Raw genomic sequence first — 57,671 nt, forward strand, 5'->3', positions numbered from 1 at the left:
TACTCAACCCCGGCGGCGTACGCATTGGCACCGCGGAAATCTACCGCCAGGTGGAGAAACTCGAAGCCGTGGTGGAAAGCCTGGCCATCGGCCAGCAATGGGACAGCGATGTGCGGGTGGTGCTGTTCGTGCGCCTGCGCGATGGCCTGCCGCTGGACGACGCCCTGCAAGAGCAGATCCGCCAGGTGATCCGCGCCAACACCACGCCGCGCCATGTGCCGGCGAAGATCCTCGCGGTCAGCGACATCCCGCGGACCATCAGCGGCAAGATCGTCGAACTGGCGGTGCGCAACGTGGTACACGGCCTGCCGGTGAAAAACACCGACGCCCTGGCCAACCCCGAGGCGCTGGAGCAGTTTCGCGATCGGCCGGAATTGCGCAGCTAGCCTGGAAAGCCTTATCGCGGGCAAGCCTCGCTCCTACACAAGAGCGCGTTCTTCTGTAGGAGCGAGGCTTGCCCGCGAGAGGCCGGACCTGCCCACCGCCCATCTCACCTGCCCCCCCAAACTGGCCATCCGCGACAAAAGCGGGTGAAATACCCGTCACACCCACGCGCAGACAGATGACACCCCGATATGAACGCTCCCTCCTCCGCCAGCGAAGCCGAAACCCTGATTGCCCGGCTGGACTGGGCCGCCACGCCCCTGGGCGCGGTCGACCGCTGGCCGCAGAGCTTGCGCACCGCGGTAGACATCGTGGTCCACGCGCCGATGCCGATGCTGCTGTTGTGGGGCGCGCAGCTGACGCAGATCTACAACGACGGTTTCGCCCTGCTGGCCGGCAACAAGCACCCCGGCGGCTTCGGCCAGCCGACGCACCTGACCTGGCCGGAGTTCGAGGACTTCACCGCGCCGATCTACAGCGCCGTGCTGCAAGGCCAGGTGCGCAGCTTCAGCGAAAAACCCTTCACCCTGCAGCGCCATGGCCGCGCGACGGAGGTGTGGCTGGACCTGACCTACAGCCCGATCCGCGACGAAAGCGGCGCGGTGGCCGGGATCCTGGTCACCAGCATCGAGACCAACGAGCGCCGCCGCGTTGCCCTGGAACTGGAACAACGCTCCGCCGCCAGCCTCAAGGCCCAGCACGAAACCGAAGAGCGCCTGCAACTGGCGCTGGCGGCGACCGACGCGGTCGGCACCTGGGATTGGGACATCGGCGAGGACCGCTTTATCGCCGACGCCCACTTCGCCCAGTTGCACAGCGTCGACCCGGCCCTGGCCGGGCAACTGCCCATCAGCGAATACCTCAAGGGCGTGCACCCGGAAGATCGCGGCATGGTGGCGCGCAGCATCAAGCACTGCATCACCCACGGCACCGAATACGCCGAGGAATACCGCCTGCAACAGGCCAACGGCGAGATCCGTTGGGTGTTCGCCCGCGGGCGCTGCTACAAGGACCACCACGGGCGACCGGTGCGCTTCCTCGGTGCGGCCCTGGACCTGACCGACCGCAAACAGATGGAACAGGCGCTGCGCCAGGGCCAGACCGAGTTGCAGCTGATCATCAACGCCATGCCGGTGCTGATCGGCTACGTCGACCGCGAAGAGCGCTTTCGCCTGAACAACAGCGCCTACCTCGACTGGTACGGCCTGACCCCGCAGGAGCTGTACGGCCGGACGATTCGCGAGGTGGTGGGCGACGAGATCTACGCCACCCGCGCCGACAAGATCGCCGCCGCCCTGGCCGGCAAGCCCTGCAGCTTCGAAGCCAATTCGCCGCACCGCGACGGCCGCGCGCGGCATGCCCTGATGAAGTACCTGCCGCGCTACGGCGGCGACGGCGCGATCAACGGTTTCTACATTTTCGTGATCGACGAAACCGAGCGCCGGCAAACCGAGGAAGCCTTGCGCAACCTCAACGAAACCCTGGAAGAACGGGTCAACCAGCGCACCGAGGCGCTGGCCACCGCCAACCAGCGCCTGCAAAACGAAATGTTCGAGCGCGAGCGCGCCGAGGACGCCCTGCGCCACGCGCAGAAAATGGAAGCCGTGGGCCAGCTCACCGGCGGCATCGCCCACGACTTCAACAATATGCTCACCGGCATCATCGGCAGCCTGGAACTGATGCAGCGCTACATCGACAACGACCGCAGCGCCGAGATCGGCCGCTTCACCGACGCCGCGATGTCCTCGGCCAAGCGCGCGGCCGCCCTCACCCACCGGCTGCTGGCGTTCTCGCGGCGGCAATCGCTGGACCGCCGGCCGTTGGAGCCGAACCAGCTGGTGCGCTCGCTGCACGATCTGTTCAGCCACACCAAGGGCGAACACATCGAGTTGCAGATGAACCTGGGCGCCAACGTCTGGACGATCAACAGCGACGCCAGCCAACTGGAAAACGCCCTGCTCAACCTGGTGATCAACGCCCGCGACGCCATGCCCGACGGCGGCGTGCTGACCATCGAGACCGCCAACAGCTACCTCAACGGCAGCGACCTCAATACCCTGGAACCGGTCAAGGCCGGCGACTACGTGATGCTCGGCGTCAGCGACAACGGCGCCGGCATGAGCCCGCGGGTGCTGGCCAAGGCCTTCGACCCGTTCTTCACCACCAAGCCCATCGGCCAGGGCACGGGCCTGGGGCTGTCGATGATCTACGGCTTCGCCCAACAGTCGGGCGGGCACCTGACCATCACCAGCCAGCCGGGCCAGGGCACCTGCGTGCGCCTGTACCTGCCGCGCCTGCACAGCGCCGCCCCGGCCGACCACGCGGCACCGGCCAGCAGCGCCGCGCCTTACGCGGTGGCCGGCGAATCGGTGGTGCTGGTGGAAGACGACCCGGCGGTACGCATGCTGGTGGTCAACGTGCTGAACGAGTTGGGCTACACCGCCTTCGAGGCCGAAGACGCCAAGAGCGCGCTGCCGTTGCTGGAGTCCGACTTGCGCATCGACCTGCTGGTGACCGACGTTGGCCTGCCGGGCATGAACGGCCGCCAGCTAGCGGAAATCGCCCGCCAACAGCGTCCGGAACTCAAAGTGCTGTTCATGACCGGCTACGCGGAAAAAGCCGCCGAGCGCCAGGGTTTTCTCGACGCGGGCATGGACCTGATGGCCAAGCCGTTTTCCATCGAGGCGCTGGCGCAGAAGATCCGCGACATGATCGGCCAGCATGGCTGATTTCAGGCATAATCCGCCCCCGCCGTCCGCACCGTTGCAAGGTCATTGCCCATGAAAGCCCAAGCCCGCCACATCCTGGTGAAAACCGCCGAAGAAGCCGAACAGCTCAAGCAGCGCATCGCCAAGGGCGAAGCCTTCGACGTGCTGGCGAAGAAATACTCCACCTGCCCCTCCGGCAAACGCGGCGGCGACCTGGGCGAAGTGCGCCCCGGGCAGATGGTCGGGGCTATCGACCAGGTGATCTTCAAAAAGCCCCTGCGCACCGTACACGGGCCGATCAAGAGCAAGTTCGGTTATCACCTGGTGCAAGTCTTTTTCCGCGATTGACACCGGCCGACCGCCCCCCCCTGTAGCCGCTGCCGAGCCTGCGAGGCTGCGATCGACGGCGCAGCCGGCGCAAAGGCAGTATCCCCGATCGTTCAGGCAGACCGCGTCGCCAGGTTTTGCGGCCCCTGCGGTGCCGGACGCAGCCTCGCCGTAGCTCGGCAGCGGCTACAGGCCGGCTCAGGCTCTTGGGATCAACGCCCCCGGCACCTGGATCACCCGGCTCGCCAGGCGATGCCCGGCCTCTGCCGCGCGCTCCGGGCTACCGCCGTTCAAACGACATGCCAGATACGCCGCGCTGAACGAATCCCCCGCCGCCGTGGTGTCCACCACTTTCTCGACCCGCTGCGCCGGCACGGAGAACGACTCGCCGCCGCGGCGGATCAGGCAAGGCTCCGCGCCGCGCTTGAGCACCACCTCGGCAATCCGCGGGTAAGCGGCGAACACCGCCGCGCTGTCGTTGAAACCGAACAACGCCTGCTCGTCGTCTTCGGTCAGCAACGCCAGGTCCACCTGCTCCAGCACCTGGCGATACGCCGCCTGCGCCTGCTCCACCGAGGCCCACAGCCGTGGCCGATAGTTGTTGTCGAAGACCACCTGCGCGCCGCGCTGACGCGCTTCGATCAAGGTCTCGAGCAACCTCTGGCGCCCCCGCTCACCGAGCACCGCCAGGGTAATGCCGCTGAAATACAGCACGTCATACGCCGGCAGCGCCGCCAGGATCGGCTCGGCCGCCGGCGTGGTGAAACAGTCGCGCACCGCCGCCTCGTTGCGCCAGTAGAGAAAACGCCGCTCACCCTGGGCGTCGGTCTGGATGCAGTACAAACCGGGCAAACGCCCCGGCAAGCGCTGGACCATACCCAGGCCGATGCCTTCCTCGGCCCAGCTGCGGCACATCGCGTCGCTGAAACTGTCATCGCCCAGGGCCGTGACGTAATCCACCGTGGCGCCTGCGCCCAGCTCGCGGGCCAGGTACACGGCAGTGTTCAAGGTGTCGCCGCCGAAGCTCTGTTGCAGGCTGCCATCGGCGCGGTGTTGCAGTTCGATCATGCATTCGCCGATCAGGGCGATGCGCTTATGGGAGGTCATCGGTTTGCCTCTGGAAATGGGGTGTTTGGACCGGCCCTATCGCGAGCAAGCTCGCTCCTACAGATACAGACTGTCCCCTGTAGGAGCGAGCTTGCTCGCGATCAGCCGCAACGCGGCGCTGGCCGCCTTAGAAACAGGTCTCCAGGCTCTCCACCACCTGCAACCCCTCATCCACCAGCAACCCGGTACGCCACTTGTCGAAGGTCAAGCACGGGTGCGAAGTCCCAAACGAAATGATATCGCCGACCCGCAACTCCACCCCCGGCGCCACCGTCATGAACGCATGCTGGTCCATCACCGCCGTCACCTTGCAGGCACTCACATCGTCGCCGATGCCCGACGCCACGCCCGCCTTGTAACGCAGCAACGGCACTGGCAGCCCGGCGTCGTAAGCCACGTCGCGCTTGCCCAGGGCGATCACCGCGAACCCCGGCTCCGGCAAGGACTGCACATGGGCCCAGACCTCCAGCGCCGGGCGCAAACCTTCGTGCAGGTCGCTGCGGCGGTCGAGCACGCAGCACTGCGCTTCCTTATAGATGCCATGGTCGTGGGCCACGTAACTGCCCGGGCGCAACACACTGAGGAAACGTCCCTGGGCGTTCTGCGCCTCGAAGGACTCGGCGATCAGGTCGTACCAGGCCGAGCCGGACGCGGTGATGATCGGCTTGGCGATGGCGAACAAACCCTCGTCCTGCAGTTGCACCGCCAGGCGCACCAGGGACCCGGCGAACGCACGAATGCCGCTCACGGCATGCTCGCCGTGAATCACCCCTTCGTAACCCTCCATGCCGCACAGGGCCAAGGCCGGCTGCGCCTTGATCGCCCGCGCCAGCTCCAGCACTTGCTGCTCGCTGCGGCAACCGCAACGGCCGCCGACCACGCCGTACTCGATCATCACGTTCAGGCGCACGCCCCGGGAGGCGAAGAACGCCCCCAGGTCGGCGACGTTGTCCGGGTGATCGACCATGCAATAGAAGTCGAACGCCGGGTCGGCCAGCAAGTCGGCGATCAGCGCCATGTTCGGCGTGCCCACCAGCTGGTTGGCCATCAACACCCGGCGCACGCCGTGGGCGTAGGCCGCACGAGTCTGCACCGCGGTGGCCAGGGTAATGCCCCAGGCGCCCGCCTCCAGCTGCCGGCGAAACAGCGCCGGAGTCATGCTGGTCTTGCCGTGGGGCGCCAGCTCGGCGCCGCTGTCGCTGACGAACGTCTGCATCCAGCGAATGTTGTGTTCCAGGGCCTCGCGGTGCAGCACCAGGGCCGGCAGGCTGACATCGCGCAACAGATGGGCGCCGGGCTGGGCAGCGCCCTTTTCCACGGCAGCGTTGATCAAGGCAGAAGACATGTTCGAACTCCTTACAGTAGGGCCGCAGAGGGCTGGCGCTAGTCGTTGATGCGCCGGGCCAGGTTGTTCGCGCTGTCGATCAGCACCCGGCGGTAGTCGGCGTAATTGTTCTGGGCATCGGCCCGCGGCGCGACGATGCACAGGGTGCAGACGCACACCCCGTTTTCGTCCCGCACCGGGGCGGCGAAGCAATGGGTAAAGGTGTCGGCCACGCTGTCGAAGGAGAAGAAACCCTCCGCGGTGGCCTGGCGGATTTCCTTCAAGAAAGTCGCCAGCGGCAGACGCTCGCCGTCGGGCAGAACGAAGTCGCGCTCGTCGATCATCTCGACGATCTGCTCATCGCTCAAATGCCCCAGCAGCAGACGCCCGGAGGCAGTCCAGGGGATGGGCGCGTGCTCGCCGATATTCGAGGAAATGCGAAAATGCCGCTCGCCCTCCTTCATCAGCGCCACCGTGTACTTGCGCCCGTTGAGCAGGCACATCTGTGCGGTCTCGCGGGTCTGGCGGACAATCTCCTGCAAGGCCGCATCGGCCTCCCGCGTCAGGTCGAAATGGCGCAAATGCGCCTGGCCGAGAAAGTACAACTGCCGGCCCAGGTACACATGCCCGTCCTTGCCCACCGGCTCGAGAATCCGCCGCTCCAGCAAAGACGCCACCAACTCGTACACCGTCGACTTGGGGCTGCCGACGCCCTTGGCAATATCGTTGGGCCGCAACGGCTGGCCGATCTCCTTGAGGAAATCGAGAATATCGAACGCCCGGTCCAAGCCCTTGGCCCGGCGCTTGATGGTGTCTTCGGTCATGTCAAAACAATCCCCTTCAAATGGTGCACTGCCGCGCCCCTGTAGCCGCTGCCGCAGGCTGCGATCGACCGCAACGCGGGCGCAGGATCTTCAAATCGCCGCGCCCCCTCCGGGGTCGTTCGCAGCCTCGCCAAGGCTCGGCAGCGGCTACAGGGCTACAGGTTTGCGATCCGCGTCAGGCCTTCTTCTTGTACGCCACGCAATCGATCTCAACCTTGCAATCCACCATCATGTTGGCCTGCACACAAGCCCGCGCCGGCGCATGCTCCGGCTTGAAATACTCGCCGAACACCTTGTTGAAACTCCAGAAATCCCGCGGGTCCTCCAACCACACCCCGACCCGCACCACATCCTCCAGGCCATAGCCGGCCTCCTCCAGAATCGCCACCACATTGCGCATCGTCTGATGCGTCTGCTCAACGATCCCGCCCGTAATGATTTCGCCGTCCAGGGCCGGCACCTGACCGGATACATACAACCAACCATCGGCCTCAACAGCGCGAGCGAAAGGACGGGGCTGGCCACCGCCGGCGGTGCTGCCGGTGCCGTAGCGAGTGATGCTCATGGGAAGTTCTCCTAGTGAAGGGAAGATTGACCAAAACAAGCGGCCCCCAAAAGCGTTTCGCGCAATTTCAGGAGGCACTAATTCCGCTATAACAGAACAAAATATACAACAACGGAAAATCAGCGAAGAGTGTGCCATGGGAAAGAGAGGGATGACAGAGGGACAGGCAACACTTCTAGCACCGAGAAGATAGAGAGCCGACCTGAAATGAATGCGGCTACGTCCATTTATTCAGTCGCTAATGACGTATGGATCACTGGCTCGTGTAAGGCGTTTCTATATCGGATGTAATCATGCTCTCCAAGCTTGTTACCCCGTCATACACCTCCTATATTCCGTTTCGTCGCCCCCAACTCTGCGACCGGATTTGGCCGTCCGAATCTCCATGAGCACACCCTAAAATTCCTTCATGGAGCGTCATCGTCATGGATTTCCAACCCCTCACCTCCTCCAACACCACCGACCACCCCGTCGCCTTTATCAACCCGCAAGCCCCCTTGCTTGACCTGCTGACCTACGCCGGCCTGCGCATTCGCGCTGCCCGGGACATGCTGGACAGCGTGTCCGGCATGACCAGCCGCAACGCCGATGATCTCGACCTGATGCGCTTCTCCAGCGTGGCAACCTTGTTGTTGCAGGATGGATGCGACGTGTTGCACCTGGCTGAACAACGGGCAATGGAACTCCCAGAACCCTAAACCCAACCGCCCTAGCCTTTGCTCTTGCTCAGCTTTGGCTTTGGCTTTTGATCTAGCTCTTGATCCACCCGCCCCTTCGGCAGGCTGAGTGGAGGTGTTCATCAGGGGGTTGGCGCGCAGCGCCCCTCGACGCAGTCGAGGACATCGCCGGCGGCGATGCCCCCTGAGGGACGCCGGAACGAGGGAACCCGAGCGCAGCGAGGGCCGTACGCGGGGGCAAGCGTTTTTGCTTACTTTTTTGGCGTTTGAAAAAAGTGAGTCGCCGTAAGGGCGAAACCATAAGCCGCCGTGACCGCAGCAACGGATATGTACACCGTCCAAAAAATGCAGCGCCAAAGCGGACGCCATCGCGAGCAAGCTCGCTCCTACAAGTCGGCGTCACACCTCGCTACGGCAGCCCCCCATATAGGCCAGCCCCCTATTCCACTGCCCAAATCGCGAATTCAGGTTTGGCGGGCGCAAGCGCCCGATCGCAGCCTGCGGCAGCGGCTACAGAGTTCGCGGTGTTCCCCATGTGCTTGAACAAATCTGTTACCCATGTGGCTGAACCCGTCCTCAGCAAAGGACCGTTAGCGCAGGAATGGATAGGTACACCGTCCAAAAGATGCAGCGCCAGGACGGACGCCATCGCGAGCAATCGAGCGTCGACCGGCTGCTCCTACAGGGGAAGCGTGAGCCCTGCCGGATGGCGAATCGCGAGCATTGTTGCAATCTCGGCATTAGCTTATTTCAAAAGATAGCTAGCTAACTATCTAGGGTTCTTATTACCCTCCGGTCTCCAGCCAAACGCTGCCCGGGGGCTCTAGCCTGCCCCTGAGGACAGCATCGCTTACTGATGAGGTCGCCCATGGAACCAGGCAGTTATCAATTGAGCATGAGCGTGCTCATGACGCCCGACAAAGCCAACTTTTCCGGCAACGTGCACGGCGGCGCCCTGCTCAAGCTGCTCGACGAAGTGGCCTTCGCCTGCGCCAAACGCTATGCCGGGCGCTATGTGGTCACCCTGTCGGTGGACCAGGTGATCTTCAAGGAGCCGATCCACGTCGGCGAACTGGTGACCTTCCTCGCCTCGGTCAACTACACCGGGCACACCTCGATGGAGGTCGGGGTCAAGGTGATGACCGAAAACATCCACGAACGCACAGTGCGCCACACCAACAGTTGCTACTTCACCATGGTCGCCGTCGACCCCGACGGGCGCCCGCACCCGGTGCGCGCCTTCGTGCCGGAAACGCCCACCGAACAACGCCGCTACGCCCAGGGCCTGCTGCGCAAGCAGCAGCGCCAGGAACTGCAGGAACGCTACCGGCAAATCCGTAACTCGGACTGAGCCGGCCCCGCCCTTCCCGCTGCACGCCTGAACCGCTACCTCGCGATCCGCCCAAGGAAACCCCATGAAAATATCGCTGCTCAGTCGCTACGCGACCTTGATCGTCTGCCTTGCCATTACCTTGTCCGGCCTGGCGTACTGGCCCGCCAACCCCTGGGCCGAAGGGCTGGTCGTGCTCGCCGGAGTGCTCAGCCTGATCGGCCTCAACGACCTGTTGCAGCGCCATCACGCGGTGCGCCGCAACTACCCGATCATCGGCAATATCCGTTACCTGATCGAATCGATCCGCCCGGAAATCCGCCAGTACCTGCTCGAAGGCGACGACGAGCAACTGCCCTTTTCCCGCTCGCAGCGCTCCATGGTCTACGCCCGCGCCAAGAACCAGCCGGCGGAAAAGGCCTTTGGCACCCTGGCCGACGTCTACCAGCCCGGGTTCGAGTTCATCAGCCATTCGATGGTGCCCAGCGATGCCTGCGACCCCAGCCAGTTCCGCGTGGTGGTCGGCGGGCCGGATTGCTTGCAGCCCTACAGCGCGTCGGTGTTCAACATCTCGGCCATGAGCTTCGGCGCCCTCAGCGCCAACGCCATCCGCGCCCTGAACAAAGGCGCCCGCCTCGGCGGTTTCGCCCACGACACCGGCGAAGGCAGCATCAGCCCCTATCATCAGGAATTCGCCGGCGACCTGATCTGGGAAATCGGCAGCGGCTACTTCGGTTGCCGCACCCTGGACGGTCATTTCGATGCCCAGCGTTTCTCCGAACAGGCCAGCCACCCGCAGGTGAAAATGATCGAGATCAAGCTCAGCCAGGGCGCCAAGCCGGGGCACGGCGGGATCCTGCCCAAGCACAAGGTCACCGCCGAGATCGCCCAGACCCGCGGGGTGCAGATGGGCCACGACTGCGTATCGCCGGCCCGGCACTCGGCGTTCGGCACGCCCCTGCAACTGCTGGAATTCATCGTCAAGCTGCGCAACCTGTCCGGCGGCAAACCGGTGGGGTTCAAGTTCTGCGTGGGCCATCCCTGGGAGTTCATGGCCATCGTCAAGGCCATGCTCGAGACTGGCATCCAACCGGACTTTATCGTGGTCGACGGCAAGGAAGGCGGCACTGGCGCAGCGCCCCGGGAGTTCACCGACAATATCGGCATGCCCATGCGCGAGGGCCTGTTGTTCGTGCATAACACCCTGGTCGGCGCCGGCCTGCGCTCACAGATCAAGCTCGGCGCCAGCGGCAAGGTCATCAGCGCCTTCGACATCGCCAGCGTGCTGACCATCGGCGCCGACTGGGTCAACGCCGCGCGCGGCTTCATGTTCGCCATCGGCTGCATCCAGTCGCAAAGCTGCCACACCAACAAATGCCCGACCGGCGTCGCCACCCAGGACCCGCTGCGCCAGCAGGCGTTGCAGGTCACCGACAAGGCCGAACGGGTACACAACTTCCATCGCAACACCCTGGTTGCCCTCGGCGAAATGCTCAGCGCCGCCGGCCTCGAGCACCCCGCGCAGTTGCAGGCCAAGCACCTGGTGCGACGCCTGACCACCACCGAGGTCAGGCTGTTTTCGCAGATCCACGTGTTCCTCGAACCCGGCGAGTTGCTGCAACGGCCGATCAGTTCGGAGTTCTATGCGCGCATGTGGAACATGGCCCAGTCCCATAGTTTCGCGCCGCTGGCGGTGGCCGCGCCGGCCAGGGCCGAGCGGTTGACGCTGGCCTAAGGCGACGAGAGCGCCGAGTGAAGTTGCGGCCATCAACGCTATCGCGAGCAATCGAGCGTCGACCGACTGCTCCTACAAGGGATCGGGTACAACGCCGCCGTCGCGAGCGCCGCCAAACCTGTAGGAGCCAGCTTGCTGGCGATGCGGGCGCCGCGGTCGGTCAGGGATGACGTCATCGCGAGCAAGCTCGCTCCTACAAGGGATCGGGTACAACGCCACCGTCGCGGCCACCGCCAAACCTGTAGGAGCCAGCTTGCTGGCGATGCAGGCGCCGCGGTGAGTCAGGGACGGCGTCATCGCGAGCAAGCTCGCTCCTACAGTTACTGACGGAAGAATTCGCCGGGCGTGGCCTCGAACTGCTGGCGAAACGCGGCGATAAAGGCCGAGGTCGAGTCGTAGCCGCAGGCCAGCGCCACGTCCGTGACCCGCTCGCCCTGCTCCAGCGGGGTCAGGGCGCCCAGCAGGCGCAGGCGTTGGCGCCAGGCGCGGAAGGTCAAGCCGGTGTCCTGCAAGAACAGCCGGCTCAGGGTCTTCTCCGACACCGCGAGTTTCTCGCTCCACTGCCCCAGGGTGGTTGGCTGGTCCGGATGGGCTTGCAGGCTGCGGTAGATCTGCCGCAGGCGCGGGTCCTGGGGCAGCGGCAGCATCAGGTCCAACTGCGGCGCGGCGGCCAGCTGGTCCAGCAGGACCTGGGCCAGGCGGCCGTCGGCACCGTCTTCGGCGTATTCCACCGGCAGCTCGCTGAAGGCGCGGATCAATTCGCGCAGCAGGCTGCTGACCGCCAGCACCTGGCAGGTCTCGCCGGCCCAGGCGGTGACCCGGCAATCCAGGTAGAGACTGCGCATTTCGGTGCGCGGCGAACTGGACACCTTGTGCGGCATGCCGGCGGGAATCCACACCGCGCGCTGCGGCGGGGCGATGAAACGCCCGGCGCTGGTCTGCACTTCGAGCACGCCCTGGATGGCGTAGGACAACTGCACCCAAGGGTGGCTGTGGCGTCGGGTCAGGGCGCGGTTGGGCAGGGATTCGGTGCGCCCGTACACCGGTCGCGGCAGGCTCGGCAGACCGGGAATACTGCGGCGGACGATCTTTTCATGTCCTTTAGGCGGCATTTGCTGGCTCATTGGCGTTAGTCGGCAGGCCCGCATCACGTTAGAGTCGCCCGACCGCCCTGGCAACCCCTGGATGATTCCGCTATGAGCCGTTCACGCCTTCTGCCCGACAATTTCACCCTGACCCTGATCAGCGTGGTGCTGCTGGCCAGCTTCCTGCCCGCCAGCGGCCAGGTGGCCGTGGGTTTCGGCTGGCTGACCAACGCCGCCATCGCCCTGCTGTTTTTCCTCCACGGCGCCAAGCTGTCGCGCGAGGCGATCATCGCCGGCGCCGGCCACTGGCGCCTGCACCTGTTGGTGTTCAGCCTGACCTTCGTGCTGTTCCCGATCCTCGGGCTGGCGCTCAAGCCGCTGCTGTCGCCGCTGATCGGCAACGAGCTGTACCTGGGCATGCTCTACCTCTGCGCCCTGCCCGCCACGGTGCAGTCGGCGATTGCCTTTACCTCCCTGGCGCGGGGCAACGTACCGGCGGCGATCTGCAGCGCGGCGGCCTCCAGCCTGTTCGGGATTTTCCTCACCCCGCTGCTGGTGACCCTGCTGCTGAACGTGCACGGCGACGCCGGCTCGACGGTGGATGCCATCCTCAAGATCAGCGTGCAATTGCTGCTGCCGTTCATTGCCGGGCAGATCGCCCGCCGCTGGATCGGCGCCTGGGTGGGCCGTAACAAGAACTGGCTGAAGTTCGTCGACCAGGGTTCGATCCTGCTGGTGGTCTACGGCGCGTTCAGCGAGGCGGTGAACGAGGGCATCTGGCACCAGATCCCATTGTGGGAGCTGGGCGGGCTGGTGGTGGCCTGCTGCGTGTTGCTGGCCCTGGCGCTGCTGGCTTCCAGCCTGCTGAGCCGGCTCTTCGGCTTCAATCAGGAAGACCGCATCACCATTCTGTTCTGCGGCTCGAAAAAGAGCCTGGCCACGGGCGTGCCCATGGCCCAGGTGCTGTTCGCCGGCAGCACCATGGGCGTGCTGATCCTGCCGCTGATGCTGTTCCACCAGATCCAGCTGATGGTCTGCGCGATGCTGGCCCAGCGCTACGCGAAACGCCCGGAATCGATCCCGGAACTGATGGCCCAGGTCGATCCCTGAACGCATCGATATATACCCTGTAGGAGCCGCCGGTCGACGCTCGATGGCTCGCGATCAGCGCAGCGGAGGTAGCCAGGTACTCCGCGTCTTCGTTAGCGATTTATCGCGAGCAAGCTTCGCTCCTACAGGGAAAGGCCGCAGTCAACGGTGCTGCGAGCCGCCTTTCCAGGGTGCGTATTCGACCATCACGCTGCCATGCGCCAGGCCGGTTTCGTCGAGCGCGAAGCCGGGCATCTGCCGCAGGTTGATCTGTTTGCACTGCGCGGTCAGGCGCGCTTGCAGGGCGCTGTCCGGCTTGAACGCGCTCCAGCGTTCCTCAACCGGGTTGAGGTTCACCAGGCACTCCTGCACCTGCCCCTGGGCATCGGCGACAAACCGTAGGTGCGCCCTGCCAATGCTGTCGAAGCGCTCTTTGCCCAGGCCCTGGGCCCAGAAGAAGCGGCTTCGTTCATAGGCTTCGACCGCCCGCGCCCGCGACTGGCGCTCAGACTCGTCGAGGGCCGGAAACACCAGCGGCGCCACGATCACCTGCACCTTCTCGGGCCCGTACATCTCCGCCGGCACCTCGGGAAACACGCTGTCCCAGCACACTTGCCGGGCCAGGCTCTCCAGGGCGGGAGCCGCGGACGCCTGGGCATTGGGTCGGATCTCGCAAGCGACCAAGCGGTTCTGGCGATCGATCTTCGCCACCAGGTCCACCGTACCCTCCAGCGCCTGGCTGTTGGCGGCCACGGCATTACGCACCAGCACCGCGCTGAATTGCCGGCCGAATGCCTGGGCTCTCTGCTGTGTCGAGGTTTCCTCGGCCTTGGGCGCGGGGGCCGGCGCGACACTTTTGGGCGTCTGGCAGCCGGCCAGGGACAACAGGCTGGCCAGGATCAACGGCAGCGCTGGCCAGGCTGCGATAAGGCGCGATGGACTGGACGACAGGCTCAATTCCATTTGTTCGAAACTCTCAGGTGAAAGGACAAGTAGCGTTGGCGCGCGGGATTCAGCGCGGTATTTCAGTAACGATCGAGGCACCGGCTATTTTTAGTACCCGCCTCGCAAAGCGCGGATTTGTGCTTTTGTTGGCAGCGGCAAGCCGATAGCATTACGCCACTTTTTTTGCCGACTGGCGATTCTACACGGAAGTTTTCATGCCTCTGCTGCTCATGTTTTACGCGTCGTCCCTTCCTGCTGGTCATAGCGTCACACAACAAATTACCTCCGCTGAATTCACCCCGGCCCAATGTTTGCTGACTGCCGCCCTCAGCCTTGTCCAGGAATAAAACCATGGCGGTTACCGCAGATCGGCTACTCCAGCATTACAAACCCTTGAACAAGACTGAACAAAAACTGCTGGCCTACGCCACGACAGGAGCCAGGTTCAGCATTGCCAAGACAAGACCGACGGCAGCCACGGCCGAAAACACCGTTCGTGCCAGTTTTCTGAGATTCCTGATCCTTGGCGGGGATAACGAGAACCCCATAAACCTGAATGGCATTCACCTCGAAGGGGCATTCATTCAAGGCATCCTACGCCTCAGTTCGGCCGCAATCGCCACCAATGTCAGTTTGACCCATTGCTTGTGCAAGGAGGGCATACGGCTCGAAAACACCGTGATCGACGGCTGGCTAGACTTGAGCGGCAGCCAGTTTTCCGGCGTCGCGGCTCAATACCTCTGCGTGCGATCGTCACTCGAGATGAGAGCCTTTCATTCCCAAGGCACCATTTGCCTGATTGGCGCAAAAATCGCGGGGTCGTTGATATTCAGTGGCGCCCAACTCGATGGCAAAGGACACAATGCCCTAGAAGCTGACCGCTGTGTGGTCGACGCAAATATCGTCTTTGAAGACGAGTTCAGTTCTCTGGGCGAAGTACGCTTGAACAGCGCGACAATGAAAGGCTTGAAGTGCTCGAACTGTACCTTTACCGCCACCGGTGGCATTGCCTTGAACGCGGACAAGGCTCGTGTGAGTGGCAGCGTATTTCTTTCAGCTGGTTTCCACTCCATAGGTACGGTTCGTTTTACCGCTGCGCGGATCGACGGACAATTGAGCTTGAAGGGTTCGCATCATCTGGACGGCAACGGCAGCTTTTCCTTGATGGCGCAAAACATGATCATCGGTAGGACACTGATGCTCACGCAACTTGAACATCCGTTACAGAATGTGGCTTTCAGCGGCTCTCATGTCCGAACCCTGAACGATGACTCGAAGACCTGGGGTAACGAGCTGGGCCTTAACGGCTTTACCTACGACTTCCTGACCACCGACTCCCCCTTGAGGGCGAAGGACCGTATCGCCTGGCTTGATTCGCAAACGCCGTCCAGCGCAGGCAAAGACGGCCTCAAAGGCTCGCAGAGCGGGTTCCTGCCACAACCCTGGCTCCAACTGAAACACGTCTTTGAAAAGATGGGGCACTTCGAAGAGGCCCGGGAAGTTGGCATCGCTTTCGAGCAGCGTCTGCGCAAGGCCGGATTGGTCGGTCACAGAACCGCCCACTGGCCATGGGGAACCCGCTGGCTGGGCCTGATCCCCCACGTTCTATATGGCGCCCTGACCGGCTTCGGTTATCGCCCCATGCGCCTGCTGGCCTGGATCCTGGGTATCTGGCTGCTTTTCACCAGCCTCTACTGGTACGCCGCTGTCGAACACAACGTGTTCGCCCCCAGCAACCCACTGGTGTTCCAGAACAGCGCCTATGCCAGCTGTCGAAAGGAATATGGCGAAGGCTGGATCAAGCGCTCGCCCGATACGCCACTGCCATCAGGCATCGGCAACTGGTACACCTGCAACGCCCTGCGCGGTGAATACACCGGTTTCAGCCCGGGTGCCTATTCGCTGGACATCCTGTTGTCATTGGTCGATTTGCAACAGGAGAAGGACTGGGGACCGATCACGGCTACCCCTTCCCCCAACGCTTGGGTGGAGTTCTGGAACTGGGACTGGGGGCATAGCATCCGCTTTCTGGTGTGGCTCGAAACCCTGATCGGCTGGGGCATCAGCCTGTTGCTGGTGGCGATCGTCTCCGGGTTGACCCGGCGCAAGGAATAACCCGCTTCAGCACAGCCCCGAATGCCACGTCCTCGCCACATTCAGGGCGGCCCGCGCCATCGTTGGACAAGTGCCGGGCGCCCTGCTTTCATTCAGCAGCAGGGCCCTGCGCGGCCCGCGCTCGCCAGGCGGCCAACCGCTCCCGCCCACTCGCTCATGCCAAGGCCCGCCATGCTCAAGACCCTTGAAGCGCAACTGTTGAAACAGGCCACGCCGCCCGCCCTCAAGGATGAGTTCGCGCAGTACGACTTCGAGCGCATGCGCGGTTTCTGCCTGCTGATCTACATCGCCAGCATCAGCGTCTGGCTGCTGTTCAACCTGATCGTCAGCTTCCTCGGCAAGCAGGGTTTCACCCTGTATTCGATGGCGTTTCTCAGTGTCCTGGCGATCCACGCCATCCTGCTGGCCTTCATCAAGCAGGCCCGGCACTTCCAATGGTTGAACCTGCTCTTCGTGCTGATCATCGGCGCCGGCATCCGCCTGGTGATCGAAGGCCTGCCGATGGACCTGCGCCCCGGCTGGCTGGTGCTCGGCGCCTCGAGCATGCTCTACGGCGCCTCGGTGCTGCCGCTGCGCCGCTGGTCGTTCTTCGCCACCGTCGTGCTGACCTGGGCGGTGCTCGACCCGTTCATCATGACCCAGACCTCGGTGCTGGAGCTCAAGGGCGTCATGCTCCTGCTCTATGCGCTGTTCCTCACCGCGCTGACCCTCTACAGCTTCATCAAGCTGCGCCAGGCCAAGCTGCACACCTACATCATGTCCAAGCGCCTGCTCGACCAGGCTTACCTCGACACCCTGACCGAGATCCCCAACCGCCGCTCGTTCATGACCCGCGCCGGCGAACGCCTGGCCGTGCAGCCGCGCGAACGCGACCACTACCTGGCGATGATCGATATCGACAACTTCAAGAAGGTCAACGACCAGTACGGCCACGACATCGGCGACGAGGTGCTCAAGCGGGTGGCCGTCGATATCCGCACGGTCATGGCCGACTACGATTACGCCCGCCTGGGCGGCGAGGAGTTCGCCATCTACCTGTACGGCGTGCGCCGCGACGATGTCGCGCAACTCGCCGCCCGCCTGTGCCACACCGTGCGCGAAGCCGTGACCCGCTACCCGGTGACCATCAGCATCGGCCTGAGCCGGGTCGAGGACGGCGACAGCCTGAACCAGGCGCTGGCCAAGGCTGACCGGGCGCTGTACCAGTCCAAGCATACGGGCAAGGATCGCGTCACCTTTCACCCCTGACGCCGCCGCGGCCTGCGGCAATCCACCAGCGCGACCGCCCGGTCAAATAAGATAGACTGCCGCCCTATCTTGTCCAGGCACCCCCGCCATGCCCGCAGAGCACGTCCCCAAGCCGTACACCCTCCTGGCGATCGACGACGATCCGCAGTCGTTGATCGTGCTCTCGAAAACCCTGACGACCGAATACGAAGTGCTGCTGGCGAAGAACAGCGAGCGCGGCCTGGCCCTGGCCCGCAGCGCCAGCCCGGACCTGATCATCCTCGACATCCTGATGCCGGAGATGGACGGCTTCCAGGTCCTCAGCGAACTCAAGAGCCAGCCGGCGACCGCGGCCATCCCGGTGATCTTCCTGACCTCGCGCAGCAGCGTCGAAGACGAGCGCCTGGGCCTCTTGCTCGGCGCCGCCGACTACATCGCCAAGCCGATTTCGCCACCCGTGGTGCTGGCCCGGGTGGCGGCGCAACTGGGTTACCGCGACAAACCCCTGCACCGCCCGCAACCGGCCGCCGAACCCTCGGCGGGCAGCGACATGCGCGACGGCTTCGTCAGCGCCCTGGCCCTGCAGCTGGCCGGCCACCCGCTGATCCGCCTCGAGGCGCTGCTCGACACCCTGGCCATCCTGCTCGACAGCGGCGTGGCCCAGAGCGACCCCGCGGCCTTGCGCGGCGCCGCCTGCCTGGCGCTGATGGGCCTCAACCCGCCCGGCGGCGGCCTCGGCGAGGCCCTGCCGCGCAGCCGGATGCTGATCGAGGAAATTCTCGGCCACGCCGACCCGGAAGACCCGCTCCTCAACCTCGCCTGGAAACTCACCCATGCCGATGCGCTGCTCAAGGGCGACAGCGACCCGGCGACCCTCGACCGGCTGCCGGTGTCGGCGCACCTGTTCGCCCTGGCGCTGAATTACCACCTGTCCCTGTTGCAACCCGGCGGCGCCCTTGAACAGCGCCATGCCCAGGCCATGGGGCAGATGCAGCGCCAGCCCGGCTTCGCGCACTGCGCCAGCCCCGAGGCGCTTTCGGCGGCCTTGCTGAATTCGTCGCAGACCTTTCTCGGCCGTTGAACGAACAGTGAGCCTCGCCAATGCCTAACCTTGCCGACCTCGAGCTGTTCGTGCTGATTGCCGAGTTGCAGGGCCTGTCGCCCGCCGCCCGCATCATGTCGATCACCCCGGCGGCCGCCAGCCTGGCGCTCAAGCGCCTGGAAAACCGCCTCGGCGTGCGCCTGTTCACCCGCTCCACGCGCACCATGAAGCTCACCCCGGAGGGCATGCGCTACCTGGAAAGCGCCCAGCACGCCTTGAAGATTCTCGCCAACGGCAAGCGCTCGCTGACCCACGACGACGGCATGCTGGAACTCACGGTGTCGTCGGACCTGGGCCGCAACCTGCTGCTCGACCTGCTCGCCCGGCTCAAGCAGGAACGGCCGCGCCTGCACATCAAGCTGGCGTTGAGCGACCGCGAAGAGGACCTGCTCAAGGGCCGCTTCGACGCGGCGCTGCGCTTTGGCAAAAGCCTGGCGCTGGACCTGGTCGAGCTGCCGGTGCTCAAGCAACACCGCTTCATCGCCTGCGCCGCGCCCGGCTACCTGGCGCAACACGGCACGCCCAGCGCGCCGCAACAGTTGGCCGAGCACGAGTGCATCATCAGCCACAGCATCGGCCGGCCGGAAAGCCGCTGGCGCTTCCACGCGCCCGGGCAGGTCGAGGACGTCCGGGTGCAGGGGCACTTCTGCTGCGACGACGGCGATGCCGCGCGGCGCTGGGCGGTGGCCGGCCAGGGCGTGGTCTATCTGCCGCTGCTGAATGTCGCCGAAGACCTGTTCGCCGGGCGCCTGCAACCGTTGCTACCCGGCTGGCAGGGCGACGCCGCGCCGCTGAGCCTGGTGGTCTCGCACCGCTCGCAAATCACCGAAGCGCTGCGGGCCCTGCATCGCTGCCTGGTCGAGCATTGCGAGGCGCGCATGGCGCGCTACCTCGAACTGACCCGGCCCGCCCCTAGCCGCGCCACGCCATGAGCAAGTCATGGGCCTGCTGGAACTCCAGCCGGTAGATCCGCTCGCGAATCCCTTGCAGCTCGCTGCCCGGGGCCTGCCGGCACAGCTCGTCGATCAGCGTCAGCGCCTGCGCATTCTGCTCATGCAGCAGCACCGCCAGGCGCTCCAGCTGCGGCCCTAGCTCGGCGTCCGACAGCGGGTGCTCACCCGCCGGCAACTCGACCTGCGCCGCGGGCAGCGCCTTGAGGCCAGCCAGCAGCGGTTGCAGGCAGCGCTCCAGCTGGCGGATCGCGGGCCCAAGGTCGGCCTGCCCGCCGCACTGCTGCTCCAGGTGCCGGGCGGCCTGCCTGAGCGCCGTGGCGCCGATGTGCCCGGCGGTGCCCTGCAGGCTGTGGGCGAGAAAGCCGATGGTGTGCAGGTCGCCGGCCCCATGGGCGAGCCACAGGCGCTCGGTGAGTCGTTGCTGGTCGTCGCGAAAGTCCGCCAGCAGCTTCTGGTACAGGCCCTGGTCCTGATTGACCATCGCCAACCCGAGCGCCGCGTCGATCCCCGGGTAGGCCGGCATCGAGGGGCTGGCGGCGCTGCAGGGGCGGATATCGTCCGGCGCCACGGCCAGCGGTTTGATCCAGCGCACCAGGGTCCGATAGAACGCCGAGACGTCCAGCGGCTTGCTGACCAGGTCGCTCATGCCGGCCGCCAGCGCCCGGCCCTGGACCTCATCCTCGCTGCTGGCGGTCACCGCGATAATCGGCAGCGCCTGCAAGTGCGGGTGCCGGCGAATCTGCCGCGTGGTGCCGTAGCCGTCCAGCACCGGCATCTGGCAATCCATCAGCACCCCGTCGAAGCGGCCGTCTTCGAGCAACCGCCGCAAAGCCTCGGCGCCGTTGGCGGCCAGCGCCACCCGTACCCCGGCGCGCAGCAGCAGGCCCTGCAACACGTCCTGGTTCAGCCGGTTGTCCTCGACCACCAGCACCCGCGTGCCCGCCAGCAACCGGGCGTAGTCGTTGACCGTGCACAAGCCCGCCGCCCCGCCGCTCGAACCGGCGAACACCGCCGTCGCCGGTGCGTCGCCCTCCAGCACGGCCGCCGCCAGTTGCGGCTGCGGCAGGCTCAACTGCACGGTGAACTTGAACATCGCGCCCTGCCCCGGGCGGCTTTGCACCCAGATGTCGCCCTGCATCATCTGCACGATCTTTTTCGCGATGGTCAGCCCCAGGCCGCTGCCGCCGTAACGCCGGCTGATCGACAGGTCGGCCTGGACAAAGGCGTTGAACAGCCGCGCCTGCTGCTCGGCGCTGATGCCGACCCCGGTGTCGGTGACGCTGAAGCACAGCAGGACCTTGTCGTTCCACTGGCGCACCAGGCACACGCCGATGCAGACATGGCCGGCCTCGGTGAACTTGATCGAGTTGTCCACCAGGTTGGTCAGCACCTGGGCCAGGCGCAGCGGATCGCCGACATAACGCCGCGGCAGCAGCGCCGGAATGTCCAGGCGCAGCTGCAAGCCCTTTTCTTCCGCGCGCTGGCGCACCAACAGCAACACGTCGTCCACCAGTTCCCGCAGGTTGAAACACACCTGTTCCATGCTCAGCTTGCCGGCCTCGATCTTCGACAGGTCGAGCACGCCGTTGATCGTGCCCACCAGGTTCTTCGCCGCCCGGTCGATCTTCTCGATGCTGTCGCGCTGCGCCTGCGCCATGGGCATGTCCAGCACCAGATGGGCCATGCCGATGATCGCGTTCAGCGGCGTGCGGATCTCATGGGACATGCTGTCGAGAAACTCCGACTTGGCCTGGGTCGCCAACTCCGCGTCACGTCGCGATTGCTGGACCTGAGCCTCGACCGCCTTGCGCTCGCTGATGTCGAAAATCACCCCGTCCAGGTACTGCGGCACACCGTCCACGACGATCGTCTGGCCCTTGTCGTAGACCCAGCGCACCTCCTGGCTGGCGGTGACGATCCGGTATTCGAGCATGTAGCTGGCGCAGCCCAGGCCGCGCTCGAAAATCTCCAGGTCGTCGGGGTGCACCAGCTCTCGGTAACTGTGCCCGGAAAGAAAATGCGCCGCGCTAAAGCCGCTCAGACCGTCGATGGCGTCGCTGACGAACACCATGGTCCGCGCGGCGTCCGGCAGGCTGCGGAACACCACCCCCGGAATGTTGGCGATCATCGATTGCAGCTTGGTCTGGCTGTCGACGATGGCGCGCTGCACTTCCACCGCGTGGGTGATGTCTTGCAGCACCCCGGTGACCCGCGCCGGCGCGCCGGCGGCATCGCGCTGCATGACCTTGCCGATGTCCAGCACCCACAGCCAGCGCCCGCTTTTGCTGCGCATGCGGTACTCGGCGCGGTACTCGTCGGTCTGGTTGTCCAGGTGCGCCTTGAGCCGGGCCAGGACCGGCTCGCGGTCCTGCGGATGCACCAGGCAGGCCCAGCGGTCCAGGCCGTTGCCAAAGGTCTGGTCCAGCTCCTGCTTGCTGTAGCCGAGAATCCGCAGCCAGACGTCGTTGTTGATGACGATCCCGAGGCTGACGTTCCAGTCCCACAACCCCAGCGCGCCGCTTTGCAACGCCATGTCCAGACGTCGTTCGCTCTGTTCGATCTGCGTCACGTCGCGCTTGTGCTGGCGGGCGTCGGCCAGGCGCCGCAGGCCGCCCCACAACAGCAGCAGGAACACCACGGCGCTCACGCCCTTGATCAGCAGCACCTGTTCGGCGGGCAGGACCGTGTCCAGGTCGCCCAGGGTGATCAGGGTCCAGGGGCCGCTCGGGTCGTTCCAGTCGAAATCGACCCGGGACAGGCTATAGCGCCGGCCGTCCAGCCGGACCACCGGCCGCTGGGTGTCGAAAGGCAGGCGCTCGGGCACCCCACCCACGAACGGGTAGTCGCCGAACTGGCGGCGGACTTCGCCCGTGAATTCGTCCTGCGCCCAGGCGCGGTCGGCCTTGAGCAGAAACTCCGGGACGCTGGCGGCCAGCACCACGCCGCCGGGCGAGAGGATCAGCTTGCGGTCTTCGCCGTACTGCTTGCCCAGGCTGGCGTCGAGCAGGCTGGCGTCGAAACGCGCCACCAGCACGCCGATCACCTTGTCCTGGCGCGAGCGCGATTCGTAGACCGGCACCGCCATGTAGAACATGCGCGTGCCGGTGCTGCTGCTGATCGCCCCGTAGACGCTGCTGCCGCCCTTGAGGGCCACCTTGAAGTAAGGCCTGAAGGCCAGGTTCGCCCCCAGCGGCGCCTGGCCCTGCTGATCGTAGGCGGCGACGATCACCCCCTCGCGATTGAGCAGGAAGGCGTGGTTGGCGCCCACCACCATGGACAGGGTTTTCAGCGGGATCACCGCCCGCTCCATCAGTTCGGCCGAGGGTGCCGGGTCCTGGATCACCCGCTTGAGCGACGGGGTGTGGCGCCCCAGGATCGACAGTGCGCCAATGGCGAAGCCGTCGGACTTCCACCGCTGCAGATCCGCCGCGTACTCGCGGGTCTGCAGGTCGAGGCTGGCCTGGTAGACGTCCTCGACCTGCAGCCGATAGTAATTGCCCAACGTCACCGCGGCACCGACCGCGATCACCACGCCCAGGGCGTAGCAACACAGCCGGTGGTTGTCGAAAAAGCTCATTAACCTGTGCAACACCTCGTCCCTTTTATCTGATCGGTCCTGTGCCCTCGCCCGGCGTGCCGACAGACGCGTGGCGCGCCGCCAACCGGCGTGGAAACTCCGGCGGCAGAAAATCGCGGTCCGGATCGTAGTCGGCCTTGAGGTAATCACCAAGCGCCTTGAGGTCCTGCGGCGACAATGTCCCCACCGATTGCTTGAGCCGCAGGGAGTCGAGAATGTAGTCGTAGCGGCTGTCGTTGTACTGGCGCACGGCGTTGTAGAGCTGGCGCTGCGCTTCCAGCACGTCGACGATATTGCGCGTGCCGACCTGGAACCCCAGCTGCGAGGCCAGCACCGCGCCCTGGTTGGAAATGATCGACTGGCGCCGCGCGCGAACCTGATCGACGCCGCTGTTGAGGCCGCGGTGCAGGTTGCGGGTCTGCTCCACCACTTGCCGGCGCAGGTTGTCGTTGAGGTACTCGCGCTGATTCATCCGCTGGTAGGCCTCGCGTACCTGGGAACGGGTCTGGCCGCCGCTGAACAGGGGAATATTCAGTTGCAGGGCCACCGAACGCTGCTCGACATTGCCACCGTAGCCATTGCCGCGCACGTCGCTGTTGCCATAGCCGAGGTTGTCGTTGTCGCCGGCCTGGTAACGCAGCACTGCGTCCAGGGTCGGCGCATGCCCGGCCTTGCGCGCGCTCAGGGTCTGCTGCGTGGCGTCCAGGGCCTGCTGGCTGGCCAGCAGGGTCAGGTTCTGGCGCACCGCGGTATCGACCCAGCGCCGCGCGTCGTTGGGCTGTGGCAATTGCACCGGCATGTCGTGCCGCACGCCCTGGATCGCCTGATAACGCTGGTGCGTCAAGGTGTCCAGGGCCTCGAAGGCATCGTCCATCTGCTTCTGCGCGACGATCCGGTTGGCCTGCGCAGTGTCGTGCCCGGCCTGGGCCTGCAACACGTCGGTACGGTCCGACAGGCCCAGTTGCAGGCCCTTCTCGGCCAGATCGAGCTGGCGTTGCAGGGCGGTCTCCTCGGCCTTGGCCGCCGCCAGGGCGTCCTGGGCCTTGAGCAGGCCGAAATAGGCTTGCGCGCTGTCGAGCATCAGCTTCTGCTCGGCCGCGGCCAGCTCCAGGCGGGCCTGCTGGTCCTCGGCTTCGGCGGCCTTGAGGGTGAACCAGCGGTCGGCGCGGAACATCGGCTGGTTGAGCACCACCTGGTAGCTGGCGCCGCTGCGCTGGGTGTTCTGCTGCGGCATCTCCAGGGAAGTGGCGGTGTTGTTCAGCTCGGCGCTGGCCGACAGCGTGGGCAAGAGGCCGGCCCGCGCCTGGGGCACCGCCTCGGCGCGGGCGGCCTGGTCGGCGTGGGCCGCGGCCAGTTCGCTGTTGTTCTGCCGGGCATCCAGGTACACCCGCCAGAGGTCGCTGGGCGGCTCTTGGGGTCGCTCCTGGAGTGGCTCCCGGGGCGGATACGGGGCGGCACTGCCAGGCAGTGGCAATGCCAGCCAGGGCACGGCGAGCAGCCAGCCGGCAAGGGCTCGCCGCGGCGAAAGAGTGGGTTCGATCATGGTCGGTTTCTACACATTGGTTTCTACAGGGACAGGTCCCGGCCGGAGCCGGGAGACAGGAGAGGCATTGCGCCCCTCCTGCGGTTCTCCTGCCGATCAGGACACGGAAGGCGCCAGTACCGCCGGCATCGCCTGACGGTTCGCCGGCAAGTGCTCGCGAGCGCCGCCGGTGTCGGCGAACGCCGCCATCGCCCCGCTCAACTTGGCCAGGCTAGGGCCCTCGGCGTCCGTCGCCGTGGCCATGGCCATGGCCGCGCCCCCCGTCGCAGGCTGGCCCAGGAGCGAGGACAGTTCGAACACCCCGTGCCTGAGCGAACCCACCGGGTTCACGCCCTTCACCAGACGCTCGACGTCGATCACCGAGGCATCGCCTTGCAGCTCGAGCTGCAAGTGCCGGTGCGTCGCCGCCTCGTTGCCCAGGACCTTGCGCAGTACCAACGCCGTGCCGCTGCCGGTATCGCTCAGCAACAGGTCGTCGCCCTGGCGCCCGACCAGCAGGCCCTTGCCATCGGCCAGCGGCAGGATCAGCCGATCCAGGGCCTGGCCAGGGTCGTCGTTGTCGATCACCACGGAGCGGTAATGCGCCCAGGTCGCCGCGTCCAGGCGATAGGTGTCGTCGTCGGCGCCGCCATGCAGCACCACGCTGTCGACCCCGGCAATCAACGGCGGCGCCAAGTCATCCCGATGACCGTCGGCGCCCCCGCCCTGGAGCAACAGCGCCGAACCGACGCGCTCGACATCGGTAAAGTGGCCGACCTTGTGTGCCTCGCCGGGCTTGACCTGATACAGCGCCTGCTGCGTCGGGCTGAACACATACGCCTCGTTCTGCGCCCCGGCGGCGACGCCGATAAAACGCAGGTCGCTGGCCGGCGGAATGCCGTTGCTGCCGAAGAACTGGCCGCTGGCGACATCGAACCAGCCCTGGCTTTCGGCGCCTTGCAAGGTCAACTGGCCTTGGGCGTGCCATTGCGCGGCCACGGCGGCCAGGGCCTGCGGCAGATTGCCCAGGTGTTCGCCCTGCCAGCCCTTGTCCAGGCCCACCAACTGCACATCGCCGTTATTGGCGCGCAACAGGATTTCGCCCTTGGCCGTGGTCAAGCGCAGCCCGGCATCGACCTGCACCGCCTCGCGCAGCGGCACCTCGGGCATCACGCCGACGGCCGCGGGCAATTGTGCCGAGGCCTGGAGCACCTCGTCGCCGCCAAACGCGCTCGCCAGCCCGTCGACGCCGATCGGCGCCTGGAGGTAGAGCTTTTTGCTCTCGGCATCGAACAGCCGGGCACTGGAACCGCCGCTGTCGAAACCGAGAAATTGCAGTTGCTTGCCGTGCAGCGCCGGCGAGGCGACGATCACCTGCCCCTTGTGGTACCACACTGGCAACACGCTCTTGCCGTCGGCGCCCTTGACCCCGAACACCGCCAGGCTGGCATCGCCGCCGGTGACGCCGGCCAGGTCGTTCCACCAGTTGGCGCGCCCCTTGAGCCAATGTTCGTTGACCGCTTCGTAGCTGAGCCGGCCCGTCGCCTCGAGCCGCGCGACGCGGCCGTCCTCGGTCACCGCCAGCAGCTGGCCGTTGAGTTCGAGCACATTGGCCAGGGCCGGCGCGGCGATACGCAACGCGGTGGGCCGGGAGGCGTCGAGCACGGCCTGCCCCGGCCCTTCCTGGCGAAACAGCACCTGCTGCGCCTTGCTGTAGAAGAAAAACACTTCCTGGCCGCCGGGCTGGCGCAGGCTGCCCGCCAACACCAGGTCCGCCGGAATCGGCCAGGCGCTGCGGGTCTGCTCGTGGGGCTCGAAACGCAGCGCCTGATCCGCCGGCGGCGCCAGGTTCGGCTTGATCACCATGCCGTCGCTGGTGCGCACCCAGTAGCGGTGCGCCACCTTGGCGTTATCGAGGCCGAACACCGTCACCAGCGCGGCGCTCGTCGGTTCCTTCTCCGCTACGCCCAGGCTGTACGGCGGCGTGGTCCGTGTCGTGGCCTGGCTTTCGTAGCCCTGGAGCAGGGTCTTGAGCGCATCGCTGTGCTGCCCGGTACGCGCCGACAGCTGCAACAGCGCGTCGTCGCCGACCACGCTGACCAGCTCCAGGCGGTCGCCGACGATCCGGTAGCTCAGCTCGGCTTCGTGCTCCTTGAACTGATAACGGCGGGCCAGGTAGAGCGACTCGCCTTCCTGCCAGAAACGGCTGATCCGTCCGGCGTTCTGGTTGAACCAGGGAGCGAATTGCGCATCGACCTTGCCGCTGGCGATCTCCACCCGCCACGCCGCCGCGTTATCGGCATCGACGAAGTAGGCATGCTCGCCGATCACCGCCCCCAACTGCGCATGCTTGGCCTGCTCGACGTCGGTATCGGTGAACAGCATCCGGTCTTTGGCGACGTCATAGAACGCCCGGCCGAGATCGCGTCCCTGGTGCGTGTAGTTCTCCACCGTCACGTACTGGCCGTGCAGTTGATGGGCCTTGGCCAGCTCGCTCAGGTGCTGTTCGATGCCCTGGCCGGCCTGCTTCCATTTGTTCGCGTTTTCGACCACCACCTCGCTGCTGCCCTGGGCGAAATCGACTTCGCGCACCTCGCCCGAGGCGTTGACCAGCAGCACCTGCCCTTCGTGGCTCGGGTCGAGCTCGACCACCACGCCGCCGACCTTCAACTGTTGCTTGGAGACTTGGATGTCCTGGTGGTCCAGCTGGCTGGTGTCGATGATCCAGCGCGAGGGCGCGCCGGCCACGCTGTCGAGCTTGACCCGCGCGCCTTCGTTGATGCCGATCAGGTATTCGCCGCCGGCGCCCTTGATCTCGTAGCGCAGGTAGCCGTGCAGTTCCTTGGGCAGGTTGGGCACCACCAGTTGCCGGCTGCGCTTGTCGAGCACCACCTCGACCGGGGTATCGACGTACTCCTGGCGAATCCGGCGGATCGTCTCCTCGCTCGGGAAGATGTAGAAGTCGTAGTCGAAGCGTCGGTCGTCCTCGAGCCGGCGGATCACGTCGAAGCCGGTGTCATGCCGGGTGGTGGCGCCGGGCAGGATCATGTACTCGTAGCTGATGTAGGACTTGGGCGTACCCGGCAGGATCACCGCCCCGCTGTCGCCATGCTCGAGGGTGCGCGTGGCGTCCTTGTGGCCGATGCCGCTGCGCACTTCGATCGCCTGCCCGCGGTCGTGGATCATGCGCGGGAAATCGCCGGCCCAGAAGAAGTAATTGATCGCCCCGGAACCGGTGGAACCGTGATGGGTGCGATAAATGTACTGGCTGTCGAAAGCGATCTGGCTGCTGCTCAAGTCGAGACGCTTGACCACCGCGCCGGCCAGCGGCACCAGCACCTTCTCTTTGTCGTCGTAACGGTAGCCGTTGCCGGCATACGCCTTGTCCAGTGCATCGAAATAGCGTCCGACCGCCTTGGCGTCTTCGGCCACCGCGCCGAACGCCTGGGCCAGGGCGGTAAAGCCCACCGCCAGGCCGCCGAGGATCACCCCCGCGCCGCCGAGCACCGCCGCGGCCGTGGAGGCGCCGAGCAACCCGGCCCCCGCCCCGGCCGCGCCGGTGACGAAGCTGGCCGAGTCGAACGCCAGCTGGGTGCCGAACACGGCTTTCTGCACGTCGTTCTCGGCATGCGCCAGCTCATAGGCATCCAGGCCGACCATGGCCCCGCCGAACAACAGGCCGACCCCTTCGTTGACCGTGTGGCCCAGGCTCGAGGCGAAGTCCTTGAGCGAGGTCTGCGCGGCCGCGACTTCGCCGCGCAAGGCGGTTTGCACCAGCCCGGTGATCTTCGCCACATCCTGCACGCCGCCATGGGCGATCTGCGCCAGGCCCAGGTAACTGTGGACCTTGAGCGCGGTCGCCAGGTCCGGCGACGTCGTGCCGTGGGCCGCGTCGTTGCGGCTCTTGTCGGCGAACCACTGGATCAGCGTCTGCACCGCGAAGCCGGCGTTCAAGCCGTCCACCGGGGCCGCTTCGGCGACACCGGCGCGTGGACGGATCTGCCCGTGCTCCAGGGTGAAGTGCTCGTTGAGCACCCGCATGTGCTCGTCGACGAAACGCCGGAACTCGACGAAAGTGCCGTCTTCGGTCGTCAGCAAACGCGTCTGCTCGGGCTGGTCGCGGTTGATGAACTGCACCTGATAACCGCCGCCTTCGCGCTCCTGGGCCGTGGCGATGATCGGCAGCCACTGGCTGCCCAGCTGATGCTCCCGGGCCAGCCGGCTGCTGGCGACTTCAAAGCGCGTGCCCCACTGCTCGGCGTCCAGGGTCTGCAACGCCGCGCCCAGGCGCAGGTCTTCGCTGACCCGCTGCTCGGCGCCGACCGCCTGCTCGACCTCGCGGCGCTGGCCGATAACGTTCGCCAGCTCCTCGGGGCGCGACAGATCAGCGACGTTCAGGCCGCTGCCCACCGGCACCTGCGCCATCTTCGCGGTATCGATCTGGACCAGGTTGAAGAGCGGCTCCGACTTGCTGCCGAAGGCGCCGTAGTGCACCGCCAACTCGCGCTTCACCAGGTGCTTCTGCATGGCCTGGGTCAGCGCCTTGGTCGAATCGAAGGCAAAGATCCCCACGTTCGGGTCGTAGAAGTAGAAGCGTCGGCCCTCGGCAGTGACCGTGCTGCCGACCATCATCGAGTGGTTCTGGGTATTGAGGGCGAACATCGAGGTGCTGTCGCTGCCGGCCAGGCGCGTCGCCAGGTCGCCCAGCTTGACCTGCTTCAGTTCGGTGGACGCCTGGACCGCGTCGACATTGGAATGCAGGCGGATCAGGCTGTTCTTGAGCAAGGTCGAACTGCCCGCCTGAGGGTCGGCGGACGCCAGGAACAGCTTCTGCACCAGGCTGTTGACGCCCGCCTCGCCGCCGCTGGCCAGGGCCACGGCCATCGCCCTGACCAGGGGGTAACAGCGCCCACCGGAGCGGTCGCCGACCAGCGACAGGTAGAAGTCCTGCGGCACCAGCCGGTCGAAGACACTGCCGGCGCCGTGGAAGTCCTCACTGAACACCGCGGTTTGGCGCAGCACTTTGTCGATGTACTCGGCCTGGCTGGCTTCGCTGATACGGCCGCTCAGGGCGCCGCGCTGCTGGGCCGTGAACGTGCCGTCGAGGAACAGGCGTTTCATCTCCAGGGCCGACATCTTGTCGTCGACGCCGGGAATCTTGATCTCGCGGAAATCCCGCAAGCCGTCGCTAAAGGCCGTGCCGCGCGCGCCACGCTGATAGGCCTCGGCGATGGCGTAGCGTTCGCCGACGCTGTTGGCACGCTCCTCGCCCCCGCCCTGCAGGGCCGTGTCGTCGGTGCGTACCACCGCCGCCGTGCCGTCCTTGGCCTTGATCTGCTGCCAGAGCCAGGTCTGCTCGACCGAGCCGGCCTCGCGCAAGACCGGCTCGTACTGCGCCCGGTAGTAGTCCTGGGTGAGGTTGAGCTGGCGGATCTGCTGGTCGATCAGGCCCTTGTCGGCGGCGCCGCGGCGCGCCTCCTGGAGCTGGTAGCGCTTCTCCACCAATTGCTCGATATCCGCGTTGACCTTGGCCTGCACCGCATCGCGCAGCTGGTTCCAGGCCGCGATCGCCGCATGCTTGGGCGAGAACGCGCCTTCGGAGTAGACCCCGTCGGCCACGCCGTCGACCGGCACGCCGAACTGCGCGGCGACTTTCTTCAGGTCCTGGTGAACCTGTTCGCGGTAGGCGTTGAATTCACTCCGGTTGCGTTCCAGCACCTGGCTGTCGACGGTCTGGATCGACAGCGGCTGCGCACCGTCGCGCAATTTCGGCCAGACCATCTGGCCTTCGCGCTGGTACTCCTGGCGCTGGAACACCAGCTGCCACTGGCCGTCGACGTACTGCATGTAGGCCGCGGCCAGGCCCTCGGCGGTGCCGGCGACCTGATAATCCTTGTAGTCGACCGCCATCACCACGTTGTCGTACAGCAGCGAGCTGTTGACTCGGCCATCGTGATAGACCCGGAAGGTGTTGGCGTCCAGGCTGGTGACCACCAGGGAGCAACCCGACAGGCTGCCGGTGAAGAGGAAACTGCCCGCTGCCGCCTGCTTGGGAATGTCCACGTAGGCCGGCGTGGCGTTGGCCTGGTTCGGACCGTTGTAACCGAGGAAGTACGCCGGCACGCTGCCGTTGCCGGCAACGTCATTGGGACCGTGCTGGGTGTATTCGAGTTCGTACAGGTTCGGCGCGACCTCCACCAACTGCGCGTAGCCCTCGGCCGGCAGGCGGCCGGACTTGACCAGCGCCTCGGCGCTCAAGGTGTGGGTCTTGGCGAACTGCGCCGGGTCGGCCGCGAACTGGCGGGTATCGGCGCTGCCCTCGCGCGGCTCGAACCCGGCGCCAAGCGACGCCAGGCCGGTCTTGAGTTGCAGGTCCTGCGCTGCCTTGCCCAGCAGCGCCGACAGCGGCCCGACCTCGGTAAAGCGCGGCGGATGGAATTCCTCGGCCGCCGGCAACCCCTGGTTGACCACCGGCAGGATGCGCGCCATCACCGTGTCGTACAGCTGGCCGTGCAAGGCCTCCTCGCGGCCGGCGGCGCGCTGGCTGTCGAACGCCTGCAACAGTTCCTTGCCGATGCTGCCTTCGCCCTGCGGCTCGTAGCGCGCGGCGACATACAGGGTCTCGAAGAACGAGTGGTAGCCGTTGCGGATCATGAACGCCGCGTTGGCCATCTGGAACTGCCAGTACTGCTTGACGCTCAACGCGCCGCCGAACAGCTCCGGCAAGACATTGCTGACGGTCTGGGTGGTCCCGGAAATACCCCCCACGAACGGCGTGTCCAGGTCACTCATGTAGCGCGTGGCGGCATTCTCGGGGTCGGGGCGGAACTGGTTGTAGCTGCGGTACTTGTCGTCCCCGATCAGGTTCGCGCCCCCGGCCTGGACCTGCTCCGGGTGGGTGTTGAGGATCAGGTAAGGGTCGGGCCGGTTCAGCCGGTTATTGATCACCAGCTTGCCGGCGTCCTTCGCCAGTGCAGTGTGCGCAAGGGTCGGGGTCGCGACCTTGGACAGGCTGTCGGCGGCCGGGCGCAGGGCATGGAACAACGCCTGCTTGCGCAGGCTGCGGCCAGGGTCGCCGGCCAGCAGCGCCTCGACGGTCGGGCGCAATGCCTGGTCGGCCTTCGCCAGCCCCTCGGGGCCGCGCAGCAACAAGGTCAGCAGGCGGGCGTCCAGCGAACGCTCGACCGCGACCTGATCGAAGACATGCACTTTCGGATTGCCCGGATGCTGCTCGGCGTTGGCGCTGGCGACCCGCAGATTCTCGGCCTCGACCGCCTGAGCGCGCCATTGCTCGTACAACGGTTCCAGCAGCAGCTTGGCTTGGGCGATGTCGCTCTGCACATAGCCGCCCTGCACCACCCGCTCCACGGTCTGCTCGTTCGCCAGCTTGCCCGCCAGGTCGAACAGCAGCGTGTCGCTGTCGCGGCTCTGCCAGACCGACGCGGCGAAGGCCTGTTCCCACAGCACCTTGTTCAGGCTGTTGCCCTTGATATCGCGCAGGCTATTACGGCTGTATTCCGGGGTCAGTACCCCGGCCGGGGTGAGGTGGTTGCGTTCCATCAGGCGCGTCAACTGTTGCACGAATTGGCTGCGCTCGCGGCTGCCCTCGAACAGGCGGCTGGCCTTGATGCCGCCCTCGCGCAGTTGCTCCAGCGTCTCGAAAAAGGCCGCGTTGTATTGGTACAGGGTCTCGGTCTGCGCCTTGCTCAAATGGCTGCTGCTGACCTTGTCGCCGTCCTCGGTCATCAGCACGAACGGCGTGGCCGCGCCATATTTGTCGGCGCCCTGGGGCATTTCCAGCAGGTACTGGCGTTCGGCGAAACCCACCGAGCGCTCCAGTTCCTGGATGTTGACGAACAACCCGTCGCGCTCCGGCCGATGGCTGTTCCGGTTGAAGCCTTCGAGGCCGATGGTCTGGAAACTGGCGATATCCGCATTCTGGTTGATCAGCTCGCTCAAGGCGCCGGGCAACGACACTTCGCGGGGTGCACTGGTGGTCGGCGACTGGCCGGAGACTTGGACGCCGACCTGGTTCGGCACCTTGCGATCGACGTTGGTCAGCAGCAGCTTGTGGCCGTCGTTCAGCAACTGGGCCTTGAAGCCCTCGCGCAAGGAGCTTTCCGACACCAGGTGATGGGCGAAGTACTGTTCGACGAAGCCGGTCTTGACCAGCACCGAGCGAATCGGCGCATAGGTCGGCGAACGGAAGGACGGCGGCTCGCTCTTCAGCCGGTATTGCTGCTGCCAGGCCAGGGAGCGGGCCGCGGTACCGAAGGAGAAGTTCAGCACGCCGTCCGTGGGCACCACCAGCTTGCCGTGCTCCATGAAGAAATCCTTGAAACGGCCATCGGTACTGGGGTTGACCAGGGCCACGTTCATGCGGATGTAGCCCGGACGCTCTTCCATCATCAGCAGGGAGATGTTCACCGGCAGGTCGTCGGAGGCCCGCGGCGGTATCGCCAGAGCACCGACGGCGGCTTTCTGCTGCGCGGGCTTGGCGCTGAGCAGGGCATCGTAGCGGGCGCTGACTTCCTTGTAGGCCTGCAATTCGGAAAACAGTGTCACGTAGCGGTGGCTGAAGGTGGTGTCGGCCACCTGGATGCTCAGTTGCTTCTCCAGGCCCCGGATGCGCTCGGCGAGCTTGCCCTGCTTGGCCGGCCCATCGACCGTCAGGCCCTTGGGCTCAAGCTGCTTGGCGCCGCCGGGGCTGAGCAGCCGCAGGGCCTTGTCCCAGGTGCTGTCGTAGTGCGTGAGGGCGGTCTGCTGGCGGCTGTACAACAGGATGTCGCGGTCCAGCTGCTGCTTGTAGGCGCTGGTCGCCGGGGTGTCGGCGATGGCGTTCATCTGTTCCCGGCGCTGGCGCAGCGTCGTCAACTGGTTGCCGACCGAGACCGGGTTGTCCTGCATCTGGAAGTGCTGGGCGGCCAGCACGCTCAGGGTGCTCTGCTGCATCTGCAGCAGGCGCTCGCCGACCTGGTCGACGTAGGTGGCGCGCTCGGCGGCGCTCATGTTGAACCATTCGGTTTGCCGTCCCGCGGCCTTGATCTGCTGGTCGATCAGGGTATTGAGCAGGCGCGTGAAGTCCTTGGACATGGAAGCCATTGCAGTGATCCTTTGTCTGTTTGAGCGAAGCCCTTCGCCGCGCGAAAGGCTGCGGGTCGATACGGGTATCGGGGGTGGGGAGACCTGCCTGGTTCGTACGTACTCCTGCCGTCGGTGGGCCTGCGATCAATCCTTCATCTGCAGGGCCCATTGCCGGGCATACACGCCATCCAGGGCGAGCAGTTGTTCATGGGTGCCTTGCTCGAGCACCCGCCCCCGGTCGATGACCAGGATGCGGTCGGCGTGGCGCAGGGTATTGAGGCGATGGGCGACGCTGATCACCGTGCGGCCGCGGACGATGCCTTGCAGGCTGGCCATCACCGCGGCTTCCGATTCGTAGTCCAGGGCGCTGGTGGCTTCGTCCAGCAGCAGGATCCCGGGGTCGGTGAGCAGCGCCCGGGCCAGGGCGATGCGCTGGCGCTGACCGCCGGACAGCTGGCCGCCGCGTTCGCCGACCTGGGTTTCGTACCCCTGGGCCAGGGCCTCGATAAAACTCGCGGCCCCGGCCAGGCTGGCGGCGCGCTGGACCTCGGCGGCGCTGGCCTGGGGCCGGCACAGGCGGATGTTCTCGGCGACGGTGCCGGCGAACAGCACGCTTTCCTGCAACACCACGCTCATGTTGCGGCGCAGGGCCACCGGGTCGGCGATGGCCAGGTCGATGCCGTCCACCAGCACCCGCCCGTGCTGCGGCACATAGAGGCGCTGCAACAGGCGGGTCAGGGTCGACTTGCCGGAGCCGGAAGGCCCGGTGATGCCGACGAATTCCCCCGGCCGGATCTCCAGGTCGAGGTTGCGCAGCACCTCCTGGCCGTCTTCGCCGTAGCGAAAACGCACGCCCTGGAAACTCACGCCGCCTTGCAACGCCGGCACCGAGGCCAGCCCGCCGCTGCCGCTCTCGCCTTCGGTGTCGAGGATGTCGCCCAGCCGGCGCAGGGAAATCAGCGTGTGCTGGAAGTCCTGCCAGACCTGGGCCAGGCGCAGGATCGGCTCCACCACATGCCCGGCCAGCATGTTGAAGGCCACCAGCTGGCCGGGGCTCAACTGGCCGTCGAGCACCAGCATCACACCCCACCACAGCAGCAGCGCGGCGGTCAGTTTCTGGATCACGCCGATGCCCTGCCCGGCCCAGATCCCGACGATGCGGGTGCGGAACGCGGCGCGCACATAGGCCGCCAGCTGCCGCTGCCACTGCTGCTGGAAGGCGCCTTCGACGGCGCCGGTCTTGATGGTCTCGATGCCGGTCACGGCCTCGGTGAGGAACGCCGTGTTGTCCGCGTTCAACTCGTATTCGCGCAAAGCCCGGCTGCGCAGCAAGGGCCCCACGCCCAGCCAGAAGAGGAAGTACAAGGCCAGGGAACCGACCACCACCCAGGTCAGCAGCGGCGCATAGCTGTACATCACGGCGATGAACAGCCCGCAGAAGGCCAGGTCCAGCACCAGGGTCAGGGCCGAGCCGGTGAGGAACTGGCGGATCTGCTGCATCTCGCCGACCCGGGCGATGATCTCGCCGGTCTGGCGCCCCTGGAAATACCCCAGCGGCAAGTGGATCAGGTGCTGGTACAGGCGCGCGGACAACTCGGCGTTGATCTTGCTCGCCACATTGCTGAACAGCCAGGAACGCAAGAAGCCGAACAACGGCTCGAACAGCGCCAGGGCGAGCATGGCCATGCCCAGCACTTGCAGGCTCGACAGGCCGCGGCTGACCAGGACCCGGTCGATGACGTTCTCGAACAACAGCGGCGTCACCAGCGCCACCAGTTGCAGCATCAGCGACACCAGCAGCACGCTGCGAAACTGCCGCGCGTGCTTGAGGATCGACGGCAGGAACCAGCCGACGCCAAAACCGCTGCGCTTGGGCCGGACATGCTGCTCGGCCAGCAACAGCACCTGGCCCAGGCCTTGCTCCGGGTCTTGCCAGAGCGGCGCCAGCGCCTCGCGGGACAGGGTCTGGCTGTGCCCTTGCAACGGCCAGAACAGCCGCACGTGCTCGCCGTCCACCGCCTCCAGCACCGCCCAGCCGCCAGCGGTGTGCAGCAGCGCCGGCAACGGCAGGTTGTGCAAGCGTTGCACCTGGCTCTGCACGGCCCGGGCGCGCAGGCCGATCCAGCCGGCGCAGCGGCGCAGGTCGAGGCTGTCGGCCTGGCCCTCGACCCGCCCCAGGCGGTGCTCCAGTTGCGCCACGCTGATGCTCAGGTCGAAATGCCGGGCGGCCCAGGCCAGGGCGTGCAGGCCGGTGTCGGCAGGCGCCGCCAGCGGTTCGCTCGAGGGATTGAAGGCTGCGGTCATGTTCAACGCTCCCGCAACGCTTCGGACTGATACTCGCGAATCGGGCTCAGCAGGTAATTGATCACCCGCCGCTCGCCGGTGCGGATCTCGCCGGTCACGCTCATCCCGGCCTGCAGCGGCATCCAGCCCTGCCCGGCGGCGATGGCCGCGCGCTCAAGGCGAATCCGGGTCGGGAACACCAGCCCCAACTGTTCGTCCTTGATCGCGTCGCCGGAGACATGCTCGACGGTGCCGCGCAAGGTGCCGTAGCGGGTGTAGGGAAAGGCGTCGACCTTGATTTCCACCGGCTGCCCGGCCCGGACGAAACCGACGTCCTTGTTCAGCACCATGACTTCGGCGTCCAGCTCCGCGCCCTCGGGCACGATCACCAGCAGTTGCTGCGCCGGCTGCACCGCGCCGCCCAGGGTGTGCACCGCCAGTTGCTGGACCACGCCGTCCACGGGCGCCAGCAGGGTTTGCAAGCGCTGCCGGTCGCGGCCGCGGATCAGTTGCTGTTCGAGCACCGCGACATCCTGGCGGCTGCGGTTGAGCGCCTCGTGCTGCTCGCGCTGGGTCCGGGCCAGGAAGCTGTCGCGCTGCTCCCGGCGGTTCAGGGCCTGGGCCTTGAGCACCTGCAACTCGGCGTGTTGCTGGGCCAGCGAGCGCTCGACCTCCAGTTGCTCCTTTTCCTGCTCGAGCAATTCGACCCGCGGCAGCAGTTGCTCGGCGGCCATCGCCCGACGCGCGTCGAGCCGGCGCCGAACGTTGGCCGCCAGCTTGCCCAGGGCCGCGATCTCGGTGCTGCGGGCGTGCTGGCTGGCCTGGTTGATGGCGATTTCGGCGTTGAGGCTGTCGAGGTTGGCCGAGATCTCCTTCCAGGTACTCGCCAGTTGCTCCCGCGCCTGGGCCTGCTGCGCCGCGTCGAGGCCGGGAGGCGCCTGGTAGTTGTGCAACGGATCGCTGCTCAACAGTGCCTGGGCCTGGGCCAGTTCCAGGCGTTTGAAGGCCAGTTGGGCACGCAATTCGCTCAACTCGGCATCGACGCCGATCGGGTTCAACGCCACCAACACGTCGCCGGCCCTGACCCGCTGCCCGTCGCGGACATGGATGGCGCGCACCTCGCCCGCCTCATGCGCCTGGATCACTTTGGTGTAGCTGGAGACCATCAGCCGCCCGGCGGCGCCGGCATGAATGTCCAGGAAACCGAACGTCGCCCAGCCCAGCGCCAGCAGCACCGCCGCGATCAGCAGCAGGGCCGTGCCCCGTGCCCAGGGCGCGGGCGGGCGTTCGACGATCTCCAGGTAACCGGGCTGGAACTCGTATTCGTCGCGGCTGCGCTGGAACCGCGCCGGGGCTTGGCGCAGGCGCTGCCAGGCCTGCCGGCAGGCACTCGGGAATGCACCCAACATCATTCGGCCTCCTGGCGCAGCGCCTGTTGCAACGCCCACAGGCGCGAATAACAACCGCCGTTGGCCAGCAGTTCGTGGTGGCTGCCGGACTCGCTGATCCGCCCGTGCTCCAGGGCGATGATGCGTTGGCAATGGCGGACCGCCGACAAGCGGTGGGCGATGATGATCACCGTGCGGCCCCGGGCGATGCGCGCCATGTTGTCCTGGATCAGCGCCTGGGACTCGTCGTCCAGGGCGCTGGTGGCCTCGTCGAAAATCAGGATCCGCGGGTCGCCCATCAGCGCCCGGGCAATGGCGATGCGCTGGCGCTGGCCGCCGGACAGCGAGCTGCCGGCCTCCGCCAGCACCGTGTCGTAGCCCAGCGGCAAACGCAGGATGAAATCATGGGCGCCGGCCAGGCGCGCCGCGGCGATCACCTCTTCCAGGGACGCCGTCGGATGACGCAGGGCGATGTTGTGCCGCACGCTGCGGTTGAACAGGTAGTTTTCCTGCAACACCACGCCGATCTGGCTGCGCAGCCAGGCCGGCTGCAACTGCTGCAGGGGCACGCCGTCGATCAGGATGCGCCCGGCGTCGGGGGTGTAGAGTTTTTGCAGCAAGCGGGTGAGCGTGCTCTTGCCCGAGCCGGACGGCCCGACGATGCCCAGGGTCTGCCCGGCGGCGATATGCAGGTCCAGGCCGCGCAGCACCAGTTCCAGCTCCGGGCGATAGCGGAACGCGACGCGCTCGATCCGCACCTCGCCGCGCAGCGCCTGTTCCGGGCGTCGGTCGCCCTCGGCCTGCTCCACCGGCAGGTTGAGCATATCGCCCAGCTTGTCCACCGAGACCCGCACCCGCACGAACTGCTGCCAGACCTCGATCAGCTTGGCCAACGGCTGGCTGACGTGGGACAGCATCATGTTGAAGGCGATCAACTGGCCGATGCTCATCTGCAAGTCGATGACCTTGCCCGCGCCCCAGCAAATCACCGTCACCGCGGTGACTTTCTGCAACAGCATGACCAGTTGGCTGATGGCACTGGCGTAGGTCTGGCTGGCGAAACCGGCCTCGACCATCTCCGCCGTCTGCGCCTCCCAGCGCCGCTGCATGCGCGGCTCCACCGCCAGGCTCTTGATGGTCTCGCTGCTGCTCACGGTCTCGTTGAGAAAGGCGGTGTTGCGCGCCGCGCTGTAGAACTGGCGTTCGATGCGTTTTTCCAGCGGGCCGGTGCTGGCCCACGCCAGCAGGACATACAGCGGCAGGGTCAGCAGCACCAGCAGCGTCAACGGCCAGGAGATCCAGGCCATGACCGCGAAAAACACCAAGGTGAACGCCACATCGACGCACAGGGTCAGCAGGGAACCGGTGAGGAACTCGCGGATGCTGTCCAGCTCCTGGACCCGGGTGATGATCGCGCCGACCTGGCGCTGCTTGAAATACAGCAGCGGCAGGCCGAGCACATGGCGGAACAGCTTGACCCCAAGACCGATATCGATGCGGTTGGCGGTGTGCGCCGAGAGGTATTCGCGCAGCCCCTTGAGCAGCACTTCGAACAGCCCGACCAGCACCAGGGTCATCACCAGCACATCCAGGGTCGACAGCGCCCGGTGCACCATGACCTTGTCCATCACCGCCTGGAAGAACAACGGCGTCGCCAGGGCCAGCACTTGCAGCAGCAGCGAGCACAGCAACACCTCGGCCAAGATCCGCCGGTGGCGCAACAGCTCCGGGACGAACCAGGACAGGTCGAAACGCAGGCCGCCCTGGCGCAGGCGGATCACCTCCCCCGACCAGTCTTCGGCCAACTGCGCGCGATCCAGCACCTGCGGGGTGTGCGCCTGGGGCCGTTGCACCAGCGCCTGCGCCTCGGAAAGCCGGGCCAGCAGGACAAACGCGCCGCTGCGGTCGCGCCAGACCAGGGGCAGCATCTTCGGGGTCAGGCGGGCCAGCGGCAGGCGCTCGAGGCGCAACTCGACGCCGGCGGCCCGGGCGTAGTCCTTGAGCGCCCGGCGCAGGTCGTCCTCATTGCCCGGGTCGGCGGCTTGCGGCGCGCGCTCCTGGGTCAGTTGCAACAGCAGCTGGCAGCACGCCAGGGCGGAGTGAATCGACGCCGTGGCCGACAGCTGCGCCATGGCGGGGCACTCGCTCGGGACGGGGTGCGGGGGTACTTCGGGATTGACTGGCATAGACCGCTCGTTTCAAGACCCTCGCTTCACGCCAAGGGCACAGGGAGATACGAAACCAGTCTGCGGCAGCCGTCCGGGAATGATAATCAGCCGCGGGATTGAAAGCTTTCAAGCAAAACTTAATCAGCCGGGCCGTAGCCCGGGTATCGAATGGATGCCCCATCGTCAGGGTGCGCAAGAAGTTGCGCAGTGGTTTTCCCGAAATGGTCCCTGAAAGCGCTACAGGCCTTTTAATCAAAGGCCTCCAGCCAAGTGCGCAAGAAGTTGCGCAGTACTGCGCAACTTCTTGCGCACTTTCCCTCTGCCCCTTCCCTTCAAGCAGGGTACGAGAACCCAGCAACGACGCTACACGCCACGGTTTATAAAGCTAAAGGAACTTGTGGCACGCTCCTTGATACCCCTAAGCGCACCCACCGGACGATTCGTCCCACCGGGCACCTTTTATTTTCAGCAAGGAGAGCATCCATGGCTACACCAGCGTATATGTCCATCACCGGCACCAAACAAGGCCTGATCACCGCCGGTGCCTTCACCGCTGACTCCGTTGGCAACACCTACCAGGAAGGCCACGAAGACCAGGTCATGGTTCAAGGCTTCCAGCACGAAGTGATCATCCCGCGCGACCCGCAGTCCGGCCAGCCAACCGGCCAGCGCGTACACAAGCCAGTGGTCATCACCAAGGTGTTCGACAAGGCTTCGCCCCTGCTGCTGGCAGCCCTGACCTCCGGCGAGCGTCTGACCAAGATCGAAATCCAGTGGTACCGCACCTCGGCTGCCGGCACCCAGGAGCACTACTACACCACCACCCTGGAAGACGCGATCATCGTCGACATCAAGGACTACATGCACAACTGCCAGGACCCGGCGAACTCGCACTTCACCCACCTGGAAGACGTGCACTTCACCTACCGCAAAATCACCTGGACCCACGAAGTCTCCGGTACTTCCGGTTCCGACGACTGGCGCTCCCCGGTCGCGGGCTAAGTCCGGCCGACCGTTACACCGACATCGGCCAGCTCTGCTGGTCGATGTTGTTTACGCCATAAGGGATTTCTTGCGTTCGTCGGCGCCCGCTCTCAGGCCCGGCCCACGCTGCAGTACTGCACGAGGAACAAGGGATGTTCGCGCCGGCCAATCAGACCCATTTCAGCCTCACTGTCGAGGGGCTGGAGAATGACCTCCAGGTCCTGTCCTTTACCGGGCGGGAAGCCATCAGCCAGCCGTTTGCCTTCGAGGTGGAACTGGTCAGCGCCCAGGCTGCCCTGGACCTGGAAAGCCTGCTGCACAAACCGGCCTTCCTGCAGTTGGCCCCCAACGGCACCGGCATCCACGGGCAGATCTACCGCGTCGCCCAGGGCGATTCCGGCAAGCGCCTGACCCGCTATTCGGTCACCGTGCGCCCGCACCTGGCCTACCTCGCGCACCGCATCAACCAACGCATCTTCCAGAACCTCACGGTGCCGAAAATCATCGGCCAGGTCCTCGAAGAACACGGCATTCAAAGCGACGCCTACGAATTCAAGACCGGTTCGATCTATCCCGAGCGCGTCTACTGCGTGCAGTACGATGAATCGGACCTGCATTTCATCCAGCGCCTGTGCGAGGAAGAAGGTATCCACTACCACTTCCAGCACAGCGCCGAGAGCCACAAAATCGTCTTCGGCGACGACCAGACGGTGTTCCCCAAACTCGCTCCCGTGGCCTACCAGCAAGACTCCGGCATGGTCGCCAACGACCCGGTGATCAAGCGTTTCGACCTGCGCCTGGAAGCCCGTACCAGCCGCACCACGCGCCGCGACTACGACTTCGAAAAACCGCGCCTGACCCTGGAGAGCGACGCCAAGAGCGAGCTCAAGCCAGACCTCGAGGACTACGACTACCCGGGCCGTTTCGTCGATCGCGAACGCGGCAAGCACCTGGCCAAGCGCGCCCTGGAACGCCACCGCAGCGACTACCAACTGGCCGAAGGCAAGAGCGACCAGCCGCTGCTGGTCAGCGGCCATTTCCTGGCCCTGAGCGAACACCCCAAGGCCAAGTGGAACGACCTCTGGCTGCTCACCGAAATCGTCCACGAAGGCAAGCAGCCGCAGGTGCTGGAAGAGTCGGTGACCAGCGACACCACGGCCCTGAAGGACGACTTCCACCAGGGTTACCGCAACCGCTTCCAGGCCACCCCCTGGGACGTGCCGCACCGCCCGCCGCTGGCGCACCCCAAGCCGCGCATCCTCGGCAGCCAGAGCGCGGTGGTCACCGGCCCCAAGGGCGAGGAGATCCACTGCGATCAATACGGCCGGGTGAAAGTGCAATTCCACTGGGACCGCGAAGGCCAGTCCGACGACAAGACCAGCTGCTGGCTGCGCGTGTCCTCGGCCTGGGCCGGCGCCCAGTACGGCGGCATCGCCATCCCGCGGATCGGCATGGAAGTGCTGGTGACCTTCCTCGAGGGCGACCCCGACCAGCCGCTGATCAGCGGCTGCCTGTACCACAAGGAAAACGTCGTCCCCTACGAGTTGCCGGCGAACAAGACCCGCAGCACCTTCAAGACCCTGAGCAGCCCCGGTGGCGGCGGCTACAACGAGCTGCGCATCGAGGACAAGAAGGGCCAGGAACAGATCTTCCTGCACGCCCAGCGCGACTGGGACGAGAACGTCGAGCACGACCAGAAGATCCGCGTCGGCAACGAACGCCACGACACGGTCGAGGCCAACAGCTACAGCGAGTTCAAGGCCGAGGAACACCACACCGTGCACGCCGACCGCAAGGTCGAGACCCGTGCCAACGACCACCTCACCGTCGGCGCCAACCAGCACATCAAGATCGGCACCGGGCAGTTCATCGAGGCCGGCCAGGAAATCCACCTCAATGCCGGGCTCAAGGTGGTCATGGAAGCCGGCAGCGAACTGACCCTCAAGGGCGGCGGCAGCTTTATCAAGCTCGACGCCGGCGGCGTGACCATCAACGGCGCGGTGGTCAAGGTCAACTCCGGCGGCGGCCCGGGCAGCGGCTCCGGCGCCGCCCCGCTGATGCCCGGCGTGCTGCAACAGGCCGACGCCGACAAGGCCGGCGCCCTGCTGACCCCGGCGCAGATCAACACCCTCAAACGCAACGCGCCGTTCTGTGAAGAGTGCGAAAAGTGCAAGGACGGTGCCTGTGCCCTCTGATCGCCTGACACCCCAAGCCTGGCTCGCCCGCCAGCCATTGCACGCCGACGAACGCCTGTACCTGGTCGCCAGCAACGCCAGCGACGCCGACCCGCTCAAGGACTTCTACCAGAGCGAAGGCGCCAGCGGCCTGACCGCGATCTGGAGCGGCACGCCCTACGCCGACTGGCAGCCGGTAATGCCCTACCTCGCCGAACTCAAGCCGACCTCCGCCTTCCTCGACTGGATCGCCGCCACCGACGCCGACGACTGGGGCTGGCTGGCCGTCTCCAGCTGCGAGCCGCTGGTGGTGTTCGAGCATCTGCGCAGCCTGACCCAGGTGAAGATGCCGGACGGCGCCGAGGTGTTTTTCCGGTTTTGGGATGGGCGGCATATCGGGCCGATTCTGCAGGGGTTGGGGGATGGCGCCCCACAGGTTCTGCCAGTGTTTGATCGCTACCTGATCAATGGGCAGGCGCTGGATATCGGCCAGGGGGTGGTCAAGCCGCCGAAGCCATTCCCCTGGTGGGAAGTGCCCGAGGCGTTGCTCAAGCAACTTACCCAGGACGACCCGAGTACCGTCATCGACAACATGATGCAGTGGCTGCAGGAAGAGCATGCCGAGCTGTATTTCTCGTTCCCCGAATCCAACCTGCGGCAGAAGGTGGCGCGTTTCGTAAAACGCACCCCGCTCACGGAAGAAAATTACACCGGGCTGCTGAAAGCCCACTTGGAAAATGAGGTGGCTGCATGAGCATTTTGATAGGGGAGATCGTCGGTACCCTGACGGCTAAACAACCGGATGCTCAAGCCATCATCCGCGACTTCAAGAAGTGCCTGGCCGACTACCGCGCCCACGCCGAAGCCTGGTACGGCGGCGTACTGGACGCCGAGCAGCAGTTCAAGGTCGGCGACGAAGTAGCCACTCAAGACAAGGACAGCAAAAGCAGCGCCGACCTGTACGCGAACTGCCCGGCCAACGGCAAACTCAAGCTGGTGCACAGCTTCGAGTCCGCGCGTTTCGTGCCGATCGGCAATACGCCAGTGCGTCTGGTGCCTGTGGTCGACGGCAGGCTGTACGGCAAGAACGAATCCGGTGAGGCCATCAACCTCACCATCGGCCCCAGCGGCATCAAGGAAGTCACAGGGCTCAAACCCAACCAGCAATACAAGATCACCTTCTTCCCCAATCCGACCCGCGCGCAGATCGACTCGTTGTTCAACTCTTATCAGGGTGTGATCGGCGAGCTGGGCGGCTGGCTGCAAACCGAATGGAGTACCGACTTCCTGCCGCTGTGGCAGGCCCACGGCAACGCCTCCATAGGCGGTCGGGCGTTACAGGAGCTGGAGTCGGCCTGGAAGGGTTTTCTGAAAGCCATCATGGGTTTGTGGGGCGATATCAAGAGCCTCTACAACCTGGTGGCCCACCCTCGAGAAAACTACGAAAAACTGAAGAAGTTTTTCACCGAGGAAGAAATCAAGAAGATCTACAACGCGTCGAAAAGCGCTATCCAGACTGCCCTGCTGATTGCCAGCGACGAACCCCTGATGTGGATCTACGTGTCCGCGATTGTCGCCTGGGTGAAGATGCTGCCGCCGCAAACCTGCACGGAAGTGCTGGCCGAGCTGACCACTGAAGTACTGCTGAACATCCTGATCGGTATCGTGCTCACCGGCGGTATCGGCCTGGCCGTACGGGTCGGCACCAAAGCACTCAAGGCCACGCAAAACGGCGGCAGGGTGCTGAAGCTGATCGAAGAATTCACGTCCATGCTGATGCGGATCAGCAGGAAAAACGCGACCGGTCATGCCGACACGGCCAAACCGTTATTGCTCAATGGCAATGCGGCATTGAGCCCCGGGCGCAAGGCCACGGTAGAGATCGCGCCACCCAAACCGGCAGCGACGGCTACACCGCCCAAGGGGAAACCGAAAGTCACTGGCGGCACGGTAGAGACCGATGCGCAGATTCAGGCACGCAGCAAGAAAAAGCCCGCCACCCGGGTCGAACAGAAAGAGCCGGTCAACGACACACCCAAGCAGTCCACCAACCCGGCCGACCAACCGGCGCAGTGCAAGACCAAAACCCGCTGCGAAGGCGACCCCATTTCGATGGTCACCGGCGAGGAACTGCTGACCCTCAGCGACGGCGAACTCGACGGCCTGCTGCCCCTGGAATGGACACGGCTGTATCGCACCAGTGCGGTGGAAATCGACAACCGCCTGGGTTTCGGCTGGAGCCACTCGCTGTCTCATCGGCTGCAAATCAACGATGAAGGCGTGCTCTGGACTGACGACGAAAACCGCCAGACCCAATTTCCGCTGCCGAATGAACAGCGCCCAGCCATCACCAACAGCCTGGCCGAGGCAGCGATTTTCCTGGGCGATGCGCCAGGCGAACTGATTCTGACCCAAGCCGGTCAAGGCTCGCGCTTTTACCACTTCCGTGGCGGGCGCCTGACCACCATCAGCGATGCCTACGACAATCAGCTGCATATCAGTTATGACCTGGTCGACCGCCTCCAGCGCATCGACAATGGCGCCGGTCGCTGCCTGTTTTTGCGTTACGACGACCGCCATATCGCCGCGGTGGACTATCAGCAACAACGCCCCGACTACAACGAACAGGGTGAGCGCCAGGAGCCCTGGGTAACCGTCCAGACCCTGGTCAGCTATCAGTACAACGCACGTAACCAGCTGGTCAGCGCCACCAATGCCGTGGGTGAAATCGAACGCTATCGCTATGACGAGCAGCACGTCATCCAGGAACGCCAGCTGGCCGGTGGTGCGAGCTTTTCCTGGGAGTGGGAACGCCAAGGCAAGGCAGCCCGTTGTATCCGCCAGTGGTCCAACATCGCGCAAATCGATGCGCGTTATGTGTGGGACGACCAAGGCACAGTCACTGTTATCAATGCCGACGGCAGCGAACAGATTTATGTGCACGATGAAAATGCTCGCTTGGTCAGCGAAACCAGCGCGGATGGCGCCGAAACACAGAAGGCCTATGACGAAAAAGGCCGACTGATCGCAGAGAAAGACCCGCTCGGCGCGATCACCGAGTATCACTACAGCGAAGCCGGACGCCTGATGGCGGTCGTTCCTCCAGAGGATGAACCGACCCAGTACAACTACTTCGACGGTCAGCTCATCGAAGTGAGGCGCGGCCAGGCGCAGTGGAAATACGAACGTAACGACCAGGGCGACATCACCCAACAAACCGATCCCCACGGTAACGAAACCCACTACCGCTACGACCGCCAGGGCCGCCTGCTGGACATCCAGCACCCCGACGGCAGCCGCCACCAGTTGGGCTGGAACGGCCTCGGCCAACTGCTGGAAGAACGCCTGCCCGACGGCGGCCAGCGCAAATACCGCTACGACGCCCTGGGCCGGCAGATCACCCGCCAGGACGAAAGCGGCGCCATCACCCAGTACCAGTGGGACGCCGCCAACCGCCTGGCGCAGATCACCCTGCCCGGCGGCGCGACCCGCGCCTTCAGCTACAACGCCTACGGCAAAGTCACCGCCGAACGTGACGAACTGGGGCGCGTCACTCGCTACGAATACGCCGACAACCTGCACCTGGTCAGCCGCCGCATCAACCCCGACGGCAGCCAGCTGCGTTATCGCTACGACAATGCGCGCCTGCTGCTCACCGACATCGAAAACGAGCGCGGCGAGCAGTACCACCTGGATTACTACCCCAACGGCCTGATCCAGCAGGAAACCGGCTTCGACGGCCGTAGCACCGCCTACGCCTACGACCTCAACGGCAAGCTGCTGAAGAAAACCGAATTCGGCGACGACGGCAGCGAGCTGGTCACCGAATACCAGCGCGATGCTGCTGGCCGGCTGCTGGTGAAAACCCTCGCCGATGGCGAAGAGATCCACTACAGCTACGACGCCCTCGGGCGTCTGGTGAATGTCGACGACGGCCACTGGCCGCTGGCCTACGAATACGACCTGCAAGACCGCCTGATTACCGAACACCAGGGTTGGGGCACCCTGCGCTACGAGTACGACAAGCTCGGCCAATTGAGCCACTGCCGCCTGCCCGACGGCAGCAAACTCGACTATCGCCACGCACCCGGCGGGCAGCTGAGCAGCATCGACCTCAACGGCTCGCGCCTGACCAGCCACCAGTTCGACGCCGGCCGCGAACAGCAACGCCAGCAAGGCCTGCTGCTCAGCCAGTACCAGTACGACGAACAAGGCCGCCTGCAGGCCCACAGCGTCAGCCAGCAACAGCACGGCCAGCAGCAACGCAACCTGTTCCGCCGCGCCTACGCCTACGACGCCAACGGCAACCTCGCCGGTATCGACGACAGCCGCAAGGGCAACCTGCGTTATCACTACGACCCGCTGGACCGCCTGATCAACGTCCGCGGCGCCATCCCGGAAAGCTTCGCCCACGACCCGGCCGGCAACCTGCTCGGCCAGGGCGATCAACCCGCAGCCAACCTGGCCAACGTCAAAGGCAACCGCCTGCTGATGCAAGGCGACCGCCATTATGATTACGACGCTTTCGGCAACCTGAGTCGTGAACGCCGTGGCGCAGGGCAGAAATTGGTCACCGAATACCAGTACGACTGCCAGCACCGGCTGATCGGTGTGAGCCTGCCGGGCGGCAGCACAGCGACCTACAAGTACGACGCCTTTGGCCGACGCATCGGCAAGACCGTCGATGGCCGTACCACCGAATTCCTGTGGCAAGGCGAACGGCTGATCGCCGAAAGTGGTGAAAATCGCTATCGCAGCTATATCTACGAACCAGATACTTTCCATCCCCTTGCCATGCTCGACGGCGAAGGTCCACAGAAGGCCGAGCCTTACTATTATCAGCTTGACCATCTCGGTACCCCACAGGAACTGACCGCATACAGCGGTGAAATCATGTGGTCGGCGAAGTACCGGGCGTACGGGAACCTGGCAGCGCTGGACGTTTCGGAAATCGACAATCCGCTGCGCTTTCAGGGTCAATATTTCGACACCGAAACCGGGCTGCACTACAACCGCCATCGCTACTACAATCCAAGCAGCGGACGGTTCTTGACCCCGGACCCGATCAAGCTAGCGGGGGGATTGAACAACTACCAATACGTGCCTAACCCTACGGGGTGGGTGGATCCGCTGGGTTTGACGTCTGACTGTCTTGGTGCGGTTACTGCTAATCGGGAGGAAATAATTGGTGGTTTAGGTGAGGTTGTTCAACCTCAAATGAAAGCAATACATCAGTTAGACGAAAATGCATTAGTTGGATTCCGAGGCAGCTTGGCTCGTGGGTTCAAAGGACCACACAAAGGTAACGTCCCATTTGACCCTTCAGATTTTGATGTTGACGCTTTTATAGTTAGTGACAAGCTTGCCTCAAGATTCGGGAAACAGCAGCACTTTAGGAGTGGCTCTCGCATTAGTGAAGTCTCAAAGGCCCAAAAGCAAATTGAAATCGAGCTAAGACAGCGCCCAGAGTTCTCCGGACTTAGAAACGAACGATTTACCTTCCGTATATTTACACAGAAGGAAATTGAAAAGCTCCAAGCGAAAGCTGACTCTCAAATTTTTTTCATTAAACCAGGAAACTAGTATGAACACCGAAGCCTATAGAGAGTTTGCAGATATCGGCTTAACCCCAATCGGCTCACTGGAAAATACGGCCACTATTCTCGGAAATGTTCTTGGCATTACCTTTAAGCAAGACAACGAAGGCACATATGACGAATACCCGGCTTTTATAGCAAGTACACCGACCCTTAAATATGCACTTTTAGGGGTTCCGCTACCTGAAGATGACTTGCGTGACGAGCAATCTAACGAGTTCAATTTACTAGTTAGCTCTATAGACGATGATTCAGACTACCCAGAAATCGACATATCAGAACAGTTAATCAGTCAATTGATGAAAAGCGGAATCATGCAGTGCTGGAAACTTAACTAATGTAGTAAGAAACTGCTCCTGCCGCGATGACGCCCGAGAAAATAGATATCACCCGGGGGACGATGAAGTAAAAACGCCCCCATACCTTTCGACTACAGCGAGCCTGCAATCACAACCAATACTCCAACTGTTCCCAGTCAATACGTAGAGAAGAAACTTCAAGCGCCTACAAAGTTTTTTCCTACAGAACAAATCGACTTCTGCCAGCTTGTAGCTCCCTCTCTACCCAGATAGCATCTTCGAGTCGCTGCAAAAACAGTGACCGGTTTTGACAGACCGAATATGATCGAGGCATGCAAATGCCGCTATGTGAACAGCCGGCATTTTTTGTGCCTGCCGTTCCTTTATATGGCGGCTGTGCGTGGGGCACCTTTGCGTGCGCCGGGCTCCTTGATCCTCGGTCTGTCAACCCGCGTACAGCTGCCACCCAACTTGTTTGACAGCGAGTAGTGGCTGCTCCATTTGATCAAGGAGCTTCACCATGAATCGATACATGCCCATCACCGGCATCGACAATAACTTTCCTTCGCTGCTGATCGACACACAGGCTCCTATAGATGTGTTGCACGATACTGCTGCTTATCGCATCCGATGCGTAACCCAGCTACTCGAAACAATCTCTCTAACCGAAAACTTCCACAACGACCCGCTACTGCTACAAGACTTGTCACGAGTAATCGTCATTCCACTACGCGACGGCTGCGACCTGATGGATGTCATCGGCCGCAGATTGCAGGATCAAGTTCTGAACGCTTAAACCCGTTCTTTAAAAATCAGGATGTCATATCAGCGCAGCGTGACGACCTGCGCTGACCTCTAACGGTAGCTGACGCCCTCAACCAGTAGATCACCCTGCCCGGCGGCGCGACCCGCGCCTTCAGCTACAACGCCTACGGCAAAGTCACCGCCGAACGCGACGAACTGGGCCGCATCACCCGCTACGAATACGCCGACAACCTGCACCTGGTCAGCCGCCGCATCAACCCGGACGGCAGCCAGTTGCGCTACCGCTACGACAACGCGCGCCTGCTGCTCACCGACATCGAAAACGAGCGCGGCGAGCAGTACCACCTGGATTACTACCCCAACGGCCTGATCCAGCAGGAAACCGGCTTCGACGGGCGCAGTACCGCCTATGCCTACGACCTCAACGGTAACCTGCTGAAGAAAACCGAATTCGGCGACGACGGCAGCGAGCGGGTCACTGAATACCAGCGCGATGCCGCTGGCCGTCTGCTGGTGAAAACCCTGGCCGATGGCGAAGAGATTCACTACAGCTACGACGCCCTCGGGCGTCTGGTCAGCGTCGACGACGGCCATTGGCCGCTGGCCTACGAATACGACCTGCAAGACCGCCTGATCACCGAGCACCAAGGCTGGGGTACCCTGCGCTACGAGTACGACAAACTCGGCCAATTGAGCCACTGCCGCCTGCCCGACGGCAGCAAGCTCGACTATCGCCACGCCCCAGGGGGGCAACTGAGCAGCATCGACCTCAATGGCTCACGCCTGACCAGCCACCAGTTTGACGCCGGCCGCGAACAGCAACGCCAGCAGGGCCTGCTGCTCAGCCAGTACCAGTACGACGAACAAGGCCGCCTGCAAGCCCACAGCGTCAGCCAGCAACAGCACGGCCAACAGCAACGCAACCTGTTCCGCCGCGCCTACGCCTACGACGCCAACGGCAACCTCGCCGGTATCGACGACAGCCGCAAGGGCAACCTGCGTTATCACTACGACCCGCTGGACCGCCTGATCAACGTCCGCGGCGCCACCCCGGAAAGCTTCGCCCACGACCCCGCCGGTAACCTGCTCGGCCAGGGCGATCAACCGGCCGCTAACCTCGCCAACGTCAAAGGCAACCGCCTGCTGATGCAGGGCGACCGCCACTACGACTACGACGCTTTCGGCAACCTGAGTCGCGAACGTCGCGGCGCGGGCCCCGAATACCAGTACGACTGCCAGCACCGGCTGATCGGCGTTAGCTTGCCGGGCGGCAGCACCGCCACTTATAAGTACGATGCCTTCGGCCGGCGCATCGCTAAAACCGTCGATGGCCGCACGACCGAGTTCCTGTGGCAAGGCGAACGGTTGATCGCCGAGAGCGCTGAAAATCGCTATCGCAGCTATATCTACGAACCCGGCACCTTCCGCCCGCTGGCCATGCTCGACGGCGAAGGCCCAACCCAGGCCACGCCGTTCTACTACCAGCTTGACCACCTCGGCACTCCGCAGGAATTGACCGCTTATAGCGGCGAGATCATGTGGTCGGCGAAGTACCGGGCGTATGGCAATCTGGCCGCGCTGGCTGTGGAGGAAATCGACAATCCGCTGCGTTTCCAGGGCCAGTATTTCGATACGGAAACCGGGCTGCACTACAACCGCCATCGCTACTACAATCCGAGCTCTGGACGGTTCTTGACGCCGGACCCAATCAAGCTGGCGGGGGGATTGAACAACTACCAGTACGTGCCTAACCCTACAGGGTGGGTGGATCCGTTGGGATTGAACGGGGAGTGCCCGGGGGGAGATGATTGCAAACCAAATGCTGGTGAAGCCCCAACAGCGAAATCAAAGGTGGATGAGGGTGATGCAAAGCCCATTAATCCTTATGATGAAAATATATTTGGCCATGCGTTTACCAAGCATGGACAAAACAACACAGAATTTTTGAAGCGCCGCTCTGCTGCTATGGGACGTGCAAATGGCCAATGGCTAGACGATGCTGCCGCTGCTGAGTTTATCAATAGCGTTCCGGGAACTGGGACTATAGTTGTCGATCTACCGTCACATGTCCCTGCTCGGTTAATAAACCCAGATGGTACTTTTACCCTTATTTCAAAAGCAACTGTCGTGAGAAAGGGAAATGGCAAGTTGATTACAGCATTCCCAGGGGAGAACTAATATGGAATATTATGGAGCTTCAGCTAGTGAGCGAGAAGCTGTATCAACGCTTCTGGGGTTACCGTTAGAAGAAATGGGGCAAGATTGGGAGTTCACTCTATCAGACCAAAAACTAGTAGCTCCCGCAATCAAAACCCTATTATCGATGGATAACAGCTGGGGAGTTCGTGCCGCAATTGCATGCATATTAATTTCTAGCGTGTATGAGTACTATCGAGACGAAGCACAAGACCACCCTCTACGTGAAGAAGCCATATCAGCCTTAAGCAAGGACAAGACCATATTAGATGCGATGCGCTTATTTTGGCTAGGGGATGACAACAACTACATAAGCAAGATGCTCTCCACTTAATTAATTTTAACCTGCGCCCTTAAGCCTTTGAAAGTGATGCCTGCAGCTTCTGAAACTGACCCAGGAGATCATCTATGCCTCGCTATCTGCCCATAACCGGTATCGACAATCACTTCCCTTCGCTACTGATCAACACGCAGACACCTATAGATGTATTGCACGATACTGCTGCTTATCGCATCCAATGCACAGCCCAACTACTTGAAACAATTTCTTTAACTGAAAACTTCAACAACGACCCGCTACTGCTACAAGACTTGTCACGAGTGATCGTCTCCCACTCCGCGACGGCTGCGACCTGATGGATATCATCGGCCGTAGATTGCAGGATCAGGTTCTGAACGCTTAAACCCGTTCTTAAAAAATCAGGATGTTCTATCAGCGCAGCATGACGACCTGCGCTGACTTTCGACGACAATCAGCGCAACGCCCTGGGCCGGCAAATCACCCTGCCCGACCGCGCAACGCGCGCCTTCAGCTACAACGCCTACGGCAGCCCTAACCGTGAACACCGTGACGCTGGGCAAACTTTTTCGCTGTATCCCAAGATTCCGTGAAGTCTCCTAAAAAAGCCGGACTCGCATCCGGCTTCCTGTCCCGCCCTGGCTCAGGCGGCGTCTTGCTTGCGCAGCAGCACCCGCGTCACCCGCCGTTCCTCGACCGTCACCACCTGCAACGTCCAGCCTTGCCATTGCAACCGGTCGCCGATCACCGGCAAGCGGTCCAGCAGGCTCACCACCATCCCGGCGAGGGTCTGGTAGTCGGCGGTCGGTTCGGCGTCGAAGCCGGTCCGCTGGCGAATCTGCGTCAGGTTCAGCGCGCCGCTGACCATGAACCCGCCTTGCTCCTCGACAATGTCCGGGCCCTCGATTTCGCTGGCGTCCGGCAGCTCGCCGGCGATCGACTCGAGAATGTCGGTCATGCTCAGCACGCCGACGAAATCACCGAATTCGTTGATCACGAAAGCGATGTGGGTCGAAGCCTTGCGCATCTGTTCCAGGGCGTTGAGGATCGAGAAGCTGTCCAGCAGGTTGATGGTGGTACGCGCCAGGTTCGCCAGGTTCGGCTCGTTGCCGGCCAGGTATTCCTTGAGCAACTCCTTCTTGTGCACGAAGCCCAGGGGCTCCTCCACCGCGCCGTCGCGGATCAGCGGCAGGCGCGAATAAGAGGAATGCATCAGCGCGTTGCGAATGGCCTCGGCGTCGTCCGCCAGGTCGACATAGTCGACGTCGGCGCGCACGGTCATCAGCGTGCGGATCGGCCGCTCGGCCAGTTGCAGCACGCCGCTGATCATCACCCGCTCGCGGCGGTCGAACAGCTCGGCGCTCGGCGCTTCGCCGTTGTCCAGCAGGTCGGCGATCTCTTCGCCGACCTCCTCCACCGCCAGGCCGCGACCGCCCAGCAAGCGCAGCACCGCATGGGCCGTGCGCTCGCGCATTGGCCGCAGGCCCTGCATCGACTTCTTGCGGCGGGCGCGGGCGATCTGGTTGAACCCCTCGATCAGGATCGAGAAGCCGATGGCCGCGTACAGGTAGCCTTTGGGGATATGGAAGCCCAGGCCTTCGGCGGTCAGGGCGAAACCGATCATCATCAAGAAGCCCAGGCACAACATGATCACCGTCGGGTGGGCGTTGACGAAACGAGTCAGCGGTTTGCTGGCGACGATCATCAGGGCAATGGAAATGATCACCGCGATCATCATCACCGCCAGCTCGTCGACCATGCCCACGGCCGTGATCACCGCGTCCAGGGAGAACACCGCGTCGAGCACCACGATCTGCGCGACGATCGGCCAGAACAGCGCGTAGGCGGCATTGCCGGTGCGCTGGCTGACATGGCCTTCGAGGCGCTCATGCAATTCCATGGTGGCCTTGAACAGCAGGAACACGCCGCCGAACAGCATGATCAGGTCGCGGCCGGAGAAGCTCTTGCCGAACACCTCGAACAGCGGCGCGGTCAGGGTCACCAGCCAGGAAATGCTCGCCAGCAGGCCCAGGCGCATGATCAGCGCCAGGGACAGGCCGATGATCCGCGCACGGTCGCGCTGATGGGGCGGCAACTTGTCCGCCAGGATCGCGATAAACACCAGGTTGTCGATGCCCAGCACCAGCTCCAGCACGATCAGGGTCAACAGGCCAAGCCAGGCCGTGGGATCCATTATCCATTCCATAAGAACGACTCTATCTCTCTAGTGAATTCAGACAGCCGGGAACGGCAAGGCAAGGCTGGAAGGCCTTTGAACGGCGAACGCAGGTAAACGCCCAACGGTCGCGACGACCGGGGACGACGTTTGGAAAATAGCAGGTTTGGCGTAACAGCCGCGCCTTATGACGAGCGCAAGGCAGCGCGAGGCGGGTCGAGCGGGGAAAAGTCGAGGCGTCCGGGAATGGGGACGACTGGGAGGCTCCGAGAGGGTGTTCATGCAAGTCCTGTGAAGAAAAACGGACTTGAATCCTACAACCCCTCGGGAAATTTCCTGTAGCGGGAAATCATTTCAAAATTTTATTCGGCGGTGTCCGGACCCTTGCTATCGCGAGCAAGCTCGCTCCTGCAGGAGCGCTGCGCTTGCTCGCGTTCGATCGCCAGTTCCGCCTACGGACATTAGCTTCTGCGCGTCGCATCGTCCAGCGCGAGAATGGTGTGGGCATTGGTCACGGTGGTCGCCAGGGTGTTGATCACCCCGGAGCGCAAGGCGCCGAGGGTCGCGGCGGCCTTGGTGTTCTCGCTGGCGATGGCCACCACGTCGGGAATGCGTACCAGCTCTTGCACGGTCAGGCCGATCACCCGGCCCTGGATGGCGTTGACCGCCGGCTGGCCGTGAATATCGATGAAGTCGTAGCCCATCATGTCGCCCACGGTGCCGGACAGCCGCGCCTGGGCAATTTCCTGGGGCGAGAACCAGCCCATGCGGACCATGTTGCTGTTCTCGCTCATGTCGCCGATGCCGATCAGCGCGATGTCGGCGCGCCGGGCGCGGTCCAGGGTCGAGCGCACGGTGTCGTTGCTGATCAGCACGCTGCGCAACTCCGGGTTGGCCACCAGCGCCGGGGCGTAGAGGGTTTCGCTTTCCGCGCCGAAACGCAGGGCCAGGCGCCGGCAGATGTGATCGGGGTTCATGTACTCGCCGGCGCGCAACGAGCCGCCGATGGCGCAGACAAAGGTGCAGTTGCGGGTCACCGGCAGGAACACGTTGTCGGCCACCGCGCCGACGTTGCGGCCCATGCCGACGGCGACAATCATGCCGTCGCCCAGGGTCTTGTTCAGGTAGTTGGCCACCAGGCTGGCCACCGCCGAACGCTGGGTGTCGGGGTCGCTGTGGTCGACCGCGATCAGTGCCCGGTCCAGCTGGAAACGCTCCACCAGCGTCTGCTCCAGCTCGTTGTTCATCGCCGGATGCTGCAACACCCGGACCTCGACTATGCCTTCGTCCCGGGCGCGCTTGAGCAGGCGGCTGACCTTGGCCCGAGACAGGTCGAAGCGCTTGGCGATGGCCTCCTGAGTGACGTTCTCAAGGTAATAGAGCATCGCCACCTCGGTCATCAGATCGATGTCGCTGGCTCCGCGCGGGGTACTGTCACTCATGTGGACTGGCTTCCGTATGGGCATCAAAGGCGCATTCTCTCTAGTCGACGCCGGTCGCGTCTACCACCGCTTCGCCCATGCGGGCAGCGGGCTGCGAGCAAGCCGGCGACTACGACTGGCCATCGCGTTCGATGGCGTTGATCCGCTCGACCTTGGCCCCCGAGCGCGCGGCCTCGAACTCCGATTCGAGGAACGCCTTGACGATGCTCTTGGCCAACTCGGGCCCCACCACCCGCGCGCCGATGGAGAGAATCTGTGCATCGTTGCTCTTGCGTGCGCGCTCAGCCGAATAGGTGTCGTGGGCCTGGGCCGCGCGGATGCCCAGCACCTTGTTGGCCGAGATGGCCATGCCGATGCCCGTCCCGCAGACCAGCACCCCCAGGCGGTGCTGCCCGGCGCTGATGGCCGTGGCCACCGCCAGGGCAATGTCCGGATAGAGCACCGGCTCCAGGGAGTGGGTGCCGAAATCCGCCACCGGATGGCCCAGGGTCTCGATATGGCGCTTGAGCAACTCCTTGAGCTCGAAACCCGCTTCATCACATCCGATGGCCACCGAAAAGGCTGCGTTCATGGCATTTCGCTCCGCTGTCTGGGTAAGAGCACGAATGATCAAATGATCAATTACTGAAACTTTGTTCAGTCATTTCTCAAGCATTCACCCCCTCGCTGTCAAGCAGGATTTACCTGGCGACCAAGACAAAGCCCTATACAAAGGGCTTAAAAGCGACAACAACCGTCGACACAGATTTACGGCGAAAGAGATTGACTGATCAGAATTTCATTTGATACACATATGATCACAGCGAAACATGACTCTGCGACCTAATAAGAATTCACAGCACGAGGACACGCCGATGGCCACGCCATTACTGCTCCAGGCTGAACATGTCGCCAAGGCCTATGCCGGGATCCCTGCCCTGCGCGATGGCCGCCTCGCCCTGCGTGCCGGCAGCGTGCACGCCCTGTGCGGCGGCAACGGCGCCGGCAAATCCACCTTCCTCGGCATACTGATGGGCATCACCCAGCGCGATGCCGGCAGCATTGCGCTCAACGGCCGTCCGGTGCAGTTCAATCGCCCCAGCGATGCCTTGGCCGCCGGGGTGGCGATGATCACCCAGGAGCTGGAACCCATTCCCTACATGAGCGTCGCCGAGAACATCTGGCTGGGCCGCGAACCGCGCCGCGCCGGCTGCATCGTCGACAGCAAGGCGCTCCAGCGGCGCACCCGCGAACTGCTGGACAGCCTGGAGTTCGAGGTGGACGCCAACAGCCCCATGCACCGCCTGAGCGTGGCCCAGGTGCAACTGGTGGAAATCGCCAAGGCTTTCAGCCATGACTGCCAGGTGATGATCATGGACGAGCCGACCTCGGCCATCGGCGAGCGCGAAGCCGAGACCCTGTTCAAGGCCATCCGCCGCCTCACCGCCCGCGGCGCCGGGATCATTTATGTCTCGCACCGCCTGAGCGAACTTTCCCAGATCGCCGACGACTACAGCATTTTCCGTGATGGCGCCTTCGTCGAAAGCGGGCGCATGGCCGATATCGATCGCACCCATCTGGTGCGTGGCATCGTCGGCCAGGAACTGCAACGCATCGACCACAAGGTCGGGCGCGAATGCACGACGCACACCTGCCTGGACGTCCAGGGCCTGAGCCGCCACGGCGAATTCCAGGACATCAGCCTGCAACTGCGCCAGGGCGAGATTCTCGGTATCTACGGCCTGATGGGCTCGGGGCGCAGCGAATTCCTCAACTGCCTCTACGGCCTCACCGAACCCGACGCCGGCACAGTCAGCCTGCAAGGGCAGCCGCTGCCGGTCGGCGCACCGGCGGCGACCATTCGCGCCGGCCTGTCGCTGGTCACCGAAGACCGCAAGGACAGCGGCCTGGTGCTCAGCGGCAGCATCCTGTCCAACATCGCGCTGTCGGCCTACCGGCAACTGTCGAGCTGGTCGCTGATCAACGCCCGCAAAGAGCAGGCCCTGGCCCGGGACATGGTCGAGCGCCTGCAGATCAAGGTGTCCTCCCTGGACTTGCCGGTGGCCTCCATGAGCGGTGGCAACCAGCAGAAAGTGGTGCTCGCCAAGTGCCTGTCGACCCAGCCGGTGTGCCTGCTGTGCGACGAGCCGACCCGGGGCATCGACGAAGGCGCCAAGCAGGAGATCTATCACCTGCTGGATGAATTCGTGCGGGCCGGCGGCGCCGCCATAGTGGTCTCCTC

At 64.3% G+C, this 57,671-nt stretch carries 34 protein-coding genes and 2 pseudogenes (1 of these 36 running past the window's edge); 21 read left to right on the forward strand and 15 right to left on the reverse strand.

Annotated elements, in window-relative coordinates:
• The 3 genes from BTN82_RS17490 to BTN82_RS17500 all read left to right on the forward strand — a co-directional run.
• Positions 1-386 (forward strand): AMP-binding enzyme (locus BTN82_RS17490; protein ID WP_410002823.1); only part of this gene is annotated, 386 nt, incomplete at its 5' end.
• 189 nt (positions 387-575) lie between these two features.
• Positions 576-3,113 (forward strand): PAS domain-containing sensor histidine kinase, encoded by a 2,538-nt coding sequence (locus BTN82_RS17495; RefSeq protein ID WP_075120382.1) that lies wholly within the window; start codon positions 576-578, stop codon positions 3,111-3,113.
• A gap of 51 nt (positions 3,114-3,164) precedes the next feature.
• Positions 3,165-3,440, forward strand: coding sequence for a peptidylprolyl isomerase (locus tag BTN82_RS17500; RefSeq protein ID WP_011061856.1), 276 nt, complete (start codon positions 3,165-3,167; stop codon positions 3,438-3,440).
• 177 nt (positions 3,441-3,617) lie between these two features.
• On the opposite strand, the gene BTN82_RS17505 is transcribed toward BTN82_RS17500, so the two are convergent.
• The 4 genes from BTN82_RS17505 to BTN82_RS17520 all read right to left on the reverse strand — a co-directional run bounded on the left by BTN82_RS17505 (position 3,618) and on the right by BTN82_RS17520 (position 7,239).
• Complete coding sequence (locus BTN82_RS17505) at positions 3,618-4,526, reverse strand: sugar kinase (protein WP_075120383.1); 909 nt, start codon at positions 4,524-4,526, stop codon at positions 3,618-3,620.
• 127 nt (positions 4,527-4,653) lie between these two features.
• Positions 4,654-5,871 carry an amino acid deaminase gene (locus BTN82_RS17510; protein WP_075120384.1) on the reverse strand — a complete coding sequence of 406 codons (1,218 nt, stop codon included), beginning with the start codon at positions 5,869-5,871 and terminating at the stop codon, positions 4,654-4,656.
• Between the two features lie 38 nt (positions 5,872-5,909).
• On the reverse strand, positions 5,910-6,674 hold the full coding sequence (locus BTN82_RS17515) for an IclR family transcriptional regulator (protein WP_075120385.1): 765 nt from the start codon (positions 6,672-6,674) through the stop codon (positions 5,910-5,912).
• 175 nt (positions 6,675-6,849) lie between these two features.
• A complete protein-coding gene (locus BTN82_RS17520; protein ID WP_075120386.1) occupies positions 6,850-7,239 on the reverse strand; it encodes a RidA family protein in 390 nt (129 codons plus the stop codon).
• 425 nt (positions 7,240-7,664) lie between these two features.
• Here BTN82_RS17520 and BTN82_RS17525 point away from each other — a divergent pair, with 425 nt between their 5' ends.
• The 3 genes from BTN82_RS17525 to BTN82_RS17535 all read left to right on the forward strand — a co-directional run bounded on the left by BTN82_RS17525 (position 7,665) and on the right by BTN82_RS17535 (position 10,981).
• A complete protein-coding gene (locus tag BTN82_RS17525; protein ID WP_075120387.1) occupies positions 7,665-7,937 on the forward strand; it encodes a hypothetical protein in 273 nt (90 codons plus the stop codon).
• Positions 7,938-8,784: 847 nt separating this feature from the next.
• Positions 8,785-9,267, forward strand: coding sequence for an acyl-CoA thioesterase (locus tag BTN82_RS17530; protein WP_075120388.1), 483 nt, complete (start codon positions 8,785-8,787; stop codon positions 9,265-9,267).
• A 64-nt stretch (positions 9,268-9,331) separates the two neighbouring features.
• Positions 9,332-10,981 carry an FMN-binding glutamate synthase family protein gene (locus tag BTN82_RS17535; protein WP_075120389.1) on the forward strand — a complete coding sequence of 550 codons (1,650 nt, stop codon included), beginning with the start codon at positions 9,332-9,334 and terminating at the stop codon, positions 10,979-10,981.
• A gap of 320 nt (positions 10,982-11,301) precedes the next feature.
• On the opposite strand, the gene BTN82_RS17540 is transcribed toward BTN82_RS17535, so the two are convergent.
• Positions 11,302-12,093: an AraC family transcriptional regulator gene (locus BTN82_RS17540; RefSeq protein ID WP_075120390.1), complete on the reverse strand. Its 792-nt coding sequence runs from the start codon at positions 12,091-12,093 to the stop codon at positions 11,302-11,304.
• 84 nt (positions 12,094-12,177) lie between these two features.
• On the opposite strand from BTN82_RS17540, the gene BTN82_RS17545 reads away from it, so the two are divergent.
• The gene (locus BTN82_RS17545) at positions 12,178-13,176 is read left to right on the forward strand and encodes a bile acid:sodium symporter family protein (protein ID WP_075120391.1); all 999 of its coding nucleotides are present in this window, start codon (positions 12,178-12,180) and stop codon (positions 13,174-13,176) included.
• 141 nt (positions 13,177-13,317) lie between these two features.
• Here BTN82_RS17545 and BTN82_RS17550 read toward each other — a convergent pair whose 3' ends face one another.
• Complete coding sequence (locus BTN82_RS17550; protein ID WP_075120392.1) at positions 13,318-14,118, reverse strand: hypothetical protein; 801 nt, start codon at positions 14,116-14,118, stop codon at positions 13,318-13,320.
• 333 nt (positions 14,119-14,451) lie between these two features.
• On the opposite strand from BTN82_RS17550, the gene BTN82_RS17555 reads away from it, so the two are divergent.
• From BTN82_RS17555 to BTN82_RS17570, 4 genes are all read left to right on the forward strand, one after another.
• Positions 14,452-16,215 carry a hypothetical protein gene (locus tag BTN82_RS17555; RefSeq protein WP_075120393.1) on the forward strand — a complete coding sequence of 588 codons (1,764 nt, stop codon included), beginning with the start codon at positions 14,452-14,454 and terminating at the stop codon, positions 16,213-16,215.
• A gap of 171 nt (positions 16,216-16,386) precedes the next feature.
• Complete coding sequence (locus tag BTN82_RS17560) at positions 16,387-17,463, forward strand: GGDEF domain-containing protein (protein WP_075120394.1); 1,077 nt, start codon at positions 16,387-16,389, stop codon at positions 17,461-17,463.
• An 88-nt stretch (positions 17,464-17,551) separates the two neighbouring features.
• Entirely contained in the window at positions 17,552-18,523 is a 972-nt protein-coding gene (locus BTN82_RS17565; RefSeq protein WP_075120395.1) for a two-component system response regulator, read from the forward strand.
• 20 nt (positions 18,524-18,543) lie between these two features.
• Positions 18,544-19,476 carry a LysR family transcriptional regulator gene (locus BTN82_RS17570; RefSeq protein WP_075120396.1) on the forward strand — a complete coding sequence of 311 codons (933 nt, stop codon included), beginning with the start codon at positions 18,544-18,546 and terminating at the stop codon, positions 19,474-19,476.
• Here BTN82_RS17570 and BTN82_RS17575 read toward each other — a convergent pair.
• The 6 genes from BTN82_RS17575 to BTN82_RS17600 form a co-directional block, all read right to left on the reverse strand.
• Positions 19,457-23,074, reverse strand: a complete 3,618-nt coding sequence (locus BTN82_RS17575; protein WP_075120397.1) for a PAS domain-containing protein — start codon at positions 23,072-23,074, stop codon at positions 19,457-19,459. The genes BTN82_RS17570 and BTN82_RS17575 overlap by 20 nt on opposite strands.
• Positions 23,075-23,099: 25 nt before the next feature.
• On the reverse strand, positions 23,100-24,617 hold the full coding sequence (locus BTN82_RS17580; RefSeq protein ID WP_075120398.1) for a TolC family outer membrane protein: 1,518 nt from the start codon (positions 24,615-24,617) through the stop codon (positions 23,100-23,102).
• 96 nt (positions 24,618-24,713) lie between these two features.
• Positions 24,714-33,698, reverse strand: coding sequence for a TcdA/TcdB pore-forming domain-containing protein (locus BTN82_RS17585; protein ID WP_075120399.1), 8,985 nt, complete (start codon positions 33,696-33,698; stop codon positions 24,714-24,716).
• A gap of 126 nt (positions 33,699-33,824) precedes the next feature.
• Positions 33,825-35,984 (reverse strand): type I secretion system permease/ATPase, encoded by a 2,160-nt coding sequence (locus BTN82_RS17590; protein WP_075120400.1) that lies wholly within the window; start codon positions 35,982-35,984, stop codon positions 33,825-33,827.
• Positions 35,985-35,986: 2 nt separating this feature from the next.
• The gene (locus tag BTN82_RS17595) at positions 35,987-37,375 is read right to left on the reverse strand and encodes an HlyD family type I secretion periplasmic adaptor subunit (RefSeq protein ID WP_075120401.1); all 1,389 of its coding nucleotides are present in this window, start codon (positions 37,373-37,375) and stop codon (positions 35,987-35,989) included.
• Positions 37,372-39,483 carry a peptidase domain-containing ABC transporter gene (locus tag BTN82_RS17600; protein ID WP_075120402.1) on the reverse strand — a complete coding sequence of 704 codons (2,112 nt, stop codon included), beginning with the start codon at positions 39,481-39,483 and terminating at the stop codon, positions 37,372-37,374. Before BTN82_RS17600 ends, BTN82_RS17595 begins: the two co-directional genes overlap by 4 nt.
• Positions 39,484-40,002: 519 nt before the next feature.
• Between BTN82_RS17600 and BTN82_RS17605 the strand changes: the two genes are divergently transcribed.
• From BTN82_RS17605 to BTN82_RS17640, 9 genes and pseudogenes are all read left to right on the forward strand, one after another.
• Positions 40,003-40,521: an Hcp family type VI secretion system effector gene (locus BTN82_RS17605; protein ID WP_009041653.1), complete on the forward strand. Its 519-nt coding sequence runs from the start codon at positions 40,003-40,005 to the stop codon at positions 40,519-40,521.
• Positions 40,522-40,655: 134 nt separating this feature from the next.
• Positions 40,656-42,698, forward strand: a complete 2,043-nt coding sequence (tssI, locus tag BTN82_RS17610) for a type VI secretion system tip protein TssI/VgrG (RefSeq protein WP_075117253.1) — start codon at positions 40,656-40,658, stop codon at positions 42,696-42,698.
• A complete protein-coding gene (locus BTN82_RS17615; protein WP_075120403.1) occupies positions 42,688-43,431 on the forward strand; it encodes a DUF4123 domain-containing protein in 744 nt (247 codons plus the stop codon). The genes tssI and BTN82_RS17615 overlap by 11 nt, the downstream gene beginning before the upstream one ends.
• Positions 43,428-48,260 (forward strand): RHS repeat protein, encoded by a 4,833-nt coding sequence (locus BTN82_RS17620; protein ID WP_261792995.1) that lies wholly within the window; start codon positions 43,428-43,430, stop codon positions 48,258-48,260. The genes BTN82_RS17615 and BTN82_RS17620 overlap by 4 nt, the downstream gene beginning before the upstream one ends.
• A 1-nt stretch (position 48,261) precedes the next feature.
• The gene (locus BTN82_RS17625) at positions 48,262-48,612 is read left to right on the forward strand and encodes a hypothetical protein (protein WP_075120404.1); all 351 of its coding nucleotides are present in this window, start codon (positions 48,262-48,264) and stop codon (positions 48,610-48,612) included.
• Between the two features lie 481 nt (positions 48,613-49,093).
• Positions 49,094-49,369: a hypothetical protein gene (locus BTN82_RS17630; protein WP_075120405.1), complete on the forward strand. Its 276-nt coding sequence runs from the start codon at positions 49,094-49,096 to the stop codon at positions 49,367-49,369.
• Between the two features lie 89 nt (positions 49,370-49,458).
• Positions 49,459-51,135: pseudogene (locus BTN82_RS17635) on the forward strand (RHS repeat-associated core domain-containing protein); the annotation flags it as partial.
• A gap of 382 nt (positions 51,136-51,517) precedes the next feature.
• Complete coding sequence (locus BTN82_RS31150; RefSeq protein ID WP_148169588.1) at positions 51,518-51,868, forward strand: hypothetical protein; 351 nt, start codon at positions 51,518-51,520, stop codon at positions 51,866-51,868.
• A gap of 74 nt (positions 51,869-51,942) precedes the next feature.
• A pseudogene (locus BTN82_RS17640) lies at positions 51,943-52,217 on the forward strand (hypothetical protein).
• 258 nt (positions 52,218-52,475) lie between these two features.
• On the opposite strand, the gene BTN82_RS17645 reads toward BTN82_RS17640, so the two are convergent.
• The 3 genes from BTN82_RS17645 to rpiB all read right to left on the reverse strand — a co-directional run bounded on the left by BTN82_RS17645 (position 52,476) and on the right by rpiB (position 56,021).
• Positions 52,476-54,038 carry a TerC family protein gene (locus BTN82_RS17645; RefSeq protein ID WP_075120406.1) on the reverse strand — a complete coding sequence of 521 codons (1,563 nt, stop codon included), beginning with the start codon at positions 54,036-54,038 and terminating at the stop codon, positions 52,476-52,478.
• Between the two features lie 431 nt (positions 54,039-54,469).
• Entirely contained in the window at positions 54,470-55,450 is a 981-nt protein-coding gene (locus tag BTN82_RS17650) for a sugar-binding transcriptional regulator (RefSeq protein ID WP_075120407.1), read from the reverse strand.
• A gap of 109 nt (positions 55,451-55,559) precedes the next feature.
• Entirely contained in the window at positions 55,560-56,021 is a 462-nt protein-coding gene (gene rpiB, locus BTN82_RS17655) for a ribose 5-phosphate isomerase B (RefSeq protein ID WP_075120408.1), read from the reverse strand.
• A 283-nt stretch (positions 56,022-56,304) separates the two neighbouring features.
• On the opposite strand from rpiB, the gene BTN82_RS17660 reads away from it, so the two are divergent.
• On the forward strand, positions 56,305-57,671 hold the 5' portion of the coding sequence (locus BTN82_RS17660) for a sugar ABC transporter ATP-binding protein (protein WP_075120409.1). It continues 121 nt past the right edge of the window; 1,367 of the gene's 1,488 nt are visible here — the first part of the coding sequence; the start codon lies at positions 56,305-56,307; its stop codon lies off the right edge, out of view.

Origin of the sequence: Pseudomonas chlororaphis (assembly GCF_001921865.1) — a bacterium.
In the GTDB taxonomy this organism is placed as follows: Bacteria; Pseudomonadota; Gammaproteobacteria; order Pseudomonadales; family Pseudomonadaceae; genus Aquipseudomonas; species Aquipseudomonas chlororaphis_D.

Excerpts from the sequence above, each read along its gene's own strand:
- BTN82_RS17495 (WP_075120382.1), top strand. The coding sequence starts at position 576 with ATGAACGCTCCCTCCTCCGCCAGCGAAGCCGAAACCCTGATTGCCCGG.
- BTN82_RS17500 (WP_011061856.1), top strand. The coding sequence starts at position 3,165 with ATGAAAGCCCAAGCCCGCCACATCCTGGTGAAAACCGCCGAAGAAGCC.
- BTN82_RS17505 (WP_075120383.1), bottom strand. The coding sequence starts at position 4,526 with ATGACCTCCCATAAGCGCATCGCCCTGATCGGCGAATGCATGATCGAA.
- BTN82_RS17510 (WP_075120384.1), bottom strand. The coding sequence starts at position 5,871 with ATGTCTTCTGCCTTGATCAACGCTGCCGTGGAAAAGGGCGCTGCCCAG.
- BTN82_RS17515 (WP_075120385.1), bottom strand. The coding sequence starts at position 6,674 with ATGACCGAAGACACCATCAAGCGCCGGGCCAAGGGCTTGGACCGGGCG.
- BTN82_RS17520 (WP_075120386.1), bottom strand. The coding sequence starts at position 7,239 with ATGAGCATCACTCGCTACGGCACCGGCAGCACCGCCGGCGGTGGCCAG.
- BTN82_RS17525 (WP_075120387.1), top strand. The coding sequence starts at position 7,665 with ATGGATTTCCAACCCCTCACCTCCTCCAACACCACCGACCACCCCGTC.
- BTN82_RS17530 (WP_075120388.1), top strand. The coding sequence starts at position 8,785 with ATGGAACCAGGCAGTTATCAATTGAGCATGAGCGTGCTCATGACGCCC.
- BTN82_RS17535 (WP_075120389.1), top strand. The coding sequence starts at position 9,332 with ATGAAAATATCGCTGCTCAGTCGCTACGCGACCTTGATCGTCTGCCTT.
- BTN82_RS17540 (WP_075120390.1), bottom strand. The coding sequence starts at position 12,093 with ATGCCGCCTAAAGGACATGAAAAGATCGTCCGCCGCAGTATTCCCGGT.
- BTN82_RS17545 (WP_075120391.1), top strand. The coding sequence starts at position 12,178 with ATGAGCCGTTCACGCCTTCTGCCCGACAATTTCACCCTGACCCTGATC.
- BTN82_RS17550 (WP_075120392.1), bottom strand. The coding sequence starts at position 14,118 with ATGGAATTGAGCCTGTCGTCCAGTCCATCGCGCCTTATCGCAGCCTGG.
- BTN82_RS17555 (WP_075120393.1), top strand. The coding sequence starts at position 14,452 with ATGGCGGTTACCGCAGATCGGCTACTCCAGCATTACAAACCCTTGAAC.
- BTN82_RS17560 (WP_075120394.1), top strand. The coding sequence starts at position 16,387 with ATGCTCAAGACCCTTGAAGCGCAACTGTTGAAACAGGCCACGCCGCCC.
- BTN82_RS17565 (WP_075120395.1), top strand. The coding sequence starts at position 17,552 with ATGCCCGCAGAGCACGTCCCCAAGCCGTACACCCTCCTGGCGATCGAC.
- BTN82_RS17570 (WP_075120396.1), top strand. The coding sequence starts at position 18,544 with ATGCCTAACCTTGCCGACCTCGAGCTGTTCGTGCTGATTGCCGAGTTG.
- BTN82_RS17575 (WP_075120397.1), bottom strand. The coding sequence starts at position 23,074 with ATGAGCTTTTTCGACAACCACCGGCTGTGTTGCTACGCCCTGGGCGTG.
- BTN82_RS17580 (WP_075120398.1), bottom strand. The coding sequence starts at position 24,617 with ATGATCGAACCCACTCTTTCGCCGCGGCGAGCCCTTGCCGGCTGGCTG.
- BTN82_RS17585 (WP_075120399.1), bottom strand. The coding sequence starts at position 33,698 with ATGGCTTCCATGTCCAAGGACTTCACGCGCCTGCTCAATACCCTGATC.
- BTN82_RS17590 (WP_075120400.1), bottom strand. The coding sequence starts at position 35,984 with ATGACCGCAGCCTTCAATCCCTCGAGCGAACCGCTGGCGGCGCCTGCC.
- BTN82_RS17595 (WP_075120401.1), bottom strand. The coding sequence starts at position 37,375 with ATGATGTTGGGTGCATTCCCGAGTGCCTGCCGGCAGGCCTGGCAGCGC.
- BTN82_RS17600 (WP_075120402.1), bottom strand. The coding sequence starts at position 39,483 with ATGGCGCAGCTGTCGGCCACGGCGTCGATTCACTCCGCCCTGGCGTGC.
- BTN82_RS17605 (WP_009041653.1), top strand. The coding sequence starts at position 40,003 with ATGGCTACACCAGCGTATATGTCCATCACCGGCACCAAACAAGGCCTG.
- tssI (WP_075117253.1), top strand. The coding sequence starts at position 40,656 with ATGTTCGCGCCGGCCAATCAGACCCATTTCAGCCTCACTGTCGAGGGG.
- BTN82_RS17620 (WP_261792995.1), top strand. The coding sequence starts at position 43,428 with ATGAGCATTTTGATAGGGGAGATCGTCGGTACCCTGACGGCTAAACAA.
- BTN82_RS17625 (WP_075120404.1), top strand. The coding sequence starts at position 48,262 with ATGAACACCGAAGCCTATAGAGAGTTTGCAGATATCGGCTTAACCCCA.
- BTN82_RS17630 (WP_075120405.1), top strand. The coding sequence starts at position 49,094 with ATGAATCGATACATGCCCATCACCGGCATCGACAATAACTTTCCTTCG.
- BTN82_RS31150 (WP_148169588.1), top strand. The coding sequence starts at position 51,518 with ATGGAATATTATGGAGCTTCAGCTAGTGAGCGAGAAGCTGTATCAACG.
- BTN82_RS17645 (WP_075120406.1), bottom strand. The coding sequence starts at position 54,038 with ATGGAATGGATAATGGATCCCACGGCCTGGCTTGGCCTGTTGACCCTG.
- BTN82_RS17650 (WP_075120407.1), bottom strand. The coding sequence starts at position 55,450 with ATGAGTGACAGTACCCCGCGCGGAGCCAGCGACATCGATCTGATGACC.
- rpiB (WP_075120408.1), bottom strand. The coding sequence starts at position 56,021 with ATGAACGCAGCCTTTTCGGTGGCCATCGGATGTGATGAAGCGGGTTTC.